The sequence below is a fragment of the Motilibacter deserti genome, from assembly GCF_011250635.1.
Classification (GTDB): domain Bacteria; phylum Actinomycetota; class Actinomycetes; order Motilibacterales; family Motilibacteraceae; genus Motilibacter_A; species Motilibacter_A deserti.
Window position 1 is genome coordinate 1,044,921 of the sequence record NZ_JAANNP010000001.1, and the last position, 45,850, is coordinate 1,090,770.

41 protein-coding genes and 1 pseudogene (1 of these 42 running past the window's edge) are annotated in these 45,850 nt (G+C 73.4%); 23 read left to right on the forward strand and 19 right to left on the reverse strand.

Going from position 1 to position 45,850, the window contains the following annotated elements:
• Both G9H71_RS04860 and G9H71_RS24925 read right to left on the reverse strand, forming a co-directional pair.
• Positions 1-842, reverse strand: partial view of an LLM class flavin-dependent oxidoreductase gene (locus G9H71_RS04860; RefSeq protein WP_166278600.1) — the 5' portion only. The gene continues 136 nt to the left of window position 1, outside the view; only the first 842 of its 978 coding nucleotides appear in the window; it begins with the start codon at positions 840-842; its stop codon lies beyond the left edge, outside the window.
• A 97-nt stretch (positions 843-939) separates the two neighbouring features.
• Complete coding sequence (locus G9H71_RS24925) at positions 940-1,197, reverse strand: WhiB family transcriptional regulator (protein WP_166279137.1); 258 nt, start codon at positions 1,195-1,197, stop codon at positions 940-942.
• Positions 1,198-1,642: 445 nt separating this feature from the next.
• Here G9H71_RS24925 and cofD point away from each other — a divergent pair, with 445 nt between their 5' ends.
• From cofD to G9H71_RS25455, 3 genes and pseudogenes are all read left to right on the forward strand, one after another.
• On the forward strand, positions 1,643-2,644 hold the full coding sequence (gene cofD, locus G9H71_RS23055) for a 2-phospho-L-lactate transferase (protein WP_331272750.1): 1,002 nt from the start codon (positions 1,643-1,645) through the stop codon (positions 2,642-2,644).
• Positions 2,641-3,963 (forward strand): coenzyme F420-0:L-glutamate ligase, encoded by a 1,323-nt coding sequence (locus G9H71_RS04870; protein WP_331272751.1) that lies wholly within the window; start codon positions 2,641-2,643, stop codon positions 3,961-3,963. Before cofD ends, G9H71_RS04870 begins: the two co-directional genes overlap by 4 nt.
• A 350-nt stretch (positions 3,964-4,313) precedes the next feature.
• Positions 4,314-4,524 (forward strand): annotated as a pseudogene (locus tag G9H71_RS25455) (helix-turn-helix domain-containing protein); the annotation flags it as partial.
• A 131-nt stretch (positions 4,525-4,655) separates the two neighbouring features.
• Here the strand turns inward: G9H71_RS25455 and G9H71_RS04880 are convergent.
• Positions 4,656-4,904: a PspC domain-containing protein gene (locus G9H71_RS04880; protein ID WP_166278609.1), complete on the reverse strand. Its 249-nt coding sequence runs from the start codon at positions 4,902-4,904 to the stop codon at positions 4,656-4,658.
• A 244-nt stretch (positions 4,905-5,148) separates the two neighbouring features.
• Between G9H71_RS04880 and G9H71_RS04885 the strand changes: the two genes are divergently transcribed.
• Positions 5,149-5,643 (forward strand): DUF427 domain-containing protein, encoded by a 495-nt coding sequence (locus tag G9H71_RS04885; protein ID WP_166278612.1) that lies wholly within the window; start codon positions 5,149-5,151, stop codon positions 5,641-5,643.
• A 6-nt stretch (positions 5,644-5,649) separates the two neighbouring features.
• Here G9H71_RS04885 and G9H71_RS04890 read toward each other — a convergent pair whose 3' ends face one another.
• Together G9H71_RS04890 and G9H71_RS04895 are read right to left on the reverse strand one after the other, a co-directional pair.
• A complete protein-coding gene (locus tag G9H71_RS04890; RefSeq protein ID WP_166278615.1) occupies positions 5,650-7,116 on the reverse strand; it encodes a GH1 family beta-glucosidase in 1,467 nt (488 codons plus the stop codon).
• 159 nt (positions 7,117-7,275) lie between these two features.
• Positions 7,276-8,286 carry a DNA-3-methyladenine glycosylase family protein gene (locus G9H71_RS04895; protein WP_231134022.1) on the reverse strand — a complete coding sequence of 337 codons (1,011 nt, stop codon included), beginning with the start codon at positions 8,284-8,286 and terminating at the stop codon, positions 7,276-7,278.
• Positions 8,287-8,403: 117 nt separating this feature from the next.
• Between G9H71_RS04895 and G9H71_RS04900 the strand changes: the two genes are divergently transcribed.
• The 5 genes from G9H71_RS04900 (at position 8,404) to G9H71_RS04920 (ending at position 13,105) form a co-directional block, all read left to right on the forward strand.
• A complete protein-coding gene (locus G9H71_RS04900; protein WP_166278618.1) occupies positions 8,404-9,138 on the forward strand; it encodes a DUF3105 domain-containing protein in 735 nt (244 codons plus the stop codon).
• An 86-nt stretch (positions 9,139-9,224) separates the two neighbouring features.
• Positions 9,225-10,034 (forward strand): ABC transporter ATP-binding protein, encoded by an 810-nt coding sequence (locus G9H71_RS04905; RefSeq protein WP_166278621.1) that lies wholly within the window; start codon positions 9,225-9,227, stop codon positions 10,032-10,034.
• Entirely contained in the window at positions 10,028-10,696 is a 669-nt protein-coding gene (locus G9H71_RS04910; protein WP_231134023.1) for a hypothetical protein, read from the forward strand. Before G9H71_RS04905 ends, G9H71_RS04910 begins: the two co-directional genes overlap by 7 nt.
• 134 nt (positions 10,697-10,830) lie before the next feature.
• On the forward strand, positions 10,831-11,508 hold the full coding sequence (locus G9H71_RS04915) for a hypothetical protein (RefSeq protein ID WP_166278627.1): 678 nt from the start codon (positions 10,831-10,833) through the stop codon (positions 11,506-11,508).
• Between the two features lie 103 nt (positions 11,509-11,611).
• Positions 11,612-13,105, forward strand: coding sequence for a peroxidase family protein (locus G9H71_RS04920; RefSeq protein WP_166278630.1), 1,494 nt, complete (start codon positions 11,612-11,614; stop codon positions 13,103-13,105).
• An 18-nt stretch (positions 13,106-13,123) separates the two neighbouring features.
• Here G9H71_RS04920 and G9H71_RS04925 read toward each other — a convergent pair whose 3' ends face one another.
• From G9H71_RS04925 to G9H71_RS04935, 3 genes are all read right to left on the reverse strand, one after another.
• A complete protein-coding gene (locus tag G9H71_RS04925) occupies positions 13,124-14,467 on the reverse strand; it encodes a WD40 repeat domain-containing protein (protein WP_166278633.1) in 1,344 nt (447 codons plus the stop codon).
• 73 nt (positions 14,468-14,540) lie between these two features.
• Complete coding sequence (manB, locus tag G9H71_RS04930) at positions 14,541-15,617, reverse strand: mannose-1-phosphate guanylyltransferase (protein ID WP_166278636.1); 1,077 nt, start codon at positions 15,615-15,617, stop codon at positions 14,541-14,543.
• 28 nt (positions 15,618-15,645) lie between these two features.
• Entirely contained in the window at positions 15,646-16,632 is a 987-nt protein-coding gene (locus G9H71_RS04935) for a lysylphosphatidylglycerol synthase domain-containing protein (RefSeq protein WP_166278639.1), read from the reverse strand.
• A 108-nt stretch (positions 16,633-16,740) separates the two neighbouring features.
• Here G9H71_RS04935 and G9H71_RS04940 point away from each other — a divergent pair, with 108 nt between their 5' ends.
• Genes G9H71_RS04940 through G9H71_RS23445 form a run of 3 tightly spaced genes read left to right on the forward strand, consistent with a single transcriptional unit; the run spans position 16,741 to position 19,687 of the window.
• Complete coding sequence (locus G9H71_RS04940) at positions 16,741-17,808, forward strand: hypothetical protein (RefSeq protein WP_166278642.1); 1,068 nt, start codon at positions 16,741-16,743, stop codon at positions 17,806-17,808.
• Between the two features lie 8 nt (positions 17,809-17,816).
• Positions 17,817-18,956: a glycosyltransferase gene (locus tag G9H71_RS23440; protein WP_331272752.1), complete on the forward strand. Its 1,140-nt coding sequence runs from the start codon at positions 17,817-17,819 to the stop codon at positions 18,954-18,956.
• Entirely contained in the window at positions 18,953-19,687 is a 735-nt protein-coding gene (locus tag G9H71_RS23445; RefSeq protein ID WP_331272753.1) for a class I SAM-dependent methyltransferase, read from the forward strand. Before G9H71_RS23440 ends, G9H71_RS23445 begins: the two co-directional genes overlap by 4 nt.
• Positions 19,688-19,723: 36 nt before the next feature.
• Here the strand turns inward: G9H71_RS23445 and G9H71_RS04950 are convergent, their stop codons facing one another.
• A complete protein-coding gene (locus G9H71_RS04950; protein ID WP_166278645.1) occupies positions 19,724-20,803 on the reverse strand; it encodes a GGDEF domain-containing protein in 1,080 nt (359 codons plus the stop codon).
• Positions 20,804-20,987: 184 nt separating this feature from the next.
• Between G9H71_RS04950 and G9H71_RS04955 the strand changes: the two genes are divergently transcribed.
• Positions 20,988-21,413, forward strand: coding sequence for a hypothetical protein (locus G9H71_RS04955; RefSeq protein WP_166278648.1), 426 nt, complete (start codon positions 20,988-20,990; stop codon positions 21,411-21,413).
• 104 nt (positions 21,414-21,517) lie between these two features.
• On the forward strand, positions 21,518-22,321 hold the full coding sequence (locus G9H71_RS04960; RefSeq protein ID WP_166278651.1) for a HEAT repeat domain-containing protein: 804 nt from the start codon (positions 21,518-21,520) through the stop codon (positions 22,319-22,321).
• A 129-nt stretch (positions 22,322-22,450) separates the two neighbouring features.
• Here the strand turns inward: G9H71_RS04960 and G9H71_RS24930 are convergent, their stop codons facing one another.
• Positions 22,451-24,919, reverse strand: a complete 2,469-nt coding sequence (locus tag G9H71_RS24930) for an amidase (RefSeq protein ID WP_166278653.1) — start codon at positions 24,917-24,919, stop codon at positions 22,451-22,453.
• Positions 24,920-25,257: 338 nt separating this feature from the next.
• Here G9H71_RS24930 and G9H71_RS04970 point away from each other — a divergent pair, with 338 nt between their 5' ends.
• The gene (locus G9H71_RS04970; RefSeq protein ID WP_166278656.1) at positions 25,258-26,040 is read left to right on the forward strand and encodes a CPBP family intramembrane glutamic endopeptidase; all 783 of its coding nucleotides are present in this window, start codon (positions 25,258-25,260) and stop codon (positions 26,038-26,040) included.
• Positions 26,041-26,135: 95 nt separating this feature from the next.
• Here G9H71_RS04970 and G9H71_RS04975 read toward each other — a convergent pair whose 3' ends face one another.
• Together G9H71_RS04975 and G9H71_RS04980 are read right to left on the reverse strand one after the other, a co-directional pair.
• Positions 26,136-26,645 (reverse strand): putative immunity protein, encoded by a 510-nt coding sequence (locus G9H71_RS04975; RefSeq protein ID WP_166278659.1) that lies wholly within the window; start codon positions 26,643-26,645, stop codon positions 26,136-26,138.
• 171 nt (positions 26,646-26,816) lie between these two features.
• Positions 26,817-29,201: a tetratricopeptide repeat protein gene (locus G9H71_RS04980; protein ID WP_166278662.1), complete on the reverse strand. Its 2,385-nt coding sequence runs from the start codon at positions 29,199-29,201 to the stop codon at positions 26,817-26,819.
• Positions 29,202-30,294: 1,093 nt separating this feature from the next.
• On the opposite strand from G9H71_RS04980, the gene G9H71_RS04985 reads away from it, so the two are divergent.
• The 3 genes from G9H71_RS04985 (at position 30,295) to G9H71_RS04995 (ending at position 33,389) form a co-directional block, all read left to right on the forward strand.
• Complete coding sequence (locus G9H71_RS04985) at positions 30,295-31,164, forward strand: hypothetical protein (protein WP_166278665.1); 870 nt, start codon at positions 30,295-30,297, stop codon at positions 31,162-31,164.
• Between the two features lie 198 nt (positions 31,165-31,362).
• Positions 31,363-31,875 carry a hypothetical protein gene (locus tag G9H71_RS04990; protein ID WP_166278668.1) on the forward strand — a complete coding sequence of 171 codons (513 nt, stop codon included), beginning with the start codon at positions 31,363-31,365 and terminating at the stop codon, positions 31,873-31,875.
• 302 nt (positions 31,876-32,177) lie between these two features.
• Complete coding sequence (locus G9H71_RS04995) at positions 32,178-33,389, forward strand: IS110 family RNA-guided transposase (protein WP_166278671.1); 1,212 nt, start codon at positions 32,178-32,180, stop codon at positions 33,387-33,389.
• 87 nt (positions 33,390-33,476) lie between these two features.
• On the opposite strand, the gene G9H71_RS05000 is transcribed toward G9H71_RS04995, so the two are convergent.
• Both G9H71_RS05000 and G9H71_RS05005 read right to left on the reverse strand, forming a co-directional pair.
• Positions 33,477-33,968, reverse strand: a complete 492-nt coding sequence (locus G9H71_RS05000; RefSeq protein WP_166278674.1) for an SRPBCC family protein — start codon at positions 33,966-33,968, stop codon at positions 33,477-33,479.
• 175 nt (positions 33,969-34,143) lie between these two features.
• On the reverse strand, positions 34,144-34,515 hold the full coding sequence (locus G9H71_RS05005; RefSeq protein WP_166278677.1) for a winged helix-turn-helix transcriptional regulator: 372 nt from the start codon (positions 34,513-34,515) through the stop codon (positions 34,144-34,146).
• A 55-nt stretch (positions 34,516-34,570) separates the two neighbouring features.
• Here G9H71_RS05005 and G9H71_RS05010 point away from each other — a divergent pair, with 55 nt between their 5' ends.
• Positions 34,571-35,425, forward strand: a complete 855-nt coding sequence (locus G9H71_RS05010; protein ID WP_166278680.1) for an SDR family oxidoreductase — start codon at positions 34,571-34,573, stop codon at positions 35,423-35,425.
• A 70-nt stretch (positions 35,426-35,495) separates the two neighbouring features.
• Here the strand turns inward: G9H71_RS05010 and G9H71_RS05015 are convergent, their stop codons facing one another.
• Genes G9H71_RS05015 through G9H71_RS05025 form a run of 3 tightly spaced genes read right to left on the reverse strand, consistent with a single transcriptional unit; the run spans position 35,496 to position 40,029 of the window.
• Positions 35,496-36,422, reverse strand: a complete 927-nt coding sequence (locus tag G9H71_RS05015) for a glycosyltransferase family 2 protein (protein ID WP_166278682.1) — start codon at positions 36,420-36,422, stop codon at positions 35,496-35,498.
• A gap of 53 nt (positions 36,423-36,475) precedes the next feature.
• The gene (locus G9H71_RS05020) at positions 36,476-38,596 is read right to left on the reverse strand and encodes a hypothetical protein (RefSeq protein WP_166278685.1); all 2,121 of its coding nucleotides are present in this window, start codon (positions 38,594-38,596) and stop codon (positions 36,476-36,478) included.
• On the reverse strand, positions 38,593-40,029 hold the full coding sequence (locus G9H71_RS05025; protein ID WP_166278688.1) for a DUF2079 domain-containing protein: 1,437 nt from the start codon (positions 40,027-40,029) through the stop codon (positions 38,593-38,595). Before G9H71_RS05025 ends, G9H71_RS05020 begins: the two co-directional genes overlap by 4 nt.
• Before the next feature lie 49 nt (positions 40,030-40,078).
• On the opposite strand from G9H71_RS05025, the gene G9H71_RS05030 reads away from it, so the two are divergent.
• The gene (locus tag G9H71_RS05030) at positions 40,079-40,840 is read left to right on the forward strand and encodes a TIGR03089 family protein (protein WP_166278691.1); all 762 of its coding nucleotides are present in this window, start codon (positions 40,079-40,081) and stop codon (positions 40,838-40,840) included.
• 89 nt (positions 40,841-40,929) lie between these two features.
• On the opposite strand, the gene G9H71_RS05035 is transcribed toward G9H71_RS05030, so the two are convergent.
• Positions 40,930-42,519, reverse strand: coding sequence for an amidohydrolase (locus G9H71_RS05035; protein ID WP_231134024.1), 1,590 nt, complete (start codon positions 42,517-42,519; stop codon positions 40,930-40,932).
• Between the two features lie 8 nt (positions 42,520-42,527).
• Complete coding sequence (locus G9H71_RS05040; RefSeq protein ID WP_166278697.1) at positions 42,528-44,024, reverse strand: APC family permease; 1,497 nt, start codon at positions 44,022-44,024, stop codon at positions 42,528-42,530.
• A 122-nt stretch (positions 44,025-44,146) separates the two neighbouring features.
• Between G9H71_RS05040 and G9H71_RS05045 the strand changes: the two genes are divergently transcribed.
• The 3 genes from G9H71_RS05045 (at position 44,147) to G9H71_RS23060 (ending at position 45,678) form a co-directional block, all read left to right on the forward strand.
• Entirely contained in the window at positions 44,147-44,761 is a 615-nt protein-coding gene (locus tag G9H71_RS05045) for a TetR/AcrR family transcriptional regulator (RefSeq protein WP_166278700.1), read from the forward strand.
• A 108-nt stretch (positions 44,762-44,869) separates the two neighbouring features.
• Entirely contained in the window at positions 44,870-45,490 is a 621-nt protein-coding gene (locus G9H71_RS05050) for a LysE family transporter (protein ID WP_166278703.1), read from the forward strand.
• 32 nt (positions 45,491-45,522) lie between these two features.
• Positions 45,523-45,678, forward strand: a complete 156-nt coding sequence (locus tag G9H71_RS23060) for a hypothetical protein (protein WP_196791543.1) — start codon at positions 45,523-45,525, stop codon at positions 45,676-45,678.
• The last annotated feature ends 172 nt before the right edge of the window (positions 45,679-45,850 follow it).

The following is a 45,850-nucleotide window of genomic DNA, read 5'->3' on the forward strand; positions in this document are numbered from 1 at the left end:
GTGCCGACCGCGGCGTAGGTGAACATCGAGTCCACGTGCTGGCCGGCGCCGGACCGCAGCAGCTGGTCGGCCTCCTCGTCGGTGAGGGTGCGGCCGCGGCCGAACAGGCCCACCGCCATCGTCCGCCGCACCGCCTCGAGGTTGTCCCTCGCCTGCTCCATGCTGTCGGCCGCGATGACGTTGACCCCGGCGATCACGTAGGGCGCCTCGAGCTGAGCCGACGGCTTGAACTGCCGGCGGTAGGTGGCGACCGCTGCCTCCAGCGCCTGCGGGGCGAAGTGGCTGGCGAAGGCGTACGGCAGCCCGAGCGCCGCGGCCAGCTGCGCGCCGAACAGCGACGAGCCGAGGACGTACAGCGGGACGTTCGAGCCCTTGCCGGGGACGGCGTCGACCCCCGGGACGCGGGACTGCCCGGCCAGGTAGGCCTGCAGCTCCAGCACGTCCTGCGGGAACGAGTCGGCCGAGCCGGGGTCGCGGCGCAGGGCGTACATCGTGTTCTGGTCCGAGCCGGGGGCGCGTCCGAGCCCGAGGTCGATGCGGCCCGGGTACATCGCCTCGAGCGTGCCGAACTGCTCGGCGATGACCAGCGGGGAGTGGTTCGGCAGCATGACGCCGCCGGCGCCGAGCCGGATGGAGGTCGTCTGCGCCCCGACGTGCGCGATCAGCACGCTCGTCGCCGACGACGCGATGGTCGGCATGTTGTGGTGCTCGGCGTACCAGACGCGCAGGTAGCCGAGCTGCTCCGCGCGCTGCGCCAGCGCGACGCTGGCGGCGAAGCTGCTGCCGGCGGTCTGCCCCGCGGGGATCGGGGCGAGGTCGAGGACGGACAGCGGGATGCGCATGGGGGAGCCTTTCGGGTCGGTCGCCCCTGGGCAACGTCCGGCAGGGCCGCCTGGCTTCCCGTCCGCGACCAACCGGCCCTGCGCCCAGGGCCCCGGCTCAGACCGCCTGGCGGCGCAGCTTGCGGCGCTCGCGCTCGGAGAGACCGCCCCAGATGCCGAAGCGCTCGTCGTGGGCCAGCGCGTAGTCCAGGCACTCGGACCGGACCTCGCAGCTCAGGCAGACCTTCTTGGCCTCCCGGGTGCTTCCGCCCTTCTCCGGGAAGAACGCCTCGGGGTCGGTCTGCGCGCAGAGCGCCCGCTCCTGCCAGCGCAGCTCCTCGTCCTGCTCGTCCGCCGTGAGCTCCACCAGCGCCAGCGGGTCGGCCGCCGAAAGCGTGACGTCCGCGACCTCCCGGAGCTCCGGGCGCGCGGCCGGGCCTGCGTCGACCAGGGCGTCGCCGACGGTGTCGGCCAGGGGGTCGGGGCCGGCGTCGACAGCCGCCGGAGCACCCCACGACACGTCCTCGAGCCGCCCGAGGGTCAGGGGCTCCTCGATCTCGTGCATTGCGCCTCCCGTACGTCTGCCTGACGCCCGGCCCGGTAGGCCGGGCGGTCTTCCCGGACGATCACTGATCTCGACCCGCCGGAGCGGTGGCTCCGGCCTCAGCGCATCCGGGGCCGGTCAGGCCGCCGGAATGACACGCCTGAAATTACACGCGCGTCGCTGCCCTCCCGTCAAGCCCGGGGGTGGTAGGGACCGGGATCCGGCCCGTCGGGCACCCTCTGCGCGCCCGCCCGCAGGGGTGCACGAGGATGGCCGGGTGCGCATCGTCGTTCCTGCCGGCGGCACGGGCGGCGCCCGGTTCGTCCGTGGCCTGCTCGCCGCTCTCGCCGACTCCAGCGGCACCGGCGCGCCGGGTGAGGGCTGGACGGTCACCGTCATCGGCAACACCGGCGACGACCTCACGATGTGGGGGCTTCGCGTCTGCCCCGACATCGACACGGTGCTCTACACCCTGGGCGGAGGCATCGACGACGAGCGCGGCTGGGGCCGCGTAGGCGAGACCTTCACGGTCAAGGACGAGCTGGCGGAGTACGACTCCCTCCCCACCTGGTTCGGCCTCGGCGACCGGGACCTCGCCACCCACCTGACCCGCACGGCCCTGCTCGCGGACGGGGCGACGTTGTCAGAGGCGACCGCCGTGCTCGCCGCGCGGTGGGAGCTGCCCGGGCGCGGCGTGCGGCTTCTGCCCATGAGCGACCAGCCGGTCGAGACCCACGTGCGGCTCGTGCCGCCCGGGGAGGACGCGCCCCGGCTCGTGCACTTCCAGGAGTACTGGGTCCGCTGGCGCGCCGAGCCTGCAGTCGAGGCCGTCGTGTCGGTCGGGGCCGAGGACGCCGTCCCGGCGCCCGGGGTGCTCGAGGCGATCACCGAAGCCGACTTCATCCTCCTGCCGCCGAGCAACCCGGTGGTCTCGATCGGCAGCGTGCTGGCCGTGCCGGGCATCCGCACGGCGATCGAGGAGAGCCTCGCGCCCGTGGTGGGCGTCTCCCCCATCGTCGGCGGGCAGGTCGTCCGCGGCATGGCGGACAAGCTGCTGCCGGCGATCGGGGTCGACGTGTCCGCGGCCGGCGTCGGGCTGGCCTACGGCCCGGGCCTGCTCGACGGGTGGTTGATGGACACCTCCGACGCCGCGGACGTGGACCGGGTCGCGGCCGCCGGCATCGCGTGCCGCGCGGTGCCGCTGATGATGACCGACGTCCCCGCCACGGCCGAGATCGCCCGCCAGGCGCTCGCGCTCGGGGAGCTGGTCGAGCAGTGACGCCGGCCGCGGGCGGGGAGCTGACCGTCGTGCCGGTCCTCGGCCTGCCCGAGGTGCGCGCCGGCGACGACCTCGCGGCGCTGCTCGACGCGTACGCCCCCGAGCTGCTCGACGGCGACGTGCTCGTCGTGTCGAGCAAGGTCGTGGCCAAGGCCGAGGGCCGGCTGCGGGTGGGGATGTCGCGCGCGGAGGCCGTCGCCGCGGAGGCGGTCCGCGTCGTCGCGGCCCGCGGCGAGACCCAGATCGTCGAGACCCGGCACGGGCTCGTCATGGCCGCCGCCGGCGTCGACGCGAGCAACGTCGACGAGGGCACCGTCCTGCTGCTGCCGGAGGACCCCGACGCCTCCGCCCGGCTGCTGCGGGCGGCGCTGCGGGAGCGGCGGGGCCTGCGCCGGCTGGGCGTCGTCGTGAGCGACACCGCCGGGCGCACGTGGCGCGAGGGCCAGGTCGACCTCGCGATCGGCGCCGCGGGGGTCCTGCCCGCGCTGGACCTGCGCGGCACGCCCGACGCGGGCGGGCGCCGGCTCGACGCCACCGTCATCGCCCTGGTCGACGAGCTGGCCTCGGCCGCCGAGCTGGTGAAGGGCAAGGCCGCCGGCGTCCCGGCAACGGTCGTCCGCGGCGCGCCCGGGCTGCTGGACGACGACGGGCCCGGCGCCCGCGCGCTGGTCCGGCCCTCGGCGGACGACATGTTCCGCCTCGGCTCCCGCGAGGCCCTCGCCCAGGGCCGCCGGGAGGCCGTGCCCGCCCGGCGTACCGTCCGCAGCTTCACGGCCGAGCCCGTCGACCCCGCGGCGGTCCGGCGTGCGGTCGCGTCCGCGCTGACGGCCCCGGCGCCGCACCACACGACGCCGTGGCGCTACGTCCTGCTCGAGAGCGAGCCGGCCCGGGTGCGCCTGCTCGACGCGATGCGCGAGGCCTGGGTGCAGGACCTGCGGGCGGACGGCCGCCCGGCCGAGGAGATCGAGCGCCGCATACGCCGGGGCGACGTCCTGCGCCGCGCGCCCTACCTCGTCGTCCCCTGCCTGGTCGCCGACGGCGCGCACGCCTATCCGGACGCCCGCCGGGCCGCGGCCGAGCGCGCGATGTTCCTGCTCGCGGGCGGCGCGGGCGTGCAGGCGCTGCTCGTCGCGCTGACGGCCGAGGGGCTGGCCTCGGCCTGGGTGTCCTCGACCCTCTTCTGCGCCGACGTCGTCCGCGCCGAGCTCGGGCTCGCGGGCGACTGGGAGCCGCTCGGCGCAGTGGCCGTCGGGCACGCGGCACAGCCCCCGGCCGAGCGCGCGCCGCGCGACCCGGACGACTTCGTCCTCGTGCGCTGACGGCTCTGCTCGTCGGCCGCGCGGCTCGGCTCGCCGGGCACCGCCGCGCCCGACGCCACGTCTCTCCGGCGCCCTGTCCCTGGACGCCCCGTTGCCGCCGCCGCCCCGCCACGTCCCCTGACGCCTTGCTGCCGCCGACGCCCCGCCACGTCCCCCGACGCCTTGCTGCCGCCGACGCCCCGTCTCCGCCGACGCCCCGCCCCGCGGTGATCACGGGCTTCGGCTCAACGACACCGGCGTGTCGTGCGCCAAGTCCCGTGATCCCCGAGCACTGGTGGCGCCGTGACGCAGGGCGGGCAGCGCGGTGCATGCTGGAGCCCCAGCCACCATCGCCCGTTCCGGAGGCCCCGATGATCCTGCTCCGCCGGCTGCTCGGCGCGACGCTGCGACGCGCCCGTCACGAGCAGGGCAAGACGCTGCGCGACGTCGCGGCCGCCGCCGACGTGTCCATCGGCTACCTGTCCGAGATCGAGCGCGGCCGCAAGGAGCCGTCGTCGGAGGTCGTGGCCGCCGTCTGCGCGGCGCTCGGGCTCAGCCTCTCCGACCTGCTCGGTGAGCTGCACGGCCAGGTGCAGGTGCTCGAGCTGCGGTCCTCGGCGCAGCGCGCCCCCGTGCAGGCGCTGCGCCCGCTCCCCCCGTACGCCCGCCCCGGCGCGCCGACGGAGGCCTCGCTGCTGGCGGCGTGAGCCCGCTCAGGCGGCGGCGACCCGGCCGCCGTACCCGCTCGTCGAGCGCTCGCTCGGCATCAGCACCCAGAGCAGCGGATAGAGCAGCAGCTGACTGCCGGGCAGCACCAGCAGCGCGAGCACGAAGAGCAGACGGGCGGGCCACGGGTCCAGGCCGAGCCGGCGGCCGAGGCCCGCACATACGCCGGCGAGCACGCGGCCCGAGCCGGCCCGGACGAGGCCTTCGCGGCGGAGCCGGTCGTGGATGCTGTTCATGGGTTCCTCCAAGAGTGGTGTCCGCGGACGACTACGACGATGGCCGAGGAGGCGGGGCGGGCACATCGGGGAGCACCCCTGGCCCCGCCCTGAGCCGCCCCTGACGGGCGCTGGCCCGCGCCTCCGGGAAGCCACCGAGACGAAGCCACCGAGACGGAGCCACCGAGACGGAGCCACCGAGACGGAGCCACCGAGCCGGAGCCACCGAGATGCGGTGCGCCGCTCGCCGTCGCACGATGCGCTCATGCAGACCCGACGCATCGAGCCGCAGCCCGGGCAGGAGTCGGTGTGGGACTACCCGCGACCGCCCGCGGTCGAGCCGTCCGACGAGCACGTCCTGATCGAGCTCGGCGGCGCAGTCGTCGCCGAGACCAGAAGCGCGATTCGCGTTCTGGAGACCAGCCATCCGCCGACCTACTACCTGCCGCGCACGGCGTTCGCCGACGGGGCGCTGGAGCCGGCGCCGGGCTCGTCGTGGTGTGAGTTCAAGGGCCGGGCGGCGTACCTCACCGTCGTGGGCGGGGACGAGCGGGCGGAGGCGGCGGCCTGGACGTACCCCTCACCCTCGCCCGGCTTCGAGGCGCTGCAGGGCCACGTCGCGGTCTATCCGGGCCGGATGGGCCGCGTCACGGTGGACGGCGAGCAGGTGACGCCGCAGGAGGGGGGCTTCTACGGCGGGTGGGTGACCTCGCGGGTCGTCGGGCCGTTCAAGGGCGCCCCCGGGACCTCCGGCTGGTGAGCGCGGCTAGGCCGCCGGCAGCGCGTTCGCCTCGATCACGCGGCGGTAGAAGTACGCACTGTCCTTCGGGGTCCGGCGTTGGGTCGCGTAGTCGACGTGCACGATGCCGAACCGCTTGCGATAGCCGTACGCCCACTCGAAGTTGTCCAGCAGTGACCAGACGAAGTAGCCCCGCACGTCGACGCCGTCGGCGATCGCGCGGTGCACCGCCTCGAGGTGCCGGCGGAGGTAGTCGACGCGCAGCGGGTCGTGCACGCGCCGGTCGGCGGACACCTCGTCGTCGAAGGCGGCGCCGTTCTCGGTGACCATGACCGGCAGCCCCGGCGCGTCCCGCGCCACCCGGGCCAGCACGTCGTACAGCCCGGACTCGTCGACGGGCCAGCCCATCGCGGTGTACGGCCCCGGCAGCGGCACGAACTCGACCCCCTCGCACCCGGGCCAGGGTGACGCGGCCCGCGGCCCGTGGCCGTCGGCGAGGGACGGGGCGCGGCCGGAGGTGGGGTCGAAGGCGCGGACCGCGACCGGGTTGTAGTAGTTGACCCCGAGCATCGTGACCGGGGAGCTGCGCGCCGCGTCGAGGTCGCCGTCGCGGACGAACGACCAGTCCGTCACGGCGGCGGTGTCCTCCAGCAGGTCGGCGGGGTACTCCCCCGCGAGGAGCGGCCCGAGGAAGACGCGGTTGCCGACCGCGTCGACCCGCCGCGCGGCGTCGACGTCGGCCGGGTCGGAGGAGCCCGGGCGCACCGCGTGCACGTTGAGCGTCACGCCGCGCTCGGCACCGCCGACGTGGGGTGCGATCGCGCCCATCGCGAGGCCGTGGGCGAGGTTGAGGTGGTGGGCGGCGCGCAGGGCCGTCGCGCCGTCCGTGCGGCCGGGCGCGTGCACGCCCGAGCCGTAGCCGAGGAACGCCGTGCACCACGGCTCGTTGAGCGTCGTCCAGGTCCCGACCCGGTCGCCTAGCTTGCGGGCGACCGCCGCGGCGTAGTCGGCGAAGCGGTAGGCCGTGTCCCGGGCGCCCCAGCCGCCGGCGTCCTCGAGCCGCTGCGGGAGGTCCCAGTGGTAGAGCGTGGCCACCGGCGCGATGCCCGCGTCGAGCAGCGCGTCCACGAGCCGGCTGTAGAAGTCGAGCCCCTTGGCGTTGACGACCCCCGAGCCGTCCGGGACGACGCGCGGCCAGGCCACCGAGAAGCGGTAGTCGGTGAGGCCCAGCCGGCCCATGAGCGCGACGTCGTCGCGGTAGCGGGCGTAGTGGTCGGCGGCCACCGCCCCCGTGTCGCCGCCGGCGACCTTGCCCGGCAGCGCGCTGAAGGTGTCCCAGATCGACGGCCCCCGCCCGTCGGCGTCGACCGCCCCCTCGACCTGGTACGCCGCGGTGGCGGCACCCCAGCGGAACCCGGCCGGGAAGCCCCGCCCGCCCGCTGGCGCAGGCTCCGGCGCAGGCTCGGGCGTCGGCCGGACGGCCTCGGCGGTCATGAGCTCGTCACTCGCTCTCCCTCGGCGTGGGACGGGCATCGGCGCGGCGACGGGACGGCGACGAGCACCGCCGCCGGAACCGCTTCCGAAAGACTCTCCCCGCGCGCTGCTTCGCAGGTCAAGCACGGATAGCGGACGAAGGGCCGGCGAAAGGCCTCGTCACAAGCGGCGGAAGTCGCGCGGGGCGAAGCGCGGCGCCCGCCGCGGCACCCGCACCAGGCCGGCGCCCGCCGCCAGCTCGATCAGGCGCACGGCCCGCTGGCGGTGCCCGGCGTAGGGCTCGAGCAGCTCGAGCATCCCCGCGTCGTCGACCTTCTGGCCGACGAGCGCGTGGCCGACGAGCCCCGGGACGTGCAGGTCACCGACGGACGGGGAGTCCGCGTCGCCGTGCGAGCGCTGCAGCGTCTCCGCCGCCGTCCACACGCCGATCCCGACGACGGAGCGCAGCGCCCGCTCGGCGACGGACATCTCCCCGCCGACCCGGCGGGGCAGGTCCTGCGTCGTCGCCTCGAGCTTGTGCGCGACGGCGCAGGCCGACAGCACCGCCCGCGACCGCTTGCCGTCGACCCCGGCCCGGTGCCAGTCCCAGGACGGCACGCGGAGCCACTGCTCGGGGCCCGGCGGCACCCGCAGCCCCTCCGGCGCCGGACCGGGAGCCGGCTCGCCGTACCACCGCACGAGGTCGCGCCAGGCCCACCGCGCCTCGGTGCTGGTGACCTTCTGCTCGAGGATCGCCGGGACGAGGGCCTCCATCACGCGCCGCGACCGCGGTGCCCGCCATCCGGGCCAGCGCCGGTAGGCCTCGACCAGCAGCGGGTGGCGCGGCTCGAACCCCGCCGGGTCGTCGTCGACGCCCAGCAGCCCGGGCACGCTGTCCAGCGCCCAGCCGGCGCCCGGCCCCCAGGCGCGCGCGTCCACAAGGGCGTCCTGCGGGCGCGTCAGCAGGCGCAGGGACGCCGGGCCCTCGGGAGTGCGTACGCCGCGCCAGAGCGCCCCGTCCGGCGTCCGCGCCCACGTCGGGTCGCCGGAGCCGCGGCGCATCGGCCCGAGCACGACGGACAGGTCGACCGGGTGTGGCGAAGCCCACGAACGGGCGGCCTCGCCGCATGGCTGCGGCAGCTGGGCGCTGCGTTCAGCGACGGTCCGGGAACTCTCGAGCGCCTGCTGCACGTCCCCATCCTCGTCGAAGCTTCGGCCGGAAGTGCTTTCTCTCCGTAGGGTGTCACCCGGTCTACACGCACAGCGCAAGCGAACCGGCCGGCTCCGGCCGGGTCGAGAGGAGCATGAGTGAGCAGCAGGACGCGGGGCTCGGAGAAGTCGCGCAAGGAGACGCTCGAGGCCATGCGCCGCGAGCAGCGCTCGGCCGAGCGTCGCAAGACCCTGCTCTTCGTCGGCATCGCCGGCGTGGTCGCGATCGCGCTGGTCGGCGTCGCGACCTTCGGCTTCCTCCGGGAGCGGGCCAACGACCCGGCGTCGAAGGCGTTCTCGACCTTCGGCGCGAGCGCGGCGGCCGCCTCCTGCGACGAGATCATCTCCGAGGAGGCCACCGGCAGCGCGGTCCACATCGGCCCCGGCACCGACCAGCCGGACAAGACGACGGTGGAGTACGCGACCGCCCCGCCCACGTCCGGCGAGCACCTCGCCAACTGGGACATCACCGGCCGCAACTTCTACACGACCGAGGACGTCCCGCCGGTCGAGCAGCTCGTCCACAACCTCGAGCACGGCTACAACATCCTCTGGTACGACGACACGGTCGGCAGCGACCAGCGCGACGTCCTCGAGGGGCTGGCCACCCGCGCCGCCGCGATGGACGAGGCCGCCGGCAAGATCAAGGTCGTCCCGTGGGACGCCTCCCGTGGCGCGTTCCCGGACGGCAAGCACGTCGCCTTCTCGCACTGGGGCGGCGGCGACAAGCAGATGGGCCACCGCCAGTACTGCGGCGAGCTGTCCGGCGAGGCGTTCGAGAGCTTCATCAAGAAGTACCCGCGCACCGACGCCCCGGAGCCCAACGCGTCCTGACCGGTCCGCTGCCCGGCACGCACCGTCCGCCGCCCGCCCCTGCCCGGGGCCGGGCGGCGGACGCGTCTGCGCCCGCGCTCGAGGCCGTGTCCGTGCGCCGCCGGGTCGGCGGGCGCGACGTCCTCCTCGACTGCTCGGCCCGCTTCGTGGCGGGCTCGCTGACCGCCGTCGTCGCGCGCAACGGCGCCGGCAAGTCCGTGCTCGCGCGCGTCCTCGCCGGGGTGGACCGGCCCGACGCCGGGGACGTACGCCGCCCCGCGCGCTCGGCGTTCTTCCTGCCCGAGCGGCCTCCCGCCCCGCCCGGCCTCGACGCCTCCCGGCTCGCCCGCGCGCTCGCGCCCCGCCTCGCCCCGCCCGCGGCGCGCACCGGCGCCGCGTCCCGGGTCGCGCCCGCGCTCGACGCGCTCTCGCTCGGCGGGCCGCCCGACGCCCCGCTCGACCAGCTGAGCAAGGGCAGCCTGCAGAAGGCCCACCTCGCGGTCGCCGCGGCGCTGCGCCCGGTGCTCGTCGTGCTCGACGAGCCGTTCTCCGGCATCGACGCCGACGCCCTCGGTGCCGCCCTCGACCTCGTCCGCGGCCTCGCCGCCGGCAGCAGCGTCGTGGTGCTGACCGCGCACCGTCCGGTCCCGGGGGTGGACTGCCTCGCCCTGACGGACGGCCGGCTGGCCGCGCTGGAGCCGGCGCCGCCGGCGTACCTGCTCGACGTCTTCCCGTCCGCGCGTGCCGGCGCCGTGCTGGCCGCACCTCTCGCGGCGGCCGGCGCGACGGTCCAGGCGGCCGCCGAGGGCCTGCTGCGCGCCCGCGTCCCCGAGCCTGCGCTGCCCGCCGTGCTGCGCGCGGCCCTCGACGCCGGGCTCGAGGTGCGGCGCCTGGTCGAGGACGTGGACGCGTGGTGAGCCTGCTGCTGGTCCTGCTGCGGCTGCTCGTGTCCTCGCGGCGGTGCCTCGCCGCCTGGACCGTGTACGCCGCGCTGCTCGCCGCGGTCTACGCCTCGGACGCCGGCCCGCCGCTGCCGGCGTACGCCTCGACGGCCGGCGCTCTCTGCGCGGTCGCGCTCTGGATCGTGCTCACCGGCTTCGTCACCGACCGCTCGACCACCTCGCTGCTGGCGGCCGCCGCGGGCGGCGCAGCCCGGCTGCACGGGCTGCAGGCCGCGGCCGGGCTCGTGGCGTCGCTGCCGCTCGTGGCCCTCGCGGTCGGCTGGGGCTGGGCCGCGGGACCGCACCCGGCGGCCTCCCGCACGCTCGCGGTCGGACTGCTCGCCCATCTGGCCGCGGTCCTCGTCGGCGGCGGCGTCGGCGCGCTGGCGTCGCCGCCCGTGCTGCGCGACCGGGCGCTCTGCCTCGCCGTCGCCGTGGGCGCGCTCGTCCTCGCCTTCACCGTCCCGCCGGCGACCCCGCTCGGGCCGCTGCTGCGCGGGCTGAACGCCCGGTCCGCGGGGCTCGCGGACGCGGCCGCCTGGGGCCTCGCGGCGGCCGGATGGGGGCTCGTGCTCACCTGCGCCGGCGCGGTCGTGGCCCACCGCCGCAACAGCTACGGGACCGGCGCGCCCTCCTAAAGGCCGAGACAGAAGACGCGAATCTCGCTGCCGGCATCGGCCGTCGCTCGAGCGGTCGGGAAGGCTCTGTCACCGCCGCTGCCTAGACTCCGGCCCCGTCGCGTGCACCGTGCACGCCGGACAGGGGGAAATTCGTGAAGCAGGTACGCCACCGCACCGTCAGCCGCAGCGCGCTCGGCGTCGCGCTCGTGCCGCTCCTCGCCGCCGGGGCGCTGCCCGCGTCCGCAGCGACGGCGTCCGCCGCGCCGACCGTGAAGTCGGTCAAGGTCGCGGGGAAGATGCGCCCCGACACGCTGCTGACCTGCGCGGCCGTCGTCCGTGGTGCGGACCGCGTCCGCTACACGTGGCTGGTCAACGGCACGACGGTGCTCGCGGACCAGGCGTCGCCGGAGCACCTGCTCACCGGCGACATGCCGTGGTCCGGCGCGGTCAGCTGCCGGGTGCAGGCCACGAACGGCTCCGGCACCGCGACCCGGACGAGCGTCGTGCGCTGGACGCGGGGCGGGCGGCCGCTGGACAACGTCGTGCGCCCGACGATCAGCGGGGCCTTCGAGGTCGGCCAGCTGCTGACGGTGGACCCGGGCACGTGGACGCCCAGCCCCGACGACTTCTACATCACCTGGATGCGTGACGGGAAGGAGATCCACCCGCAGGGCAACCCGGACTACTACGTCACGGGCGAGACCTACCGAATCAAGCCGGAGGACCTCGGCCACCGCATCTCGGCGCTGGTCGAGGCGGACAAGGTCAACTACAGCGCCAAGGGCCTGCGGGAGACCCACCGTGAGAAGGTGCGCGCGCCGCGCGGCTGAGCGCGGGGGCGGTGGTGCACGGAGCCGGCGTGTATCACCGCCCCGGCCCCTCGCCTCTGCAGGAGCGGACGACCCACCGTTCTGCGATCGGGAGGGGCAGGCCATGCCGCACGGACACGCACAGCTGGGCGAGTCGACGCCACGGTCGAGGTTCTACGACACCGGCAGGTTCGGCCGCCTCTTCCCCACGCTGCCGCCCTTCGCGCCCGACACGCCGCTGATGCGCGACGCGCTCGCCGAGCTGGGCGCGCGCGGCGGCCCGATGGACGCGCAGGACGACCTGAGCGACCCGGTCACCCTCATCACGGATCCCGCGAAGAGCCTGCGGAACCCCGACAACCCGGCGGCCACCGCGGGCATGACCTTCGTCGGGCAGTTCGTCGACCACGACATGACCTTCGACCCGACGTCCAGCCTCGCCCGGCGCCAGGACCCGGAGGCGATCCGCAACTTCCGCGTCCCGGCGCTGGACCTCGACAGCGTCTACGGCGGCGGGCCGGTCTGCTCGCCCCATCTCTACGACCAGTCCGTGGACGCCGGGCGGACGACGATGCTCGTGGACGAGTGCCCGGGGTCCGCGGCGGTGTCCGTCGAAGGCACGACGAGGTACGACCTGCCGCGCAACCGGCAGAACGTGCCGCTGACCGGCGACCCGCGCAACGACGAGAACCTCGTCGTCTCCCAGTTCCACCTGGCGGTCCTGCGCTTCCACAACCGGGTCGTGCAGGACGTCAAGGCCGAGCTCGGAGCGGGCTACACGCTCGACGAGGTCTTCGCGGAGGCGCAGCGGACCGTGCGCTGGCACTACCAGTGGATGATCCTGCACGAGTTCCTGCCGAAGACCGTCGGCCAAGCGACCGCCGACGACGTCCTGCACAACGGCCCGAAGCACTACACCTGGCACAACGACCCGTACGTCCCCGTGGAGTTCTCGGTGGCGGCCTACCGCTTCGGGCACTCGCAGGTGCGGCCGAGCTACCGGGCGAACTTCGGCACGAGCGTCACGGACCCGGCGCAGCAGTTCTTCGGGCTGATCTTCGACCCGACCGCACCGGACGGCGACGACCCGCCGGACCTGCGCGGAGGGAAGCGGGCGCCGCGGCGCTTCATCGACTGGCAGACCTTCTTCGACTTCGGCGACGGGCGGTCGCGGCACAACAAGCGGATCGACACCACGCTCTCCTCGGTCCTGTTCGACCTGCTCGGCCAGCCGGCCGGCCAGCCGACCTCGCTCGCGACGCGCAACCTGCTGCGCAACCTGACCATGTGCGTCCCCTCGGGGCAGCGGATCGCGGCGGCGATGCGGCTGCCCGTCCTTGCCCCCGCCGACCTCGAGGACCTGCGCGAGGTCCACCTCGAGAGCCGCACCCCGTTGTGGTTCTACGTGCTGCGCGAGGCCGACGTGCAGGCCGACGGCCAGCACCTCGGCGCCGTCGGCGGGCGCATCGTCGCCGAGGTGATCTTCGGCCTCATCGCGGGCGATCCGCAGTCCTACCTGCAGCAGGACCCGGACTGGCGGCCGACGTACGGCAGCGACGGCGAGTTCGGGGTCACGGACCTGCTGCAGGCAGCCGGGGTGGTGGCAGCCCTCCCCTGAGGTTGCATGCACGCATCGTCAATCGCTGATCGCGACGACAGGTGTCGTCACCGGGGACGCGGCCGGGCCGTCGAGCAGCCGGGCGAGGAGGAGCACGAGGCGACGCAGCACGGCGAGGAGCAGCGCGGCCGACGCCAGCCCGACGACGGCGGAGGTGGCGCGGCCCAGGTGGACCGGGGGCGGGTCGGGGCTCGTGAACGTCAGCCCGCTGGCGGCGGCCTGCTGGGCGACGTCCATCGCCAGCGTCTGCCACGGCGGGCGGAGCAGGGTGCGTGCCGACGACGCGCCGGCCGTCACCTCGACCAGGTCGGCGCGGCGTACGACGGCGAAGCCGGTGTCGGTGTCCGTCGGCTGCGTGGCGTAGTCCTCGGGCCGGTAGGCGATGGCGACGACCCGGTCGCCCGCGCGCCAGCCGACCGCGCGCAGCGTCACGGCGTCGCCCACGGTCGGGAACGCGGCCGGCCGCAGCGCGCCCGTCGACGCGTCGACGAGGCGGAACGTCCAGCGCCGGGCCGGCGGCGGCCCGGACGGCACCGACACCGCGACGGACTCCCCGTCCGGGGACCAGGCGGCCTTGCCCCCCAGCTGCGCCCCGGGCGGGAGCGTGGCCTGCAGCGCGGTCCAGCCGTCGGCCACGTCCACGACGACCAGCTGCCCCTCCACGACGTACGCGATCCGCCGCCCGTCCCCGCGCACGGCCACCGCGCTGCCCGGGACCAGGCCCGCCGCGTGGTCTGCGACGCGCTGGAACGTCCCGGTCGCCAGGTCGAGCACGCCGAGCCCGCCGGCCGGCCCGGCCAGCACCAACCCGTCCCCGTCCGGCATCCACGCCAGGACCGACCAGCCGGAGGGGACGAACTCGCCGTCAGCGGGGGCGGCGCCGGGCATCGGCACCTCGCGGTGCCGGCCCGTCCGCAGGTCCTGCACGTCGACCGAGGCGGCGTAGCCGGACCGGCCGGCCGGGCTCACCGTGCGGGTGCCGTCCGGGGACAGCAGCAGGTCCTCGCCCGGATGCCACTCGTCACGGCCCTGCCGCTCGGTCATGCGGTCGCCCCCCGGCCCCACGAGCGCCGCGGCGTTGGTGTCGCCCAGCCCGACGTACGGGAACTGCGAACCGTTCATCACGACGGCCGCCCGCCCCCGCGGGCCCTCGTCGTTGTCCGGGGTGAGCCAGCCGGGGTTGTGCAGCCGGTCGGGCAGGCCCAGCGGGCCGCCGTCGTCCCGCGTCCGCTCGGCGTCCAGCCCGACGAGGCACGCCGAGAGCGCCCACGCGAGGAAGGCCGTCAGCGCCAGGAGCGCCGCGAGCCGTAGCCGCCAGGGCGCAGCCTCCCCCGGTGGCCCCGGTGCAGCCCCGTCCCCCACCACTGCGTCCCCCCGACGTCGACTGCCAGGAGGACGCGCCAGCGTGCGCCGGAGGTTCTGTCGCGGCTCCCCCTCAGGACGCGTCGCTGCTGAACCGCACCGCCTTCTCCGGGAGCTCGGCCCCCGCCCACACCCGCGCGCCGGCGAGCAGCTCGTTGTGCGCGCCGATCCGGGCGGCCTCGCCCACGACCACGCCGTCGAGCACCGTCTCGCGGCCCACCGCGGCGCCCGCGCCGACGACCGAGCTGCGGACCACCGCGCCGTCCTCGACCACGGCGCCGTCGAGCAGCACGCTGCCGTCGACGACCGCTCCCGCCCCGACCGTCGCACCGGCCCCGACCGTCGAGCCGCCGGTCACCTGGGCGTCGGCCGCGACGTGCGCCCCCTCGAGGACGAGCCGCTCCCCCACCGGGCCGGGCAGCGCGGTCGACGCGATCGTGCCGAGGACCAGGTCGCGCGAGCCCTTCACGAACGCCTCGGGCGTGCCGAGGTCGAGCCAGTACGCCCGCTCGACGTAGCCGTAGACCGGCGCCCCCGCCTCGAGCAGCCCAGGGAACGTCTCGCGCTCGACCGAGACGACCTTGCCGGCCGGGATCGCGTCGATGACCGAGCGGCGGAAGACGTAGCAGCCGGCGTTGATGCGGTTCGTCGGCGGGTCCGGCGTCTTCTCGAGGAACTCGAGGACCCTGCCGTCGTCGTCGAGCGGCACGCAGCCGAACGCGCGCGGGTCGTCGACCTCGGTCAGGTGCAGCGTCACGTCGGCGTCGTGCTCGCGGTGCAGCGCCAGCTGGGCGCCGATGTCGTGCCCGGACAGCACGTCGCCGTTGAAGATGACGACCGGGTCGTCCGGCCCGCTCTCGAGCAGGCCGGCGACGTTGCGGATGCCGCCCCCGGTGCCGAGCGGCTCGGTCTCGGTGACATACGAGATGCGCAGCCCGAGCTGGGACCCGTCGCCGAAGTGGGCGGAGAACGTCTCCGCGCGGTACGACGTGGCGAGCACGACGTGCTCCACGCCGGCCGCTGCGGCCCGGGCGAGCTGGTGGGTCAGGAACGGGACCCCGGCGGTCGGGATCATCGGCTTCGCGCAGGTCAGGGTCAGCGGCCGCAGCCGTGTCCCCTTGCCACCGACGAGCAGGATGGCCTCGAGCATGGGTCCCCTCCCAGAAGGCCGGTCGGCCTCACCGTTCGCGCTGGCGCCGGGGGTGCCCCGGCGCTCCGGCGCCATCCTCCCAGGCCGCCGCCCCCGCACCGTCGAGCGACGCCCCGCGCCCGGCGCGCCAGCCGAGCGCCGCCGCGCCGGCGGTGACCACGTCCCCGGCGGTCATGAGCAGGCGGGACACCAGCGCGACCGCGGTGCCGTCGTGCGTGGCGAGCACCGGCGACAGCAGTGCCACCAGCGCGACCTCGCGCGCGCCCGCGCCGGCCGGCGCGACGATGAGCAGGAACCCCGCGCACCAGGCCAGCGCGAAGCCGCCCACCGCGAGCGGGAGCGTCCGGCCCGCCGGCGCACCGAGGTCCACCGCAAGCAGCTCGACGTGCAGCCCGAACGCCACCCACGACACGACCGACCAGGCGAAGGCAGTCATCGTCCCGCGGCCGGTCAGCGGCTGCTCCGGCGGCTCGCGCCGGGCGAGCGTCAGCACACGCGTGAGCAGCGGGTTGAGCACCCCGGGGTGGAGCAGCAGCAGGAAGAGCGGCGCGAGCAGCACCACCCAGCGGTAGCCCGCCGCCTCGTCGCTCGCGAACGGCAGCGCGACCGCGCCCACCAGCAGGCCCGCGCCGAGGTAGACGAGGATCGTCAGCGCGATCGCGGACGCGCTGCGCCGGCGCGGCACCCCGGCGTCGCGCCCCATCTCCATCTGCGCGAGAACCGGCCACAGCGAGCCGGGGAGGTACTTGCCGAGCTGGCCGACGAAGAAGATGCGCGCCGCCGCGGGCACCGGCAGCGGCGAGCCCATGTCCGCGAGGAGCGCGCGGTAGGCCAGCATGCTGCCGACCAGCCCGACCAGGACCGCCAGCAGCGCGCCTGCCAGCGTCAGCGGCGCGAGCTCGGCCAGCGACTCGGAGACCTCGCCCCACTGGGAGGCGACGGCGTACGCGGCGAACGCGACGACCGCGGCGAGGAACGCCACGCGCACCCAGCGGCTGCCGAGAAGCGCGCGCACCCGTTCGCTCCTCACCGGCACGAGCCTAGCCGCGGGTTAGCCTGCGGCTGGCGCCGGCGACGGGGACGGCGCCCGCCCGGCCTGCCCCCGTCCCGGACAGGAGGCCCCGTGCCCCGCTCGACCCTCCGCTCGTACGCCCTGCGCGCCGGCCTCGCCGCCGCCCTCGTGGCGCCGCTGGCCGCTTCGCCCGGGACCGCTTCCGCCGCGGGGCTGCGCCCGGTGGCGGTGCCCGGGACCGTGGGGGTCGACGTGAGCAAGGAGCAGACGGGCGACGCGCTCCCCGACGCCAGCCGGGCGCGGTTCGGCGTGGTCAACGTCAACGGCGGCAACTTCGGCCTGGTCAACGGGGACTTCGCCCGGCAGTGGTCGTGGGCGAAGTCCCTGCCCGGCGCCCCGCAGCTCTACCTCACGCCGGCCAACCCCGGCCCCGGCGGCGTCTACTGGGGCAAGGGCGGCCCGAAGGCGTGCAACGGCGGCAACACCGTGGGCTGCGCGTACGACTACGGCTGGGTCGGTGCGCGGCAGGCCGTGGCGTGGGCGCGCGCCGGCGGGCTCGCCAGCGGGCAGAAGGCCCAGTGGTGGATCGACATCGAGGACGACGCGACGTGGAACGACGCGCGCCCGGACCTCAACGCCGCGGTGCTGCGCGGCGTCCGTGACGCGCTCCGCGCGAGCGGCACGGCCAGCTCGGTCGGCGTCTACGTCCTCGCGGCCCACTGGCGCTCGCTCGTGGCGCCCACCGCCGCCCGGCAGAAGCAGGCAGCCGACCTCGCGGCGCTCCCCGTCTGGGCCGTCGCCGGCGGGGCGGCGACGTCCGGGCAGGCGCGCCGCCGGTGCTCCGAGCCGTCGTCGACCGGCGGCACCGGGCCGGTCGTGCTGGCGCAGTCGTTCGCCGAGCCGGGCGAGATCAGCGTCGACATCGTCTGCCCGGTCAAGCCGGTCGGCAGCGTGCGCGTGACCAGGGCGGGCGTCGCGGCTCTGCGCGGCACCGCGCTGCCGGGGACGAAGGTCTCCCTCACGGTCAGCCAGCGTGGCCGGGCGGCGCGGACGGTACGCGCGACGGCCGGCGCCACCGGCAGCTGGGCCGTCAACGTCCGGTCGCTCGCCCCGAAGGCCGGCGGCACCGTGCGGGTCAGCGGGTCCTCGCGCACCGTCACGCTGCTGCCGGCGCGCTGAGCCGCGCCGTGCGCGTCCTGTTCTTCGGCACGTACGACGTCCGTGCCCATCCCCGGGTCGGGGTGCTCGCCACCGGCCTCGCCCGGCACGGGCTCGACGTCCGCCAGCTGAACGCGCCGCTGGGCATCGGCACCGCCGGCCGCGTCGCCGTGCTCCGCCAGCCGTGGCGGCTGCCCGGGTTCGCGCTCACGCTGCTCTCGCGGTGGGCGTCCCTGGCGTGGCGGGCGCGGCGGCTGCGCGGCGCGTCGGCGCCGGACGTCGTGGTGGTCGGCTACCTCGGCCACTTCGACGTGCTGCTGGCCCGCCGGCTCTTCCCGCGCTCACGGATCGTGCTCGACCACCTCATCGGCGCGAGCGACACGGCGCTCGACCGCGGCGAGTCCGGCGGCGTCAAGCAGCGCCTGCTGCGGTCGCTCGACGCCGCCGCGCTGTCGGCGGCCGACGTCGTGGTCGTCGACACGGAGGAGCACCTCGGCACGCTGCCCCCGGAGCACCGGCGTCGAGGCGTGGTCGTGGCGGTGGGAGCGCCTGACGCATGGTTCGCACAGTCCGCTGCGGCGAACACTGCTTCTGGTGTCGAGGACCCGCTGCGCGTCGTGTTCTTCGGCCTCTTCACCCCGCTGCAGGGCGCCCCGGTCGTCGGTCAGGCGCTCGCCCTGCTCGCGGGCGAGCCCGTCGAGGCCACGCTCTACGGCACCGGGCAGGAGCTCGAGGCCGCGCGGGCCGCGGCGGGCGGCTCCGCCTCCGTGACGTGGCAGGACTGGGCCGCCCCGGAGGACCTCCCCCGGCTCGTGGCGGCGGCGGATGTCTGCCTCGGGATCTTCGGCACCGGCCCCAAGGCGCTGCGCGTGGTGCCGAACAAGGTCTTCCAGGGTGCGGCGGCCGGCTGCGCGGTCGTCAGCTCCGACACCGACCCCCAGCGGCGCATGCTCGGGGACGCGGCGCTCCTGGTGCCGCCCGGCAACGCGGAGGCGCTCGCGGACGCGCTGCGGGCACTGGCCGGAGACCGCATGCTGCTGCGGGAGAAGCGGGCCGCGGCGCGCGAGCTCGCGGAACGCGCGTTCCGCCCCGAGCGGGTCGTCCTGCCGCTGGTCGCGGTGCTCACCACAGGGGCCGGCGCGGGCGGCCTGGAAGGATCGGCGTCGTGACGACGCAGCTGCCCCCGCTCACCGCCAACGCCTGGCTCCGCTGGGACACGGTCTCGCGGCTGCTCCCGGCCGAGCGCCCGCTCGACGTGCTCGAGGTCGGGTGCGGCCAAGGTGCTGCCGGGGCCCGGCTCGCCGCGCTCGGGCGCTACGTCGGGGTCGAGCCGGACGACCGGTCGTACGCCGTGGCCGTCGAGCGCGTCGGCGCGGCCGGCGGGGCGGTGCGGCACGGGTCGCTGGAGACGCTCGCGCCGGACGAGCGCTTCGACCTGGTGTGCGCGTTCGAGGTGCTCGAGCACATCGAGGACGACCGCGGCGCGCTGGCCTCCTGGGTCGACCGGCTGCGGCCCGGCGGCTCGCTGCTGCTGTCGGTGCCGGCGTACCAGCACCGCTTCGGCGCCGCCGACGAGCTCGTCGGCCACTACCGGCGCTACGACCCGCCCGCGCTGCGCCTGCTGCTGCGCGAGGCCGGGCTCGACGACGTGGACCTGCGGCTCTACGGCGCCCCGCTCGGCTACGCGTTGGAGGCCGCCCGCGACGCGCTCAGCGCGCGCAAGCTCGCCGCGGCCGGGTCGATGGCGGAGCGGTCGGGGCACAGCGGGCGCTACCTGCAGCCGTCCGAGACGTGGCAGAGCGCGCTGATCCGGGTCGGCACCCGGCCGTTCCGCGTCGCGCAGCGCGCGTTCCCGACGCGGGGGCCGGGGATCGTGGTGCGGGCGCGCAGGCCGGCCTGACGCGCTTGTCGGGGCGCCGCGGGCCGGTCGGTCTCCTCAGCCCGCGGCCGCCGGGTCCTTCACGAGGTCGGCCAGCGGCACGGGCCGCGTGCTCGTCGGTACGTCCAGGTGCGGGGGCTCGTGCATGAGGACGCGGTCGCGCCCCCGGCGCTTGGCCTCGTAGAGCGCATGGTCGGCGCGGGCCGCCGTGTCCTGGGGACGCTCCCCGCTGGTCCGGGTGGCGACCCCGCCGGAGAACGTGACACCCGGGCAGGCCGCGGACCACACCGTGGACAGTCGCTCGACGAGCCGAGCGGCTTCGCCGCTGGACGTCTCGGGCAGCACGAGCATGACCTCCTCGCCGCCGTAGCGGTAGGCGACGTCGCGCTGGCGGAGCACCGCGCGGACGGCGCTGCCGAACTGGCTCAGCACCGCGTCCCCGCCCGCGTGGCCGAGGGTGTCGTTGAGGCGCTTGAAGTGGTCCAGGTCGAGCATCGTGACGGCGTCCCCCGGCTGGAGCAGCCCGAGGTCGACGTCGAGCCGCCGGCGGTTGTGCAGGCCGGTGAGCGCGTCGGTGTCGGCCTCGCGGCGCAGCAGCATCCCGTTGCGCCGGTGCCGCGCGGCGAAGTCCGCCAGGAGCAGGGCGAGCAGGGTCCACACCGTGAGCGCGCCGGGGAGACGGGCAAGGAGGGGGCCGGACACCCCGCCGTTGGACAGGACGTACAGCGGCAGCATCGCGGGCACGAAGGCCAGCGCGGCACGGCGGCTCTGGGTGAGGCCGGCGTAGGTCGCCGCGAGGGTGAACAGGCCGTTGTACGCCGCGTTAATCGGCGCCGAGCCGTGAGCCATGCCCGTCACGGCGAGCGCCGCCATCCCGAGCACGGGGAAGCCCAGCAGTGCCACCGGAGGCAGCGTGCGCCACGGCAGCAGCAGGGCCAGCGCAGCGATGCCAAGGGCCACGACCTGGGCGACGGCGGCGGTGACGAGGAGCTGGCGCCCGGGCGAGAGCAGCCAGTGCGTCGACAGCACCAGCGCGGCGCAGGTGAGCACGAGGCCGGCACCGAGCCGCGCCGGCGCCAGGCGCAACGGGCGCAGGTCATCAGGTCCCGCGTCGAGGGCGCCAGCCGTTGCCGTCATGCGGCCCCTGTCGGCGCCCCGAGAGGCCGACCTTAGTGATCCGGCCGGGTGACATCTCCGACGCTGTCGCGACCTCGGCGCGGCAGCGGCTTCCTTGTGGCGGGAACGTGCCGTAGCCGGCGAAACCTGGTCGTGCGGCACGCACCGCACTGCGGCCCGCGCGAGCGGAGGCCAGGCTGTTGCGGTGGCCCTTCCCGCACCGGACGCCCTGCTCGCCGCCGCCTGCCTGCACCTCGGCTTCCAGCTGACCGTGACCGCCGTCGTCTACCCGGCTCTGACCGAGGTCTCCGAGGCCGACTGGGCGCGGGCGCACTCCGCTCACGGGCGGCGGGTCACCCCGGTCGTGGCTCTGGTCTACGGCCTGCTGGCGGCCGCTTGCCTCTGGGCCCTCGCCGCCGGGCCGCACGACCCGCTGCTGTTGCTCTCGACAGCTGGCGCCGGCTGCGCCGCCCTCGCGACCGCGCTCGTCGCGGGTCCGGCGCACGGCCGGCTCGGCCGGGAGGGCCGCAGCCCCGGGCTCGAACGTCGCCTTCGTCGTGCTGACGGCGTACGGCTCGATGGGGCGTTCGTCTGCGCAGCGGCGGCGCTCGCGTACGCGCTGACCGGGTGACCCGCCACCGCGGTCGGAAGCAGGACGTGCTCCCCTCGGGCCGCGTCGTGAGGGCGGCATCCGCGGCCGTTGCTGCCGGGACGGACGTGGTCCACGATGCTGCGATGCACCCGTTGCTGGCGGCCGCGTCGTGGGAAGCCGTCGAGGACGCCGACGCACGGTTCGCGGCGCTCGGGCGCGCGCTGGAGGAGTTGGGCGCCGAGCGGCTGGAAAGGGAGGCCGCTCTGCTCGCTCGCTCGCCCATCGGCGACGAACGGCAGGTGGGGCTCGACGCGCTCGCTGTGTTGATCCAGGCCGACGAGCGCCTGGTCCCGCTCGCGGTCGCCCTGACCCGCGGGCTGCACGCCGACCCGGACGAGGACACGCGCTGGTCCGCCGCGCACCTGCTCGCCGGCTCAGGGCATCCGGACGCGGCCGGGCCTCTGTGCGCGTTCGCGCAGGACGCGGACGGCGACGTCCGTTGGCAGGTGGCCTACGGGCTGCCCGAGATGATCGCCGCTGCGGACGGGGGCCCGGAGGTCGCCGTGCACACGTTGATCCAGCTCATGCAGGACGCAGACGGCGACGTGCGGGACTGGGCGACGTTCGGGCTCGGGGTGAAGACGACGGTGGACGGGGCGCAGGTGCGTGCCGCCCTGGCGGCTCGGCTGCAGGACCCCGAGGGCGAGACCGCCGGGGAGGCCCTCGTGGGGCTGGCTCGACGAGGCGACCCACGCGTCCCGGGCCTCATCGAGCAGCGGGTCGAGCAGGGCGACGTCGGCAACCTGGTGGTGTCCGCGGCGGAGGCGTATGCGCAGCCCTCGTGCTGCACCGCGCTCCGGCAGCTGGAGCGCGAGGGATGGTCGGACGAGGCGTTCCCAGACCTGTTGGAGCGCGCCATCGCAGCGTGCTGCCCGGCCCCGAGCTGAGACCGCCGGCACGAGCGGTCGCGGGCCGCGCCGCCTCACCGGCCCCGGGCCGCACGACGCCCGGACATCCGCAAGGGTGTCCGGGCGTCGTGAGCAGCGAGGGGCGCCGGTCTCGCTCGTGGTGACGCTCTAGCGGCGGACCTTCAGCGCCGGGACGGTGTCGGGGGCGACGTGGCCGTCGGCGACGTTCTCGAAGGCGTACGCCATCCCGACCAGCTGGGCGTCGGACCATGCCCGGCCCAGCAGCTGGAGGTTGATCGGGGCGCCGTTGGCGTCCGTGCCGGCGGGGAACGCGATCGTCGGGACGCCGGAGCTGCCGGAGGGGGTGTCCTGCCGTCCGAAGCTCGAGCGGTTGCCGCCGCCGTCGTTGAGGCTGATCTCGGACAGCAGGCCCGGGTAGACGACCGCGTCCAGCCGGTAGGTGTCCATCCACGCGGCGATGTTCTTCTGGTACTGCGTCCGGTAGTTGCGCCAGGCGGTGGCCTGGGCCTCGGTCATCCGCGTCCGGCCGTCGCAGTAGCTGGTCGGGTAGCGGGTGTAGGGCAGCTTCTTCTGCGAGCACACGACATCGGCCGGCGAGTCGATGCCGAGCTGGGTGTCCAGCTCGGGGTGCGAGGCGATGTAGCGCGCCCAGCCCTCGTAGTTCACGTCGCCGCTCGGGCGCGAGGGCGCCGTCGGCCCGGCGGGCAGCTCGACGATCTCGGCGCCGGCGGCCTTCAGCTGGGCCAGGGCGGCCTTCGACGCGTCGATCGTGGTCGACGTGCCGTAGGGGTCGACCCAGGCCGAGGGCAGGTAGCCGATGCGCTTGCCCTTGAGGGCGTCGGCCTGCAGGACAGAGCGCCAGTCCGCCGGCCGGTGGCTGCTGGCCTCGGCGGTCTCCGGGTTGAGCGGGTCGGTGCCGGAGACGGCGTTGAGGATGTCGGCCAGGTCCGACACCGAGCGGGTCATCGCGCCGGCGTAGTCCTGCAGCCAGCTCAGCGGCATCACGCCACGGTCGGACTGCATCCCGTCGGTGCCGCGCAGGGTCACCAGGCTCGCGGCGCTCGCCGGGGCGTACAGGGAGTCACCGGTCTGGGAGCCCAGCGCTGCCGCGGTCATGCTCGTCGCCGTCGCCACGGCCGAGCCGCCGGAGGAGGCGAGCGCCGAGCGGGAGGGGTCGAAGGCGTTCCAGACGGTGCCATAGGCGCTGTCGGAGTAGCTGCCGCTGGTGGCGTACTCCTCCATGCTGGCCTTGCCGATGATGATCGCGCCGGCCTTGCGCAGCTGCGCCACCTGGTAGGCGTCGTCCTTCGGGCGGAAGCCCTCGAAGGTGAGCGAGCCGTTCGTGGTCGGCATGTCCTTGGTGTCGTAGAGGTCCTTCACCGCGATCGGGATGCCGAGCAGCGCGCTCTTGGCACCGGCGCGCCGCTTCTGGTCCGCGGCGGCGGCCTGCTTCAGCGCGTCGCTCGCCACGGTGGTGAAGGCGTTGAACCCGAACTGGCCCTCGTCGTAGGCGGAGATGCGGTCGAGGTAGGCCTGCGTGATCTCCTTCGACGTGGTGCGGCCGGCCTCCATGTCCGCCTGCATCTCGCCGATCGTCTTGTCCACGACGTCGTAGGACGACTTGGTCTCCAGCTTCGGGGCCTTGCCGTCGTTCGGCTGGTTGACCCGCGTGGTGTCGCGGCCCCGGCAGTCGCTGGTGCGGGCCGCCGGGACGTTCGCGATCGTGCACACCTGGTTGTGGGACAGGCCGTCGAGCATCGGCGTCGCGGCGAGGGTGCCGGCAACCCGCGACACCGTGGCGAGCTCCCCCGCGAGCGTCGCGGCGGTGACCGGCCTGCCGACGACGACGTAGTGCAGCAGCGAGGCGCTGGTGCGGGCCGGGAGCGTCAACGTGTTCACGTACGCCGGGAAGTTCGCCGCGTGGCCCGTGGTGCCCATCGGCTGAGTGAAGGTGTCGCGCAGCCAGTTGCCCGTGCGGTCGAACTTGCCCACCACCGTGGCGCTCGGGCCGCCGGTCGTCGCGCCGGTCGCCGACGTCCCGCTGGCCGTGGCGGTCCACGTGTCTCCGGTCGTCACCGCGGCGTCGCCGTCCGACGTCGCCACGACCCGGCTGGCGTTCGTGCCGGTGGCGCCGTAGCCGGTCTGCCCGCCGAAGGCGACCTCGACAGTGAGCGGCTGGTGCGTGGTGTTCGTGAACGTGTCGAGCCAGCGCCCGTAGGAGCCCGCCTGCTCGATGGCGATGTCGCGCGAGATCGTGACCCCGCCGAGGTTGACCGACCGGGTCGTCGTGAACCGGCCCTCCGCGGTCTGCTTGAGCCCGAACCCGCGCATCAGCTCCCCGTTGAAGCGGGGCGCGGCCGGGGAGTCGACCCGGACGCGGATGCCGCCGTACCCGTTGAGCAAGGTGGAGTACGCCGCGAGCACCCCGGTGCCGGTCTGGGTGGCCCGGATGCTGCCGGTGTCGGCGCCGGGCGGAGCCGCGTCCTGGATGCCCCAGGCGGTGCCGGCGGCGTCGGTCACGTAGGTGAACGCCCCCGCTGAACCCGGAGGCACGAGGACCACGGCGGCCGAGAGCGCGGCGACGGCCAACGACGTCGCCTGCAGCGTACGCTTCACGAAATGCTCTCCTCAGCATGCGAGACCGGCATCTCGTCATCCGATCGGGCGGACGGCACACTCGCAGCTGCGTGTTGCCGGGCCGTGACGGGACATGTCGCCGGGGTTACGGCTGCAGTGGGTCCGGATCAACGCCGCGGAGTGGCTGGCTTTGGAGTCGTGGAGCGCGGGCGCCTGCCCATGTCGCCCGAGTCAAGATCGTCAACGACTGGCCGCGTCGCCGAGGGGGCCAGTCGCTGCCGAGGCGTTGGCGGGTCATTCAGGTTGTTCCGCGTGGAGGCGAGCGGCGAAGATCCTCAGGCGGGTCCACGCGGGGCCGCGAGGGCCTGACGAGGGGCATGACGGTGGACGTAAGCGGTACTCGTCCCAGGCGCGCGCTGTCGTACGCAGCGTTCGGCGCTGTCGTGGTGGCCTACCTGGCCATCATCGCCGGCGTGGGGAGGCTCGTCAGAGCTGTCGCCGACCTGGACGACGAGCTGACAACCACCCGGGGCGTGCAGCTCACCATGTGGGTGCCGCTAGGGCTGGCCCTGCTGTTCACCTATGCCGTCGTCGCAGTACTCGGCTGGTGGCGCCCGGTCCTGCGCGACGACCGGCCGGTGCGCCGGTGGGTCTGGGCGGTGCCGGTCATCTTCGTGGTCTGCATCGCGCTCGCGATCGACTACGCCGCCCTGGGGGACAAAACCGTTGGCTACGTGCTCGCGCTGCTCATCGCGACACAGCTGGTCGGCTGGGGCGAGGAAGGCATGTTCCGCGGCATCGGCGTCACCACATTGCGCGACCACGGCCTGTCCGAAGGCAAAGTGGCCCTGTGGTCGAGCATGGTGTTCGGCGCGGTGCACATCGTCAACGCGCTGGGCAGCCGCGGGGCACAGGCCGTGCCCCAGGCCATCGCAGTCAGCTTCGCCGGCTACTTCTTCTACCTGATCCGGCGCGCGTCCGGCGGCAACTGGCTCAACTCCGTCATTCACGGATTGTTCGACTTCTCGATCCTGACCGGAACGGTCATCCTCGTCGACCAGGAGGCGTACGTCGGCGCTCTAGCCGCGATCCTCGCCTACCTCGCCTGCGCGGTCCTGGTCCTTGCCCGCCGCCGCTCCATCGACCCGACACCGACCTGAGTTCGGCGACGTCATCCGCTCGCGATCGAGCGTCCGCACCTCCGTAGGAGAGCCAGCCCGTCACGCCACGTCGGCGGCAAGACCGTGAGGTGTCGTCAGTCGTCGAAGACGGACCAGCAGATCGCGTTGCGTCTGGCTTGGTCTTCGAGCACCAGCTCCCGGATGCGCTCCGGGAGCCGCTCGCGCTGCCAGTCGCGCTCCAGCCGTCCGGTGGTGGGACCGGCCGTGGCCGCTGCCCGCGCCGCCTTGATCGCGTAGGCGGCGGCGCCGAGGTCGTGCTCGGGCACGTGAGGCACGCACGCGGCCTGGCCGGCGGCGTAGGCGGCGCAGCGGGCAGCCCCCCGGAGCGGGCGAGCCGCTCCCATCGCGTGCCCACCGCGAGCTCGGGCGTCCATCATCTGCACGCTGCCGACGGCCCAGGCGCGTGCTGCCTCGACGGCATCGCGTGGGCGGGTGTCCGAGGGCTGTTCGGCCTCGAAAAGGTGCAGCACGTGTTCGGCGCAGTCAGCGGCCCACAGGGCGAGGAGCTGATGATCCTCGTCGGTGAGTTCTCCGCCGCGGCGGATCGTGACCAGTCGCGGGTCGCGGACCTTCGGGAGGATCACGTGACCAGCCTGCCAGCAGCGGGGCAGCCGGGGCCAACCTTCCGCTACAGCCAGCGGTCATCGGCAGGACCGGGCACCCGCGGCCGCGCCACGTCGGCGGCATGGCCGGATGTTGCCGCAGCAACTAGTCGACGGCAGGGCATACTCCATCCCCCCGTCGTGTGGCGGCCGCTAGCCCGAAGGTGAATCATCCAACCGCCGCATAAGTTGCGCGAGGTTGTGTACCGCCATGAGCTCGCCGTCCTTGTCACGAATGGACACAAAGCCTTGGCGGGCCGACTCCAGAGCCTCTTGTGCGGCTGGGTAGGCACTCATGAACATCAAGGCAAGGCCCTTGTTCATGTACACACTCGCTTCGCCGCGCTCATCGCGGACGTCTTTGTACGCGCTCATCGCGTCGTCGAATATTGCCAGTGACGTCTTCGGGTCGCCCGACTGACTGATGGCCGTAGCAAGCTGTGCTGTCGTGGACGCCTCTGCCCACCGCGCGCCATTCGCTCTGTGTATCGGTAGCGCCATCGAAAGCGCATGGACCGCATTTCGGTACTGCCCGCTCTCCCGGTATGCGATGCCGAGGTTGGTCAGCGCGAACCCGGACGCGAATGGCCTGCCCTGCTCTTGATGATAGCGAATAGCCCGGCGAAGGGGTCCGATGCTCGCGGCGACATCCCCGCGCCTGCGTAGGGCCTCTGCAAGACCGACGAGCACTGTAGATTCTTCCTCCCATCTGTCCCCGAGCGGGAGTTCGCGAAGGGCTTTGAGAGCACGCTGGTGGGTGCGAACAGCTTCGTCGAAGCGTCGAAGCGAGGAAAGAGTCAGGGCGGAATTATTTAGTGTGACCGCAATCTTTAAGTTGTCCGCTAGGCGCTCGGCCGCTTTCTGTGCCAGGCCGAGCAGCCCTAGCGTGGTTTCGTACTCCCGTCGCAGGGATAGATAAGGTACAAGCGAATTGCCGAGATGCCAAGCGCCGTCAAAGAGTTCGAGCTCCAAAGCCGCGGCAACGGCGCCGACCAAAGCCACGCGCTCGCCATCCATCCAAACGAGCGCACTAGTTCTGGAGTCGAGCAGATCTCCGGGCTCCGGCTCACCCATCCCGTTTATCCAAGCGTTGAACTGGTCCACTCGCCGTTGATACTGCATCAACAAGCGATTGAACGCATCCCTCCGGTCGTGCTCGGACTCGGCAAGCGCTAGCTCTTCTCGAGCGAACAGACGAAGTAGGTCGTGCATCCTCCACAGGTTCCCGTCAACGGACTCGAGCAGATTGGCTACGCGTAGTTGGCGGAGCAACCTCTTGGCGTCGGTGCTCCCGATATCAGCTAAGTGCTCAAGCGCATTTGACGAGATGTGGCCGCCGGGATGCAGTGACAAGAAACGGAACGCGCGTGACACCTCGCTGGTTAGACGTACATAAGAGCTGCGAAACACGCCGCGAACAGCAGCATCCTCATACTGCAGGCCCTCAAGTCGGGTGGCCTCAGCTTGCAGTTCGTCGGCCAACTCTCCGGGCGATAGATTCGGAAACGCAACGAGGGTCGCCTTGACGACGTTCAGAGCCAGCGGAAGCCCGGCGCATAAGTGCGCCAGGTGGATCAGGTCCTCTTTGGCATGGTGCTCAGCGTGTCCCATGCCATTCCTACTATTCGCCAGGAGTTGCACTGCCGTATCCCCGGGAAGAGGGGAAAGGTTTAGTGTCTCGGCCGAAAGTCGGGGGCCGATCTCGTGCCGTGACGTGACGATGACTCGGTGCATACTTTGATTTGGTAGGAGTGGCAGTACTTGGCGCGCGTCGAGAACATCATCGAACAACAGTAATACAGGGCGTCGTGCGAGTTCACGCTCATGCAGCAGCGCGTGGTACTGAGCTGAGTGTACAGAGCTGTCGTCGGCGATCTCCGCGTGGCCAAGCGCTTGCAGCAAAACACCGAAGACTCGATGAGGCCCAACCGAGTCAGTGAGATGCGACTCGTGGGCACGGAAGTCAACCCGGACCGCGCCACCAGTGAAGTGTTTGACCGCAATCGCCGCTGCTGCGGAGGCTAGAGCCGTTTTGCCGACACCGGGTAGACCCGTGACGGCAAGCACTCCAGCTGAGCTATCGTCGGCGAGAAACGACTTGAGAAGTGCTAGCTCGGCAGTGCGTCCAACGAGAGGGTCAGTGAGACGCGTGGCCGCGTATAGTGGTGTCACGATCGGCAGCCCATGGTCGCCTGCCGTGGCCTCCCGCAAATCGCGAACGAAATCCGCATAGGCCTTGGCCTCTGACGACGCGCTTATGTTCAGGAATCGTTCACGCAGTTCGGCCATCTGTGGCGCGTCCAGGATCACGCATATGCGCTCAAGGTGATAGATCTCCGAGCCGCATGGCACAGTATCGGTAAGACTGTTGCGCTCACTTAGGCTGAGTGCCTGATTAGTTACGAAGGCAATTCCCTGAGCCTGATTCGCTGCGACGCCGTGAAGGTCCTGTACGAACTTGCGCCTGATCTCGCTGAAAGACCGTTGCTCCGCGGGAAAATATGACGCCATGATCCACTTCTCGTCTCCGCGCCACATGATTGCGTCTTTCGCGCCGTCAGGGCCTCCGCGAGGGTGACTCGGGTCGAGCCGCACGAACCCCTCCGCGATCATGAGTTGCGCGGAAAGTGCCTCAGCTCGGGCCTGACCGTCGCTCCATGCCGTGAGTCGCCTGCGCGTCTCGTCCCACTGGGGCCTCACGAACGGCACCGTGTCTGCGACCTGACTGGTCTACCCTGCCATCGAGGCCGCCGCTGACGGTTATCGAGCGGGTTGCACCATGGCCGCTTGAGGGCGGGGTGTTCGACGGCGAAGGCTTGTCGAATCCAGCACATAGGCGCAGCGAGCTCGTCCTGGGGGTCCTTGCCGCCCGCGGACCGCCGGCCGGTTGCCATGGCGGGGCGCTCCGCTCGCCTCAACCGCATAGGGAAAGTGCACAACTGTACGAGCGCTCGCCGCTCGACAGCCGCCCGGTCGTACGCCCGCAGGAACTCCCCGTTGATAGTCACGAGTACAGGATGGCAGGGAGATCGACGCAGGCGTGCGTTCCCGGCGGGGTAGGGCCGAGCAACCTGGGCCACGTGTCGCACAATGACTCCAGATGGGCACGAGCGCCCGGACTTGCTGCCGGTTGCGGCCGGCGGGTCGACAGCAGGCACGACCGCACGCGGCATGGATCGCTGAGCGGAAGCCTTGGCTGACGGGGAAGCGGTGGAGCTGGTAGGGGTACATGTGGGTGCTCCCCGGCGCGGACGCGCCGCGTCTGTCGGCGGCATGTCCGCCTATTGCTCCGAGCAACCGTATGCGCCCGGGCCGCGCGGACTCGTTCGTGGCCGCGTTCCCGTCGGTCTGACGTGACCGGGCACGGTGAGGCACAGGGGCGAAGTGGGAGGATCCTCGCTCGAAGCAGCAACACGTCCTCCACTGCGCACACCGTCCTCCCTTGCGCGCTCACGCTTGAAGTTTCTCCTCGGCGTGGTAGACGCAATCTCCGATAGCGACTACCCGTGCCGGCGACTGCACAACGTGAGAGCCTCAGGTTCGGCCGGGGCGCCGAGGCCGTCCGAATGAGCAGCGGCAGGCACGGCGCGGTGTAGCGTCAGGCAGAACGCAACCGCGCTAGCCTCTGCCGGTGCTCGCTAACCTGCTGCCGGGGCTGAGGGATTTCCGAACGCCGCTCGCTGCTGGCTACACCCTCGCTATCACTTTGTGGCTGTTGCTCGAAGAGCGTGTCCCCCGAGAAGAACGCGCCCCCGGCGCTTTGCGTCGCTTGTACGAGCTGGCAGACATCGCCGGTAGGCCAATACTAGTCGCGTTCTTCTCCTTCTGCTGCTACCTTCTCGGCAGCTTACTAGTCGTACGGAAGCCACCAGCATTTACGTTGTTTGGTCTGGCGCGATTTCTGCCTGACGTTCTCTTCGTGCAACGGGGGCGTGCCCACTTCCTGAACCGGCTACTCTCGGGGGCAGATAAGGACGAAGCACGCGCGACGGTTGTGGCCAACCGGATGCTGCTTGGTCGGCCACGGCATCTGGCCGCTGGCGCTCTCGCTTTGGGGGGCGCCGCTAGGGTAGATACAGAAACTGCTGATGTGCTTCGTGCTGCCGCGGCGGGAAGAGCGGACGTGGACTCGGAACGGTTACTGATCGTCATTCGCGACGTCCTGCTCGCGGCGATCATTGAAGAGCGTGAAATCCTGCAGTCCCGACTTCTTGCGCGAAGCAAAGACCTCTGGAGCGAGTACGATCGCCACCAGAGTGAGGCTGAGTTGCGACTCACACTCGTTGCGCCACTTGCCTTCCTGGCGCTTGTGCTTGCTGGGATTCTCACTCCCTGGGCACTCTTTGGCTTGCTGCTGGTGGTTCTCCTCTATCGTCAGGGTGTTGCGCGATATCGTGCAGGGCAGGACGTTGTCCTTGCGTCCCTGCTCGCCGGAGAGATCAGCGCCCCCGCCATGGACGCCTTCACCCAGGCTGTTGCGCGCGCACAGGACGTGACGTGAATCGACCGGCTTCGAAATACCTTTGGCACCAGCAGTTGCGGTCTCCATGAGACGAACTGATACTGGTGGTCGAAGTAGCAATTTGAACCCCCGTCGCCGCTTCGACCCCGGCTCGGTTGGCATCGAGGTGCCGCCGAGGTGCCTTGATCCGTAAGGGGAGATTCACGTCGCCGATGCTGGAAATAGGGAGAAACCCGGATGATGACGGACGCAGTGCCAGCAGCAACACTTGAGGCCATCGGGCGCGTTGCTGTGGAATGTACGATGCTCGAGACGATTGTGTGGATGATTGGTTCGGGTGACCCCTTGAGCTTGTTGAAGCCCGCTCCCGATTATGCGAGCTGGCACAAGGTGCGGCGCTTGTACTGCAGGCGTACCGGTGCGTGGCCAGAAAACCTGAAGGCGCGCGGAGATCAGTTGCTTGACGAAGTCGAAGGGCTACGTGAGCTGCGGAACTCGGTTGTGCATGCCCAGCTGATCACTGTCGGGGGGAATCAGCAGTGGGTCCATGCAAGGTCCCACTCGATCAAGCCTTTCGACCATGAGGCTGTCGAAAGGTTGCTCGACGATATTGAGATTACCGGCGGGCGCGCACTCGCCCTCTTCGCCACGGCACTAGAAAACGGTGTCTACACTCGCGAGGAACTCGTTGCGGCCTCTGATGAAGAGCAGCTCGAGATGATGAGGTTGATCGACGAGTTGTCGCAGTAGCACGGGAGCCGCCGAGGTGCCTCTTCGGGGCGGCGTAACTGTATGGCATCTTCCCGAGTGCTGTCATCGGCTACTTGTGTACTGGACGCACGGCTCGGGCCTGGCCAGGCTTGGGTCGAGGCGCCTGGCGGGGTCGCTCTCTCTTCGGCTGCCCGCGGTCGTGTTGGCGTGGCTCTCTCTTGGCGTGCGTCCCGGTGGGCACCGTGACGAGGTGAGGCTCAAGAAGGGTCTGTCCAGCTCGAAGTAGCGCTGCCCTCCTCGTCGACAACGCAGTTCTCGACGACGAGGAAGGGCACAGCGCGATGGGGCGAGTCATCATCGGAATGGACCCGCACAAGAGGTCCGCGACGATCGAAGTGTGTGACGAGCGGGAGAATGTTCTAGCTACCGGGCGGTTCGGCACTGACCGCGACGGCTACCGAGAACTGCTGGCCGCGGGCCGCAAATGGCCGCAGCGGTTGTGGGCGGTCGAGGGCTGCCAAGGCGTCGGTCGTCACCTGGCCCAGCGCCTCGTCGCCGACGGCGAGACGGTGGTTGACGTGCCGGCGAAGCTGTCCGCCCGGGCGCGGGTGTTCTCCACTGGGCAGGGCCGCAAGACGGACGCGACCGACGCTCACTCGGTCGCCGTGGTCGCGCTGCGCACCCCGAGCCTGCGTGTGGTGGTCCTGGACGACGCGACGGTGGCGCTTCGGCTGCTGGTCGATCGGCGAGACGAGCTCGGCGCCGCGCGGACGCTCACGGTTAACCGGCTGCATCGCCTGTTGGTCGAGCTGATCCCCGGTGGGGCGAAGAAGTTCCTGTCCGCCACGCAGGCGAAAGCGCTGCTGGCGACGGTCCGACCGCGCGACGTGGGTGGCAAGACGCGGCGGCAGTTGGCGGCCGAGCTGATCGTCGAGCTCGAGGGCATCGACAAGAAGATCAAGGCCGCGAAGAAGCAGCTGACCGAGCTCGTCGAGGCCACCGGCAGCACCCTGCGCGACCTCAACGGCATCGGACCCTCCGGCGCGGCACGGCTGCTCGGCGACATCGGCGACGTGTCCCGCTTCCCCAGTAGAGGCCACTTCGCCTCCTGGAACGGCACCGCCCCGATCGACGCCTCGTCCGGGGACCAGAACCGGCACCGCCTGTCCCGGGCTGGGAACCGGCGGATCAACCGGGTGCTGCACATCATGGCGATCGTGCAGCTGCGGAACGACACCGACGGCCGCGCCTACTACCGGCGCAAGCTCGCCGCCGGGAAGACGCCGATGGAAGCAATCCGGGCGCTCAAGCGGCGCCTCTCGGACATTGTCTACCGCCAGCTCGTGGCCGACCAGAAGCGGCAGCGAGGCACCACAGTGGCGGACCCGGGAGGACACGTGGGGGCGGCTACAAAATCCAGCGCGGCCGGCTACAACCCCGATGCCGGCGCTTCGGACAAGTCACTTCCCGGACCCACCGAACGCGAGGCTACGCCTCCGCCCGCGACCGCGAAAGACCTCCAACCCACTCCCGTCCAGGCGCTCTCGGCCTGACCTCTCACGCCGCCCTTGACACAGAAGGGAGCCAAGAGCGGTCGCCGGCCGCGCCCAGGATCACAGCGGATCAGTGCGTCGTACCTGTCAGCAGCGCTCCCCGGCAGACTCGGCCGCGTGCTTGACGTGCTCGGCGCGCTGGCGCAGTAGGCGCCGCAGATAGGGCGCCAGCACCAGGTGGGCGACGACCGCTCCGAGAGGCCCGGCGGGGGCACTGATGCTCATGCGGTCCGTCATCCGGGTGCCTATGGTGCCGCCGGAGCTCGCTGCGTTGGGAGGGGCGTCGAAGAGGTGCTGATGGAGCAGGCTGCGGAAAGGGCCGCGAACCTGCTCGTCGACGAACAGGTCCGGCCGCCGGTGGACGGTGATGCGACTTGTCATGCGCCAGGGCAAGCCGAAGTGGCGAGCGTGAAAGGTCACCTCGTCGCCGAGCTTCAAACGGCGCGCGCCACTGCTGGTGATGGCGCGTTCGCCGCTGCCAGCGAGGGAGGCGGCGTGCACATCGACGTCCAACTTCAGGTCGAACACCACAGAGGGTGCGGCGGCGATATCGGTCACCACCTCGATCACCACGGCCATGTCGGGAGCCTAGGCCGACGTCACCGCTCACTTGGCCATCGGCGTCGCAGGGTGATTAGCGGCACGCTTCTCGGCCATGACCGAACGTGGCTCGGTCGATCATGCAGGGGCCGTGCCTCCACAGCTCAGCGAAGAGGTCACACCGCGACCACAGCGATCACGCCTGTTGCCGCCCTTACGGCGAGGGCGGCCTGCCTGCAACAACGTGTGCCGCAGCATCCTGCTCGCCCCACTCGAGCATGGCCATGAGCACCGGGCGGATGCTGCGCCCGCGCGCGGTCAGCTCGTAGACCACACGCGGCGGCACCTCTGCATGGACCGTGCGGGTGAGCACGCCCTGGTGCTCGAGCATCCGCAGCCTGTCGGTGAGCGTCTTCGGGCTTGGGCCGCCGAGCCGTGCTCGCAGCTCGGTGAAGCGGAGCGGGCCGGAGAGCAGTTCACGTAGCACCAGGGTCGACCACTTGCCCTCCAGGATCTCCAGGGCGCGCTCGACGCCGCAGCCGGCGGCTGGCGCACGGAGCAGCTCTTCCGGAAGCGGTTCCTCCATGGTCCCTAAGTTACTTGCTAGGTACTGCTTCAGAAGGGGAACTAGCGTCCAGCCCATGACGACCATCGCAGTCACCTCAGCCGCCAGCAGCCAGATGAGCCCCGTGGTCCGCGCCCTGCGCGAGGCCGGCCACCGCGTACGAGCCCTGCACCGCCCACAGTCACGCGTCCTGGCTTCGTGGGACGAGGCGGCACCGGCCGACCTGCTCGATCCTGACTCGCTCATCAGTGCCCTCGACGGCGTGCAGGCCGCCGTCGTCGGCCTTCCGTTGGAGTTCGAGGCCCGCCCGGCCATGCGCCAGGCCGAGAACCTGCTGCTCGCGCTGCAGAAGGCAGGCGTCGGCAGGGTCGTCCTCAACACGGGGACGCCGCTGCCCCCGACTGCCGTCGGGGTCCCCTTCCTCGACGCGCGACGGTGGCTGGCCGACGAGCTGGCTGTCAGCGGCGTCACTGCCGTGGTGCACCCAGCCGCGACGTACCTCGAGAACCTGGTGGCCCCGTGGTCCCTGCCCCTGCTGCGCCGGGGCGTGGTCGAATACCCCCTGCCGGCGGAGGCCTCGATCCCGTGGGTCGCCGGGGCCGACCTGGCTCAGGCCGTCGTCGAGCTCATCGACGCGGAGCGGCCCGCTCGACTGACGGTCGTCGCGGGACCGGAGGACCTGCAAGGCCCTGACCTGGCCCGAGCCCTGTCCGCCGCCATGGACCGCGAGGTCGAGTGGCGGACCATCAGTCCTGCGAAGTACGAGCAGCTACTGCGCCCGCACCTCGGCGAGCGCACCGCGGCCGGCGTCGCCGGCGCCTACGCCGTCCCCGCACCGCCGCCCGCGCTGCCGAGGGACGCCCAGCTCATCCGCGGCCGGACCAGCGCGACGGCCTGGGTGCGCGAGGCTCTTGCCGGCATCCCCGGCTGAGCTGCGCCCGAGCTGCTGTCGGCTGCGCCGAAGCCGCGGTCGACGGCCCGGCCATGAGACCGCGGACGCGTCAGTAGTCGTCGCGCGAGCGCACGATCAGGTCGGCCAGCAGCCCGAGCACCGCGATGAGCACGCCGGTCACGAAGATCAGCACCGTGTTGCTGGCGAACCGGACCGGGTGGGCGATGAGGTCGTAGATGCCCTTGCCCACGCCGACGGTCAGCAGCGTGAGCGCGACCGGCATGAGCACCTTGAGCGGGTTGAAGTACATGACCATCCGCAGCACCTGCAGGATGTAGCGGTAGGCGTCGCGGACGAACTTGAACTTCGAGGTGCCGGCCCGCTTGGCGTAGTCGATCGGCACGTAGCGCACGTCGTGCTGGTTCGACAGGAACGCGAGCGTGATCGTGGTGACGCAGGAGAACCCGGGCGGGAGAAGCCGCATGTAGGGCAGCGCCACCGTGCGCCGGAAGGCCCGCAGCCCCGAGTTGAGGTCCGGGATCTTGGAGTTGCTCAGCACCTCGGCGAGCTTGCGGATGAACCACTTGGCCGGCACCCGGAGCATGCGGTGCGACCCCTGCTCCGAGGTACGCGCGCCGACGACCTGGTCGACGGTCGGGTCCTCGTCGAGCATGCGTACGAGCTCGGGTATCCGCTCGTTCGGATAGGTCATGTCCGCGTCGGTCCACACGACGATCTCGCCGCGCGCCTGCTGCGTCCCGATGCGCCGCGCCGTGCCCGAGCCACCGTTGCGACGGAAGGGCAGCAGCCGCATGTGGGGGTGCTGCAGCAGCGCCTCCTGCAGGACGCGCAGCGTGCCGTCGGTCGAGGCGTCGTCGATGACGAGCAGCTCGTAGGCGTAGCCACTGGCCTCGAGCGCCTTGGTGATGCGCTCGATCTCGAGCAGCACGTGGTCCTGCTCGTTGTAGCAGGGCAGGACGACCGTGACGTGGACGGCGTCAGCGGTCTGCGGCGTGGAGGCGGGGGCGCTGGTCATGACTGTCGAGGAGGCTACCTGCTGCACCCGCCCGCCCTCGCCGCGCCACGTCGTCAGACCGTGCGGCCGAGCCAGAGCCGCACCACGAGCGGGACCGTCTCCTCGGGCCGCGTGAGCAGCTTGCGGTCGTCCTCCCGGGGGCGCAGCCGCACCACCTCCACCGGCTCGACCCCCACCGCCGAGATCCGGCGCGGATGGTCCGCCGCGACGAGGACGGCGTCGTTGCCCGCGCCGCGGACCTTCGCGACGATCCGGGCGAGCTGGGTGCGGTCGAGCACCCCGACAGTGGGTACGCCGCAGACCCCGCGCAGCGGCTGGGACCACTCGCGCCGGGCGCGCAGGTCGAGCAGCAGCGCCACCTCGTTGGACCGGAACTGGCGGCACACCTCCCGCACGGCCGCCGCCTCCCCCACCTCGGTCCGCTCGTCGAGCAGCGGGCGGGACGCCAGCGCCGGCGGCACCAGCAGCGCGAGCGCCCCGACGGCGGCGACCAGGACCGCGGCCGTACGCCCACCCACCCCGGGCGAGCGCCCGCGGGCCCAGCGGGCGGCCGCGACGACTCCGGCGGTGGCGCAGAGCGCGACCGCCGGCAGCACGCCGGGGACCAGCCGCCGGTCCGCCCACGGGTGGTCCGGAGTGATGCCCGGGCGCACGAGCACGAGCAGGCTGGACGCGAGCAGCACCCACAGCACCGGCCCCGCCCCCGCGTACGCCCGCTTGCCGCGTCGGCCCCAGGCGGCATGCGCGAGCCAGGCCGCCCCGGCCACGGCGAGCAGGAGCGCGGGCCACCCCATCCACCAGGCGACCCACTCCGGTGTCCGCTCGGCGTAGGTACGGCTGCCGTCCGGGAAGAGCCCCTCCGCCCGCTGCATACCGCTGACGGCGCGCCCGCCCGGGCTGGCCGGGTCCTGCCGCCCCCAGTCGAAGACCGGCCGCACGGCCAGCGCGAGCGCGACGACGAGCACCGCGGCGACGCTCAGCGCCGGGCCGCGGGCGGCGAGCCGGGCCGTCCCCGTCAGGCCGAGCAGCCAATCCGCGAGCAGTTGTAGCTGCCCGCCGCGGGCGAGCCCGACGAGCGTCGCGGCGACGACGGCGAGCAGCACGCTGCCCACCGCGAGCGGCAGGACCGAGCCCCGGATCTCCCCGACGTACGGCTCGGCGAGGACCGCCATGTCCAACGCGCCGAGGAGCACCCCGACGGCGAGCCCGACCGCGAGCGCCCCGCCCTCGGGCCGGCGACGGGCCGCCAGCACGGCGCAGACCGGGATGAGCAGGGCCGCCTCGCGCAGCGCCTCGACGCGGACGAGCGTCGCCGCGCCGAGGACGCCGCCGGCCAGCAGCGCGGCGCCTACGTGCCAACGGCTCCCCCGCTCGCGGGACGTCACCACGTCGACCAGCAGGGCGAGACCGCCGAGCAGGACGAGCTGGGCCAGCGGCTCGCTGTAGGTGGACCGGGCGACGTGCTGCACGGGGTAAGCCAGGGCGAGCGCCGCGCTCGCCAGGGCCGCGGCAGGGCCGCCCAGCAGCCGGGCGGTGAGCCCGCCGAGCGCGAGCAGCGCGAGGCCGCAGAGCACGGCTGGCGCGACGAGGGCGCCGCGCGTGCCGCCGATCCAGTCCCCGACCGCGACGACCATGTGCTGGCCGGAGAGGAACTGCGGCACGAGCGAGTCGCCCGCCGCGTAGTAGGCAGGGCTCTCCGCGACGAGCGCGGGGTCCGGCCCGCCGAACGCCGCCCAGTCGACCGGGATGTCGCGCGTCCCGTGCTCGGCGACCCACAGCCCGGTGAGCGCGTAGGCGCCGGGGTCGCGGCGCAGCACGAGGTGCTCGGAGGAGTACGCGGCGGCGAGCACGCCGGCCCCGACCGCGACCAGCAGGACGACGACCACGGACCACCAGGCGACCGGCGGCGCGTTGCGCGCGCCGACCCGCGCGGCGACGGCGGCGGCGAGCAACCCGCAGGGCAGGGCGACCAGGGCGACGGTGAGCGGGACGAACGCGCCGAGGGCAAGGAGCGGCCACGCCACGGCCAGCGCGCCGACCACGCCTGCGGCGGGCGCGGCGGACAGCGCGCCCAGCAGCCGGCCGGCCCGGGCGCTCCCCGCCGGGCGGGGCGGTGCGGCAGGCGCGGGGCGGGACACGCCGGGCGGGCCGGCGACGCTGCTCGGAAGGCTCACGGGCGCCGCAGCACCGCGTAGCTGCCGTTGTCGAGCACGAGCTCGTAGCCGCTCGCCTGCAGCAGCCGCACCCGGTCGCGCTGCACGGCGAGCGAGTCGATGGGGAACGACGAGCGCGCGACGTCCACCACGACCCAGGGCGCGTCCCGCGGGGTCTTGTCCAGCAGCAGCACGGTGCCGCGGTCGGCCAGGTGCGGGCCGATCTCGTTGTCCGCCTCGACCGTGACGCCGGCGGGGACCAGCGCGACGGCCTGGGCGGCGGCTTGCTCGTGGGCGTCGAGCCGCCAGGTCTCCCGGTCGGCCAGGTCGGCGAAGGGGAACTTCGCGCACAGCACGACGGCGGCCAGCACGGCGTACGCGGCGAACGCCTGTCGCCAACGACGGGGCAGCCGGCGGGCCGCCTCCACGGCCGCGACGACGAGCACCGGCAACAGGACCGCGTTGTAGTGCTGCTCGAGGCCCCAGTGGTTCGGGTTGGACGAGATCGCCCGCTCCCCCAGCTGCGGCAGCGTCAGCAGCACGACCGGCGATGCCAGCGGCAGGAACGCGAACGGCGCGAGCAGCCAGAGGACCGTCTGCTCCTTCTGCACGGGCGAGAAGACGACCTCGAACGTGTCGACCGGGTTCGGCAGCGCCGCGAAGAACGCCTCGTAGTAGTCGCCGTCCGGCGAGCCGTGGCCGTAGAACGCCGGCACGATCACGGACGTCGAGAGGTACGCCCCGGCGAGGCCGGCGACCGCCAGCCACACGCCCAGCTTGCGCCACCCGCGCAGCGCGAGCAGCACGCCGAACATGACCGTGACGAAGCCCATGTCCTCCTTGACCAGCATGAGCGAGGCCGCCCACGCCGCCGCCTGCCCGGGCCGCCTCGCCTGCAGCCGCTCGCACGCAAGCAAGATCAGCGGAACAGCAAAGACCACTTCATGGAAGCCGACTACGGATGCTTCCTGCAGCGGCCACGCCAGCCCGGTCGCGACGGCCACGGCGTACGCGATCCCCGGGCCGAGCACGCGGCGGGCGATGACCCACGCGACGCAGATCGAGACGGCGATGAGCCCCGCCTGGGCCAGGATCAGCATGCGCGGGTCGTCCCAGACCCAGTAGAGCGGCGCGAGCAGCACGAGGATCGGCGAGAAGTGGTCGCCGAGCGCGATCAGGTCGGGCCCGACGTCGAGGTGGACGCCCAGGGCCGGCTGCACCGGGGCGCCCCACCCGGCGTACCCCCGGACCGTCTCGTCGAAGAGCAGCAGGTCCCAGGAGCCGACCCGGAAGTTGCGGTAGGCGAGCAGGCCGAGCGTGGCGTGCACCGCGGCCAGCGCGAGCGCGACGGCCGGCACCGCCACGGCGTGCGGGCCGCGCAGCCTCCGGCCCGGGGCCCGCGCGGCGCGCTCCTGCTGCGGCGGGCGCTCGAGCAGGGGTGGGCGCTCCGTCACCCGCGCGACGGTACAACGTGCGGCTGGGGAGAGGCCTACGCTGCGGCACGTGGCCTCCCCTGACACCCCCACCGGCCTGCTCCGCGACGCGCTGACCGCGGACCCGGCCCGCCCGTTCGTCACGTTCTACGACGACGCGACCGGCGAGCGGGTCGAGCTCTCGGTCCTGACCTTCGACAACTGGGTCGCCAAGACCGCGAACCTGCTGCAGGACGAGCTGGCGGCCGAGCCCGGGCAGACGCTCGCGCTCGTGCTGCCCGCCCACTGGCAGGCCCCGGTATGGCTGCTGGCCGCCTGGTCGGTCGGGCTCGTGGTGCATCCGGTACGCCCCGGCGACCCGGTCCCGGCGGCCGACGTGGTCGTCACGGGCCGGGACACGCTGGACGCGGCGACGGCAGCCGGGGCCGGGGAGGTCGTAGCCCTCGGGCTCCGCCCGGCGCTGCTCGCGGCGACGACCCCCGGCCCGGCCCTGCCCGCCGGGGTCGTCGACGGGGACGCCGACGTGCCGCCGCAGGGTGACCGGTTCCTCGCCGTCAGCTGGCTGGCGGCGGACGCGCCGGCCCTGATCGCTGGAGGCGCCACGTTGACGGCCACCGATCTCGCCGCCGCCGGGCGCGACGCGGCGCAGCGGCTCGGGGCCGGCCGGGGCGTACGCCTGCTGACCGACCGCGCCCTCGACGACGCCGCCGCGATCGCCGACGTCCTGCTCGCCCCGCTCGCGGTCGGCGGGTCGCTCGTGCTCTGCCGCAACCTCGACCGGGACCGGCTCGAGCACCGGCGCGAGGTGGAGCAGGTCGCCCTCGTGGTGTGAGGCGGCCTCGCGCGGCTGCCGACGTCAAGGGCCCGAGGAGCTGGAGGCCGAGCCGCGGCAGGGGGTCCTTCGTCCCGGCCCGACCCCGCTCAGGCGGCGTGCACGACCTGCCCCGCGACGACCGTCGCCAGCACGGGCACGTCGGGCAGCTCGTCCGGCGCGCAGGCCAGCGGGTCGGCGCCAAGCACCGTGAGGTCGGCGCGCATTCCGACGGCGACGCGGCCGGAGACGGCCTCCTCGCGCAGCGCGTACGCCGGGGCGCGGGTCATCGCGGCCAGCGCCTGGGCCGGGGTCAGCGCCTGCGCGGCGTCGCCGTACGTCCCCCGTCCCGACCCGATCGGGGCGCGCAGCGCCGCGCTCGCGAGGGTGCGCCGCGGGTCGCTGCTGCTGATCGGCCAGTCCGACCCGAGGGCCAGTGGGGCCCCGGCGGCGAGCAGGTCGCCCAGCCGCCAGGCCCGGCGTACGCGGGCCGGGCCGACCCGGACGGACCAGGTGTCGGACAGCCCGGGGTCCGACCAGTCCATGTGCGCGGGCTGCACCGACCCGACGACGTCGAGCGCCCGGAAGCGCTCGACGTCGGCGTCCGCGAGGACCTCGAGGTGCTCGACCCGGTGCCGCGCCGCCCGGGGCCGCGGCGCGAGCGCGTAGGTGTCGAGCGCGTACGTCACGGCCGCGTCCCCGATCGCGTGGGTCCAGGTGGGGAGCCCGGCACGGGCGGCTGCGACGACGGCCTCCCGGTAGTCGCGGGGGTCCAGCCACTGCGGCTCGCGGCACTCGCCGCAGGCGTCGGGCTCGTCGAGCCAGGCGGTGCCCGCGTCGACGACCCCGTCGAGGAACGCCTTCACCGCGGCGACGCGATAGCGCCGGCCGGGGACGGCGGCGCGCGCCGCGGCGAGCGCGACCGTCTCGCCGGCCGTGCCTGCGGTGCACCACGGCGCGGTCACGACCCGCAGCGGCAGCTTGTCCTCGGCGTCGAGCAGGGCGAGCGCCTCGTGCGTCGCCCCCCACGAGTCGAGCACGTGCACGCCGGTGAGCCCGGTGGCCGCCTTCGCCCGCAGCAGCGCCTCCAGGCGGCGGGCCAGCTCCGGCACGGCCACGGCCGGCAGGGCGCGCGAGGCCAGCGCGACGGCCGACATCTCCCGCACCACCCCCGCACCGTCGACCGCCACCGTCGACCGGTCGGCGAAGCGCTCGGCCCCGGTGAGCCCGGCGAGCCGTACGGCGGCCGAGCTGAGCAGGACGGTGTGCAGGTCGGCCAGCCAGACCCAGGCGGGGCGCCCTGCGACCGCCGTGTCGACGGCGCGGGCGGCGGCGGCCAGGTCGTCCACCGCGCCGTAGTCCAGCCCGTACGCGAGCACCCACTCATCCGGGCCGGAGGCCGCAGCGCCGGCCGCGAGGGCCGATGCGAGCCCCTCCTGGCCGGACACCGCGGACAGGTCGAGGCCGCGCTCCTGCTCCAGCCCGATGCCCAGGTGCACGTGGGCATCGACCAGGCCGGGCACGACGACCTGTCCCGGCGTCTCGAGCACCCGGGTGCGGCTGCCGATCGTGGTCTTCACGTCGCGCTCGTCCCCCACCGCGACGATGCGGCCGGCGCTGACGGCGAGAGCGGTGGCCGGGGCGGCACCCGGGACGAGGGTGTGCACCCGCGCGCCGAGCACGACCAGGTCAGCCTCCATGACCGCGCTCATCGCACACCGCTGGTGAAGGAGGCGGCGCAGGCGACACGGCGGTGCGGCCGGGCCACCAGGAGGTAGAACGTCCCCGCGGCGAGCGCCAGGACGGTCACGAGGACCGCGGCCCAGACCTGGTACCACGGCGCCCCGGGCGGGGCGAGCTGCGCCCGCGGCCACGCGACGTTGACGAACTCGAACCCCAGCCAGGCCACGGCGGCGACGTTGAGCACCAGCCCGCGCCGCGCCCGGCGAGCGCCCCCGGCCGGCGCCCAGGTGCCGGCGAGCCGGCCGAGCAGCGCGGCGACGGCGATCAGCAGGAAGACGAGGTACGCGACGGCGGTGCCGAACGCGAGCAGGCTGCCCATCGCTGTGGAGTCCAGGCCGAGCAGCAGCCCCGCGCCTCCGACCAGCGTCACGCCCGCGATCGCCCCGACCGGCGCCTGGTGGCGGTTGAGCCGCTGCAGGGCGCGCGACCCCGGGAGCACCTCGTCGCGCGACATCGACCACATCATGCGCGCCGTCGCCCCCTGCGCCGCCAACCCGCAGGCGAGGAAGGCGACGAGCACGAGCACCGCGAACGGCTTGGTCGCCCAGCCGCCGAAGCCCTGGGTCACCGCCGTGGTCACCGGGTCCACGTCGGCGCCGGCCGGGACGAGCGCGGGGTCGGGATGGGCGAGCGTGACGGCGACAGCGTCCAGCACGACGATCGCGCCGACCGAGAGCAGCGCCGCCCACACGGCGCGCGGGACGTGCCGGGCGGCGTCGCGCGTCTCCTCGCTCGAAGCGACACAGGCGTCCATGCCGAGGAACGCCCAGCCCGCGACCGCGAGCACGGCGAGCCCCGCCGCGATCGACGAGCCGCCGAACGCCGCCTCGGTGCCGAACGAGTCCGTCAGGACCGAGAAGCCCTGCTCCCGGAAGGCCAGCAGGAGAACCAGCCCGACGACGACCGAGGCCACGATCTCGGCCGCGATGCCGAGGGAGACCAGCCGGCGCAAGGGCTCGATGCCGTACGTGTTGGCGACCGAGCAGGCGACGAGAAACGCCGCCGCGGTCGCGACGTGCAGGGCCGGGCCCGGGGTGCCGCCGAGCACCGCCCACACCCATGGCGCCGCCAAGTAGGCGATCGTCGTGTTGGCCGCGAGGAAGGCGCACAACGACAGCCATCCCGTCATCCACGCGTACCTCGCGCTGGGCAGGACGCGTCTGGTCCATTGATAGGCGCCGCCCGCCACCGGGAAGCGCGCGGCGAGCTCGGCGTAGACCGAGACGAGGCAGGCCTGGCCGGCGAGGGCGACGGGCAGCGCCCACACCCAGAGGCCGCCTGCGACGGCGAGCCCGACGAAGGCGACGCCGTAGAGCCCGACGACAGGCGAGATCGTCGCGAAGCCGATCGCGAGGTTGCCGCGCATGCCCAGGCTGCGGCGGAGCTGCTGCTCGTAGCCGAGCAGGCGCAGGCGCGCGGCGTCGTCGCTCGTGGTGGCGTCATAGGTGGTCAACATCGACATGGTGGAGCCTCCTCAGGGCGGATGGGAAGTGCCTCCCACGTGACCTAACATCGTTAGGAAGCACCGTGGAACCTAACGCTGTTAGGAAGCGGGCGCAAGACCCATTGCGCAAGGAGACCGGCATGCCACGCACCCCCACCGCGCCCCTGACCCGCGCCTCGATCGCCCGCGCCGCGCTCGACCTGCTCGACGAGCAGGGGTCGGCGGGCTGGACGATGCGCGCGCTCGCGGACCGACTGGGCGTGCGCGCACCCTCGCTCTACAGCCACGTCGCGAACCAGGACGAGATCCTCGACGCGGTGCACGAGCAGATCAACTCCGAGATCGACCTCGACGCGCTCGAGGGCGACGACCTGCGCACGGCCCTGACCGAGTGCGCCCGCTCCTACCGCGCGGCCTACGTCCGCCACCCGCACGCGACGGCGCTCATCGCGCACCGGCCGATCGGGACCGACTCCGCCCTGCGGGTCTACGACGCGATCCTGCGGACCCTGCTGCACCACGGCGTGCCGGCCGGCGAGGCGATGCGCTTCACCGCCGTCCTGGACTACCTCGTGCTCGGCTCGGCCGTCGAGACGTTCATCGGCGGGTTCGGCGAGCCCGCGGACTACCGCGAGGCCTACCCCTCGCTCGCGACCGCACTGCAGGCGTGCGACCGCGACTGCATCGACGAGGAAGGCTTCGAGCTCGGCCTCGCCCGCCTGGTGGAGGCCGTCGCCGCCAGTGCCGCCAGATAGCCTCTTGACCCACCCCGCCTAACGGCGTTAGGTTCCTAACGCCGTTAGGCGCCGCTGTCCCGGCGCCGCTGCCCGCAGGCACCGCCTGCCCACCCGCCGAGGACCCATATGACTAACGTCCTGCACCTGGCCCAGGCCGCGGTGACCGGCGCGCTCGCGGGCCTGGCGCTCTCGGTGCCCTTCGGAGCGCTCAGCTCGATGCTGATCGACACCGGCATGCGCTCGTCGCGTCGGGTGGCCGCCGCCGCAGCCGGGGGCGTGGCCGCGACCGACTTCTCCTTCGCGCTCGCGGCCGGCGCAGCCGGGGCGTCCGTCACCGCGACGCTGCAGCCGTGGGAGCGGCACATCCACGGAGTGTCCGCCGCCGTGCTCCTCGCCCTCGCGGCGTACTCCGTGATCAGCGCGCGCGCCGCAACGCCGACCGGCGTGACCGGGCCCGGCAGCGGCCTGCGGGCGTCCCTGCGGTTCGTGGCCGTCACCGCGGCCGACCCGCTGACCGCCCTCACCCTGGCCACCGCCGCGTCCACGCTGGGCAGCACCTCAGCGCTGACGGCGGCGTGCTTCGCCCTCGGCTGCGGCCTCGTGTCCGCGTCCTGGCACAGCGCGCTGGCGCTCGGCGGGAACGCCATCGGGCGCCGGCTGTCGGCCACCGCTCGCCGCCGGGCGGGCTACGCCGGGGCCGCCACCACGATGGCCCTCGCCCTCCATCTGGCCGTGTCCGCGGCCTGAGCACCCCACCAGAACTCGTGAGGAGCAATTCCATGCAGCACAATTCGCATATCGTCTCTGCCGTCGTCGACTTCGGCTACTACTCGCCGTTCGTCGACGTCCGGGTCGGCCCGGTGCGCGCCCGTCCCGGCTGCATGCCGGCGACGGACGAGAGCCGGTCGGAGCCGGAGCCGCCCGCACTGCCGTGAGCCGTGGACGGAGCGGCCCTGGTCGACCTGCCTGACGACGACGCGGCGCGGGCAGCGGCGGGCGCTCTCCCCGACCCGCTGTGGGCCCCGCCTCACCTGCGCGTGGCGCGAGCCCTTCAGCGCTTGGCGGTCTTCGTCGCCTTCGGCGTCGCGGCGGGCTTCGTCGCCTTCG

Excerpts from the sequence above, each read along its gene's own strand:
- G9H71_RS05005 (WP_166278677.1), bottom strand. The coding sequence starts at position 34,515 with ATGGAGGAACCGCTTCCGGAAGAGCTGCTCCGTGCGCCAGCCGCCGGC.
- G9H71_RS04980 (WP_166278662.1), bottom strand. The coding sequence starts at position 29,201 with ATGTGGCGCGGAGACGAGAAGTGGATCATGGCGTCATATTTTCCCGCG.
- manB (WP_166278636.1), bottom strand. The coding sequence starts at position 15,617 with ATGCTCGAGGCCATCCTGCTCGTCGGTGGCAAGGGGACACGGCTGCGG.
- G9H71_RS04950 (WP_166278645.1), bottom strand. The coding sequence starts at position 20,803 with ATGACGGCAACGGCTGGCGCCCTCGACGCGGGACCTGATGACCTGCGC.
- G9H71_RS05035 (WP_231134024.1), bottom strand. The coding sequence starts at position 42,519 with ATGGAGGCTGACCTGGTCGTGCTCGGCGCGCGGGTGCACACCCTCGTC.
- G9H71_RS05000 (WP_166278674.1), bottom strand. The coding sequence starts at position 33,968 with ATGGCCGTGGTGATCGAGGTGGTGACCGATATCGCCGCCGCACCCTCT.
- G9H71_RS04920 (WP_166278630.1), top strand. The coding sequence starts at position 11,612 with ATGCCGCACGGACACGCACAGCTGGGCGAGTCGACGCCACGGTCGAGG.
- G9H71_RS05050 (WP_166278703.1), top strand. The coding sequence starts at position 44,870 with ATGACTAACGTCCTGCACCTGGCCCAGGCCGCGGTGACCGGCGCGCTC.
- G9H71_RS04995 (WP_166278671.1), top strand. The coding sequence starts at position 32,178 with ATGGGGCGAGTCATCATCGGAATGGACCCGCACAAGAGGTCCGCGACG.
- G9H71_RS04960 (WP_166278651.1), top strand. The coding sequence starts at position 21,518 with ATGCACCCGTTGCTGGCGGCCGCGTCGTGGGAAGCCGTCGAGGACGCC.
- G9H71_RS05040 (WP_166278697.1), bottom strand. The coding sequence starts at position 44,024 with ATGTCGATGTTGACCACCTATGACGCCACCACGAGCGACGACGCCGCG.
- G9H71_RS04990 (WP_166278668.1), top strand. The coding sequence starts at position 31,363 with ATGATGACGGACGCAGTGCCAGCAGCAACACTTGAGGCCATCGGGCGC.
- G9H71_RS04890 (WP_166278615.1), bottom strand. The coding sequence starts at position 7,116 with ATGACCGCCGAGGCCGTCCGGCCGACGCCCGAGCCTGCGCCGGAGCCT.
- G9H71_RS05010 (WP_166278680.1), top strand. The coding sequence starts at position 34,571 with ATGACGACCATCGCAGTCACCTCAGCCGCCAGCAGCCAGATGAGCCCC.
- G9H71_RS05045 (WP_166278700.1), top strand. The coding sequence starts at position 44,147 with ATGCCACGCACCCCCACCGCGCCCCTGACCCGCGCCTCGATCGCCCGC.
- G9H71_RS04970 (WP_166278656.1), top strand. The coding sequence starts at position 25,258 with ATGACGGTGGACGTAAGCGGTACTCGTCCCAGGCGCGCGCTGTCGTAC.
- G9H71_RS04885 (WP_166278612.1), top strand. The coding sequence starts at position 5,149 with ATGCAGACCCGACGCATCGAGCCGCAGCCCGGGCAGGAGTCGGTGTGG.
- G9H71_RS05015 (WP_166278682.1), bottom strand. The coding sequence starts at position 36,422 with ATGACCAGCGCCCCCGCCTCCACGCCGCAGACCGCTGACGCCGTCCAC.
- G9H71_RS04880 (WP_166278609.1), bottom strand. The coding sequence starts at position 4,904 with ATGAACAGCATCCACGACCGGCTCCGCCGCGAAGGCCTCGTCCGGGCC.
- G9H71_RS23060 (WP_196791543.1), top strand. The coding sequence starts at position 45,523 with ATGCAGCACAATTCGCATATCGTCTCTGCCGTCGTCGACTTCGGCTAC.